Annotated in this window: 42 protein-coding genes and 1 pseudogene; 23 read left to right on the top strand and 20 right to left on the bottom strand. The window is 74.2% G+C overall.

Translation table 11 applies throughout. The annotated features are described in order from the left end of the window. Both ACFVFS_RS19695 and ACFVFS_RS19700 read left to right on the top strand, forming a co-directional pair. Window positions 1-1,143 (top strand): annotated as a pseudogene (locus ACFVFS_RS19695) (hypothetical protein); the annotation flags it as partial. A gap of 193 nt (window positions 1,144-1,336) precedes the next feature. After that, window positions 1,337-1,426, top strand: a complete 90-nt coding sequence (locus tag ACFVFS_RS19700; RefSeq protein ID WP_380625898.1) for a hypothetical protein — start codon at window positions 1,337-1,339, stop codon at window positions 1,424-1,426. Between the two features lie 4 nt (window positions 1,427-1,430). On the opposite strand, the gene ACFVFS_RS19705 is transcribed toward ACFVFS_RS19700, so the two are convergent. The 3 genes from ACFVFS_RS19705 to ACFVFS_RS19715 are packed head-to-tail and all read right to left on the bottom strand — an operon-like array spanning window position 1,431 to window position 4,284. Further along, on the bottom strand, window positions 1,431-2,687 hold the full coding sequence (locus ACFVFS_RS19705) for a nucleotidyl transferase AbiEii/AbiGii toxin family protein (protein ID WP_380625827.1): 1,257 nt from the start codon (window positions 2,685-2,687) through the stop codon (window positions 1,431-1,433). Continuing rightward, window positions 2,684-3,379 (bottom strand): hypothetical protein, encoded by a 696-nt coding sequence (locus ACFVFS_RS19710; protein WP_380625828.1) that lies wholly within the window; start codon window positions 3,377-3,379, stop codon window positions 2,684-2,686. The genes ACFVFS_RS19705 and ACFVFS_RS19710 overlap by 4 nt, the downstream gene beginning before the upstream one ends. 50 nt (window positions 3,380-3,429) lie before the next feature. Then, the gene (locus ACFVFS_RS19715; protein WP_380625829.1) at window positions 3,430-4,284 is read right to left on the bottom strand and encodes a helix-turn-helix domain-containing protein; all 855 of its coding nucleotides are present in this window, start codon (window positions 4,282-4,284) and stop codon (window positions 3,430-3,432) included. Window positions 4,285-4,443: 159 nt separating this feature from the next. Here ACFVFS_RS19715 and ACFVFS_RS19720 point away from each other — a divergent pair, with 159 nt between their 5' ends. Next, entirely contained in the window at window positions 4,444-5,907 is a 1,464-nt protein-coding gene (locus tag ACFVFS_RS19720) for an amidase (RefSeq protein ID WP_380625830.1), read from the top strand. 112 nt (window positions 5,908-6,019) lie between these two features. Next, window positions 6,020-6,355, top strand: a complete 336-nt coding sequence (locus tag ACFVFS_RS19725; protein WP_380625832.1) for a hypothetical protein — start codon at window positions 6,020-6,022, stop codon at window positions 6,353-6,355. Here the strand turns inward: ACFVFS_RS19725 and ACFVFS_RS19730 are convergent. The 3 genes from ACFVFS_RS19730 to ACFVFS_RS19740 all read right to left on the bottom strand — a co-directional run bounded on the left by ACFVFS_RS19730 (window position 6,339) and on the right by ACFVFS_RS19740 (window position 8,948). Beyond that, window positions 6,339-7,541 (bottom strand): MFS transporter, encoded by a 1,203-nt coding sequence (locus ACFVFS_RS19730; RefSeq protein WP_380625834.1) that lies wholly within the window; start codon window positions 7,539-7,541, stop codon window positions 6,339-6,341. The two genes, ACFVFS_RS19725 and ACFVFS_RS19730, sit on opposite strands and share 17 nt — an antisense overlap. A gap of 215 nt (window positions 7,542-7,756) precedes the next feature. Then, a complete protein-coding gene (locus ACFVFS_RS19735) occupies window positions 7,757-8,050 on the bottom strand; it encodes an SH3 domain-containing protein (RefSeq protein ID WP_380625836.1) in 294 nt (97 codons plus the stop codon). Window positions 8,051-8,336: 286 nt separating this feature from the next. Continuing rightward, window positions 8,337-8,948, bottom strand: a complete 612-nt coding sequence (locus ACFVFS_RS19740) for a TIGR03086 family metal-binding protein (RefSeq protein ID WP_380625838.1) — start codon at window positions 8,946-8,948, stop codon at window positions 8,337-8,339. A gap of 183 nt (window positions 8,949-9,131) precedes the next feature. On the opposite strand from ACFVFS_RS19740, the gene ACFVFS_RS19745 reads away from it, so the two are divergent. The 6 genes from ACFVFS_RS19745 to ACFVFS_RS19770 all read left to right on the top strand — a co-directional run bounded on the left by ACFVFS_RS19745 (window position 9,132) and on the right by ACFVFS_RS19770 (window position 15,295). Beyond that, the gene (locus ACFVFS_RS19745) at window positions 9,132-10,403 is read left to right on the top strand and encodes a pyroglutamyl peptidase (RefSeq protein ID WP_380625840.1); all 1,272 of its coding nucleotides are present in this window, start codon (window positions 9,132-9,134) and stop codon (window positions 10,401-10,403) included. A gap of 606 nt (window positions 10,404-11,009) precedes the next feature. After that, window positions 11,010-11,222: a DUF5988 family protein gene (locus ACFVFS_RS19750; protein WP_376084517.1), complete on the top strand. Its 213-nt coding sequence runs from the start codon at window positions 11,010-11,012 to the stop codon at window positions 11,220-11,222. A 219-nt stretch (window positions 11,223-11,441) separates the two neighbouring features. Beyond that, window positions 11,442-12,845, top strand: coding sequence for an amino acid permease (locus ACFVFS_RS19755; RefSeq protein WP_380625842.1), 1,404 nt, complete (start codon window positions 11,442-11,444; stop codon window positions 12,843-12,845). A 62-nt stretch (window positions 12,846-12,907) separates the two neighbouring features. Continuing rightward, window positions 12,908-13,660 carry a Crp/Fnr family transcriptional regulator gene (locus ACFVFS_RS19760; protein WP_380625844.1) on the top strand — a complete coding sequence of 251 codons (753 nt, stop codon included), beginning with the start codon at window positions 12,908-12,910 and terminating at the stop codon, window positions 13,658-13,660. 121 nt (window positions 13,661-13,781) lie between these two features. After that, complete coding sequence (locus tag ACFVFS_RS19765) at window positions 13,782-14,747, top strand: hypothetical protein (protein ID WP_380625846.1); 966 nt, start codon at window positions 13,782-13,784, stop codon at window positions 14,745-14,747. Next, window positions 14,744-15,295, top strand: coding sequence for a Pycsar system effector family protein (locus ACFVFS_RS19770; RefSeq protein WP_380625848.1), 552 nt, complete (start codon window positions 14,744-14,746; stop codon window positions 15,293-15,295). The genes ACFVFS_RS19765 and ACFVFS_RS19770 overlap by 4 nt, the downstream gene beginning before the upstream one ends. 47 nt (window positions 15,296-15,342) lie before the next feature. On the opposite strand, the gene ACFVFS_RS19775 is transcribed toward ACFVFS_RS19770, so the two are convergent. Beyond that, a complete protein-coding gene (locus tag ACFVFS_RS19775; protein WP_380625850.1) occupies window positions 15,343-15,966 on the bottom strand; it encodes a cysteine hydrolase family protein in 624 nt (207 codons plus the stop codon). A gap of 39 nt (window positions 15,967-16,005) precedes the next feature. Further along, the gene (locus ACFVFS_RS19780) at window positions 16,006-16,998 is read right to left on the bottom strand and encodes a GlxA family transcriptional regulator (protein WP_380625852.1); all 993 of its coding nucleotides are present in this window, start codon (window positions 16,996-16,998) and stop codon (window positions 16,006-16,008) included. A gap of 164 nt (window positions 16,999-17,162) precedes the next feature. On the opposite strand from ACFVFS_RS19780, the gene ACFVFS_RS19785 reads away from it, so the two are divergent. The 5 genes from ACFVFS_RS19785 (at window position 17,163) to ACFVFS_RS19805 (ending at window position 25,172) form a co-directional block, all read left to right on the top strand. Next, the gene (locus tag ACFVFS_RS19785) at window positions 17,163-19,886 is read left to right on the top strand and encodes a DUF6493 family protein (protein WP_380625854.1); all 2,724 of its coding nucleotides are present in this window, start codon (window positions 17,163-17,165) and stop codon (window positions 19,884-19,886) included. Between the two features lie 430 nt (window positions 19,887-20,316). After that, entirely contained in the window at window positions 20,317-21,102 is a 786-nt protein-coding gene (locus ACFVFS_RS19790) for an ABC transporter ATP-binding protein (RefSeq protein ID WP_380625856.1), read from the top strand. After that, entirely contained in the window at window positions 21,087-23,093 is a 2,007-nt protein-coding gene (locus ACFVFS_RS19795; RefSeq protein ID WP_380625858.1) for a hypothetical protein, read from the top strand. Before ACFVFS_RS19790 ends, ACFVFS_RS19795 begins: the two co-directional genes overlap by 16 nt. Window positions 23,094-23,175: 82 nt before the next feature. After that, on the top strand, window positions 23,176-24,552 hold the full coding sequence (locus ACFVFS_RS19800) for a sensor histidine kinase (protein ID WP_380625860.1): 1,377 nt from the start codon (window positions 23,176-23,178) through the stop codon (window positions 24,550-24,552). Next, the gene (locus ACFVFS_RS19805; RefSeq protein WP_380625862.1) at window positions 24,516-25,172 is read left to right on the top strand and encodes a LuxR C-terminal-related transcriptional regulator; all 657 of its coding nucleotides are present in this window, start codon (window positions 24,516-24,518) and stop codon (window positions 25,170-25,172) included. Before ACFVFS_RS19800 ends, ACFVFS_RS19805 begins: the two co-directional genes overlap by 37 nt. Here ACFVFS_RS19805 and ACFVFS_RS19810 read toward each other — a convergent pair. Then, window positions 25,145-25,831, bottom strand: coding sequence for a rhomboid-like protein (locus tag ACFVFS_RS19810; RefSeq protein WP_380625864.1), 687 nt, complete (start codon window positions 25,829-25,831; stop codon window positions 25,145-25,147). The genes ACFVFS_RS19805 and ACFVFS_RS19810 overlap by 28 nt on opposite strands. Window positions 25,832-25,891: 60 nt before the next feature. Between ACFVFS_RS19810 and ACFVFS_RS19815 the strand changes: the two genes are divergently transcribed. After that, entirely contained in the window at window positions 25,892-26,215 is a 324-nt protein-coding gene (locus ACFVFS_RS19815; RefSeq protein ID WP_380625866.1) for a hypothetical protein, read from the top strand. Window positions 26,216-26,239: 24 nt separating this feature from the next. Here ACFVFS_RS19815 and ACFVFS_RS19820 read toward each other — a convergent pair whose 3' ends face one another. Then, complete coding sequence (locus tag ACFVFS_RS19820; protein ID WP_380625900.1) at window positions 26,240-26,812, bottom strand: DUF4291 domain-containing protein; 573 nt, start codon at window positions 26,810-26,812, stop codon at window positions 26,240-26,242. Window positions 26,813-27,058: 246 nt separating this feature from the next. On the opposite strand from ACFVFS_RS19820, the gene ACFVFS_RS19825 reads away from it, so the two are divergent. After that, entirely contained in the window at window positions 27,059-27,589 is a 531-nt protein-coding gene (locus ACFVFS_RS19825) for a universal stress protein (protein ID WP_380625868.1), read from the top strand. Between the two features lie 22 nt (window positions 27,590-27,611). On the opposite strand, the gene ACFVFS_RS19830 is transcribed toward ACFVFS_RS19825, so the two are convergent. Continuing rightward, window positions 27,612-28,232 (bottom strand): L-threonylcarbamoyladenylate synthase, encoded by a 621-nt coding sequence (locus ACFVFS_RS19830; protein ID WP_380625870.1) that lies wholly within the window; start codon window positions 28,230-28,232, stop codon window positions 27,612-27,614. A 118-nt stretch (window positions 28,233-28,350) separates the two neighbouring features. On the opposite strand from ACFVFS_RS19830, the gene ACFVFS_RS19835 reads away from it, so the two are divergent. After that, complete coding sequence (locus tag ACFVFS_RS19835) at window positions 28,351-29,277, top strand: hypothetical protein (protein ID WP_380625872.1); 927 nt, start codon at window positions 28,351-28,353, stop codon at window positions 29,275-29,277. A 20-nt stretch (window positions 29,278-29,297) separates the two neighbouring features. Here the strand turns inward: ACFVFS_RS19835 and ACFVFS_RS19840 are convergent, their stop codons facing one another. The 7 genes from ACFVFS_RS19840 to ACFVFS_RS19870 all read right to left on the bottom strand — a co-directional run bounded on the left by ACFVFS_RS19840 (window position 29,298) and on the right by ACFVFS_RS19870 (window position 34,631). After that, the gene (locus ACFVFS_RS19840; protein WP_380625874.1) at window positions 29,298-29,720 is read right to left on the bottom strand and encodes a DUF6527 family protein; all 423 of its coding nucleotides are present in this window, start codon (window positions 29,718-29,720) and stop codon (window positions 29,298-29,300) included. Then, window positions 29,717-30,886 carry a ThiF family adenylyltransferase gene (locus ACFVFS_RS19845; protein ID WP_380625876.1) on the bottom strand — a complete coding sequence of 390 codons (1,170 nt, stop codon included), beginning with the start codon at window positions 30,884-30,886 and terminating at the stop codon, window positions 29,717-29,719. The genes ACFVFS_RS19840 and ACFVFS_RS19845 overlap by 4 nt, the downstream gene beginning before the upstream one ends. Next, window positions 30,861-31,121 (bottom strand): multiubiquitin domain-containing protein, encoded by a 261-nt coding sequence (locus ACFVFS_RS19850; RefSeq protein WP_380625878.1) that lies wholly within the window; start codon window positions 31,119-31,121, stop codon window positions 30,861-30,863. The genes ACFVFS_RS19845 and ACFVFS_RS19850 overlap by 26 nt, the downstream gene beginning before the upstream one ends. 105 nt (window positions 31,122-31,226) lie before the next feature. Beyond that, window positions 31,227-31,511 (bottom strand): DUF3892 domain-containing protein, encoded by a 285-nt coding sequence (locus tag ACFVFS_RS19855; protein ID WP_380625880.1) that lies wholly within the window; start codon window positions 31,509-31,511, stop codon window positions 31,227-31,229. 146 nt (window positions 31,512-31,657) lie between these two features. Further along, window positions 31,658-32,683, bottom strand: a complete 1,026-nt coding sequence (locus ACFVFS_RS19860) for an ImmA/IrrE family metallo-endopeptidase (RefSeq protein ID WP_380625882.1) — start codon at window positions 32,681-32,683, stop codon at window positions 31,658-31,660. Window positions 32,684-32,696: 13 nt separating this feature from the next. After that, window positions 32,697-33,602, bottom strand: coding sequence for a hypothetical protein (locus ACFVFS_RS19865; protein WP_380625884.1), 906 nt, complete (start codon window positions 33,600-33,602; stop codon window positions 32,697-32,699). A 75-nt stretch (window positions 33,603-33,677) separates the two neighbouring features. After that, window positions 33,678-34,631: a hypothetical protein gene (locus ACFVFS_RS19870; protein WP_380625886.1), complete on the bottom strand. Its 954-nt coding sequence runs from the start codon at window positions 34,629-34,631 to the stop codon at window positions 33,678-33,680. Window positions 34,632-34,915: 284 nt separating this feature from the next. Between ACFVFS_RS19870 and ACFVFS_RS19875 the strand changes: the two genes are divergently transcribed. The 4 genes from ACFVFS_RS19875 to ACFVFS_RS19890 all read left to right on the top strand — a co-directional run bounded on the left by ACFVFS_RS19875 (window position 34,916) and on the right by ACFVFS_RS19890 (window position 37,898). After that, a complete protein-coding gene (locus ACFVFS_RS19875; protein ID WP_380625888.1) occupies window positions 34,916-35,755 on the top strand; it encodes a hypothetical protein in 840 nt (279 codons plus the stop codon). Further along, the gene (locus tag ACFVFS_RS19880) at window positions 35,685-37,424 is read left to right on the top strand and encodes a relaxase/mobilization nuclease domain-containing protein (protein WP_380625890.1); all 1,740 of its coding nucleotides are present in this window, start codon (window positions 35,685-35,687) and stop codon (window positions 37,422-37,424) included. The genes ACFVFS_RS19875 and ACFVFS_RS19880 overlap by 71 nt, the downstream gene beginning before the upstream one ends. A 78-nt stretch (window positions 37,425-37,502) precedes the next feature. Further along, window positions 37,503-37,631: a hypothetical protein gene (locus ACFVFS_RS19885; protein WP_380625892.1), complete on the top strand. Its 129-nt coding sequence runs from the start codon at window positions 37,503-37,505 to the stop codon at window positions 37,629-37,631. Window positions 37,632-37,664: 33 nt separating this feature from the next. Beyond that, complete coding sequence (locus tag ACFVFS_RS19890) at window positions 37,665-37,898, top strand: hypothetical protein (RefSeq protein ID WP_380625894.1); 234 nt, start codon at window positions 37,665-37,667, stop codon at window positions 37,896-37,898. A gap of 263 nt (window positions 37,899-38,161) precedes the next feature. On the opposite strand, the gene ACFVFS_RS19895 is transcribed toward ACFVFS_RS19890, so the two are convergent. Both ACFVFS_RS19895 and ACFVFS_RS19900 read right to left on the bottom strand, forming a co-directional pair. After that, window positions 38,162-39,244: an IS630 family transposase gene (locus ACFVFS_RS19895; protein WP_380625902.1), complete on the bottom strand. Its 1,083-nt coding sequence runs from the start codon at window positions 39,242-39,244 to the stop codon at window positions 38,162-38,164. Between the two features lie 406 nt (window positions 39,245-39,650). Next, window positions 39,651-40,534 (bottom strand): IS5 family transposase gene (locus ACFVFS_RS19900; protein ID WP_380625896.1). Its coding sequence is split into 2 segments (ribosomal slippage): window positions 39,651-40,177 and window positions 40,177-40,534, totalling 885 coding nucleotides; the frame shifts between segments, so codons are not numbered across the junction. Window positions 40,535-40,633: 99 nt separating this feature from the next. Between ACFVFS_RS19900 and ACFVFS_RS19905 the strand changes: the two genes are divergently transcribed. Then, on the top strand, window positions 40,634-40,809 hold a 176-nt coding region (locus ACFVFS_RS19905; RefSeq protein WP_380625904.1), incomplete at its 3' end, for a transposase.

The raw sequence follows: 40,809 nt of genomic DNA on the forward strand, positions 1-40,809 counted from the left end.
GGGTCGGTGGTGAGTCCGCCGGCGCAGGAGACGGTGTCGGTCGCGTCGGTGGCGGGTCTGTCGCTGGCGAAGCAGGCGAGTACCCCGGGTCCGGTGAACGTGGGGGACACGGTCACCTACACGTACACGGTGACGAATACGGGTACGGCTGCGTTGCACAACCTGACGGTGACGGATGATCGGGTTGCGCCGATCGTGTGCTCGACGATGAGTCTGGCTGCTGGGCAGAGTACGACGTGCAGCGGGAGTTACGTGGTGACTGCGGCGGATGCCGTTGTGGGGCAGATCATCAATGTGGCGACGGCGAGTGCGCTCGACCCGGAGGGTGGGTCGGTGGTGAGTCCGCCGGCGCAGGAGACGGTGTCGGTCGCGTCGGTGGCGGGTCTGTCGCTGGCGAAGCAGGCGAGTACCCCGGGTCCGGTCCATGTGGGGGACACGGTCACCTACACGTACGCGGTGACGAATACGGGTACGGCTGCGTTGCACAACCTGACGGTGACGGACGACAAGGTCACGCCGATCACGTGTGGGGCGACGACGCTGGCCGCCGGGCAGAGCACCACCTGCACCGGCAGCTACGTGGTGACCGGCGCGGACGCGGCGGGCGGCAGCGTGACGAACCACGCCACGGCCAACGCGCTCGACCCGCAGGGTCGGCCCGTGACGAGCCCTCAGGCGCAGGCCACCGTGCCGGTGGCGGGTGTCACGTCGAGCCTGTCGCTGACCAAGCAGGCCGATCTGCCCGGTCCGGTCCACGTGGGTGACACGATCACCTACACCTACACGGTCACCAACACCGGTACGAGTACGCTGACCGACCTGGCCATCGACGACGACCGGGTCTCGGACATCACGTGCGCCGAGACGACCCTCGCTCCGGGGCAGAGCACGACCTGCACCGGCGCCTACGTGGTCACCGAGCACGACGCCGAGGTGGGCCACGTCAGCAACCGCGCGACGGCCAACGCCCTGGACCCGGACTGCCGACCCGTTCAGAGCCCGCCCGTCGAGCTCTGCATCACCGTCGAGGAGGAGTGGTCGCCGCCGCACCACGGTCACAAGTCGGCGCGTCCCGAGTCCTTCGACTACATCGACCACCTCGACCACTTCCACTACTTCGGCTACTCGGCCGAGGCCGCGTGACCGGTGAACGGTGAACGGTCAGGGCCGATAGCCGGCCCCCGCCCCACCACAGTGGCCCCACCGGAGATCCGTCCGGTGGGGCCACTTCGGCGTGGCGGCTCAAGGTGAGGCGCCGGGGCCGGGGCCCGTCAGGCGGGGACGGTGCGGCGGAGGCGGGTAGTGGTGAAGAGGGCGGCGGCCATGGCTCCGCGGCCTGGCCTTCGCCGACGCGCTCGCCGTCGTCCCGCCGGGCGGCGCCCCGGCCGGCGCCACCGTCGAGGTGCTGCCCCTGCCGCGCCGCTGAGCGGCTACCCGCGCCCCAGCTCGGCGGCGAAGCGGTCGGCGGCCTCCGCCAGGCCGTTGAGGTGCCGGTTCGGGTGGCCGTGGTCCCCGAGGAGGCGGCGGGCGGCGGCGAGGTCGCCGTCCAGCAGTTCGCAGAGGACCACCAGGGCGATGGACGGGGGCATGTGGTGCCGGGTCGTCCACCGCTGGACCGCGGGCATGCCCTCGCGCGCCAGGACCTCGCGCAGCTCCTCGATCACCGGTGCGAGCCAGATCGCCTTCAGCGCGTACTCGCCGCGCCCGGCGAAGGTCCCGGAGAGGCCGGCCAGCAGTTCGGCCGGGTACTCCTCGACCGGCTCGGCGAAGTCGGCGTAGTCCTTGGTGAACTCCTCCCAGTCGGCGTCGAGTTCGGCGATCTGGGCGGGGAGCAGCGGCCACCGGGCGTGGTGCTCCTCGGCGAGGGTGAACACCTCGCGCAGCAGGGGGTATGAGAGCTCGGTGGTGCGCGCGAGCAGCACCGCGTCGTAGAGGTCCTTGCCCTGCGGGTGGGCGTCGGAGACCAGCCAGAGGATCTTCCAGGCGAGCGAGAGCTCCGGCGTCGCGGCGAGCAGCGGGCCGGCGACCCCGGGCAGCTCGCAGGGCCGCGGCTCGGCGGGCAGGCGCTCGGTGAAGACGAAGTCCAGCTGGACGGTGCCGCCGGGCACGCCCGGGGCCGTCCACGGCAGCACCAGCCGGCGTCCGGGGACCCGGCCGTACGTCCAGATGTCGTCGTCGACGGCCCGGTCGGCGTGCAGCCGGACCGTGCCGGAGAGCGCTTCGGCGTCGGCGGCCAGCCCGGTGAGCATCCGGCCGGTCCGCTCGTCCTCCAGCAGCCAGTCCACCGGCCGCACCACGAAGTCCAGGTCGCCCGGCTCCCGGGCCTGTTCGCCGAACCAGGCGCGCAGCAGGACGCTGCCGCGCAGGACGAGGTGCTCGGCCCAGGGCGAGGCGGCGACGGCGGACAGCACGGTGGCCAGCGCCTCGCGCCGGGCGGTCAGCCAGCGCTCGGCGAGCAGCGGGTCGCCGAAGACGGGTTCGCTCGGCCGCAGGGCCCGGGCGTAGCCGGCGAGCGCGGGGTCGAAGACCGGTTGCTGGCGCACCCCCTCGGCGTCGATCGGCAGGATGGACCGGGGCAGGTCCCGCTCCTCCCGGACGTCCTCCGACGGGGGCCGGCCGGGCAGCGAGAGGCCCTGCCACGGGCCGTGCTCCAGGCCCTCCCAGTCGAGGGGCTGCTCCTTGGTCATCGGGTTTCTCCTTCGGTGGTGCGGTCGTTCTCGGTCAACCAGCCGGCGTCCAGCGCCTCGTCGCTGTCCACGGCGACGAACTCGCGCTCCACGGAGGCGATCCGGTGACCGTCGGCGGCGAGTTCTGCGAGCAGTGCCTCCAAGCGCCGGCCGGCGGTGGCCAGGCCGACCCGGCGGCACCGCTGGGTGACGAACCACTCGCGGTGGCCGTCCTCGCGCACCCGGCGGGGGTTGTGCGACAGATGGGCGCCGTGCCGGACGGCGAGGTCGGCGAGGCCGGACGCCGGGGCGGGCCCGGGAAGCAGCAGTTTGACGTGGTGTTCGAAGTAGCGGGCCGGCCCGTGCGCGGCGGCGTCCGCGTCCTCGGCCGGGACGCCGTCGGCCCACGGCGCGGCCTCGATCTTGGTGCGCAGGACGGCGAACCCGGCCCCGGTCAGCCGCCGCGCCGTCCGGGCGGCCGTCGCGGCGACCTCGTCCAGCGGCCCGGCGGTGCGCAGGGTGAGCATCGGCTGCGAGGGCGCGGCGCCGCGGGCCAGCAGGATGTGGGTGGACTTCAGGCCGTGGTCGGCGGCCCAGGCGGTGAGCGCCTCGGCGTCACCCGGTCGCACGGTGAGGTGCACCTCGAAGTCTCCGCTCAGCCCGGGCGGGGCCGGGGTGTCGTCGGGGTGGTGGTCGGGGCGGGTGGTGCGCATGGCGGCATCGTGCCAGAGGGCTCCGACAGCCGGGGCGGCCCGGTGGGGCGTCAGGCCGACGTCAGGTAGCCCGGGGCGGCCCAGGCGTCGTCGTCGACGGTGAGCCAGGGGGCGGCCGCGACGGCGGTCGGCGTCGCCCCGGCGAAGGCGAGCACCTCCCGGTGCAGGTGGGACTGGTCGGCGTAGCCGGCCTCGGCCGCGACCAGGGCGGGGCGGTGGCCGGCGGCGAGGCGGTGGGCCGCGTGGTCGAAGCGGACCAGCCGGGCCGCGTGCTTGGGTGTCAGGCCGATCTGGTTCCGGAAGCGCGACCAGAGGCGTTTGCGGCTCCAGCCCGCCTCGGATGCCAGCCCCTCGATCCGGACACCGCCCCGGTGGGTCACCAACCGCCGCCAGACGAAGGCGACTTCGGGATCGACGGCGGGCCCGTCCCGGTGGCGTCGGGCGAGCGCGGCCTCGGCGATCGCGAACCGGTCGGCCCAGGAAGCGGCGGCCCGCAGCCGCTCCTGGATGCGGTCGGCGTCGCGGCCCCACAGGTCGTCGAGGCGGACGATCGCCGTGCCCAGGTCCGCGGCGGGTCCCAGGACGGCGTGCGCGACCACCGGCGACAGCCGGATCTGGAGGCACTCGATGTCCCGTCCGCGCCCGCGCAGGCCGTGCGGCGCGAGTCCGACGACGACGCTGCCGGTCTCCTGGGGGCCGCCGTCGGCGCCGCCGACGGCGAGCGGGGCGTCCCCGAGGTCGACGGCCACGGTGACGGCCGGGTAGGGGACCACCTCCAGGTCGAGCGGGCCGGCGCTGCGGGCACGGAATCCCGCCATGTCGACGCCTCCGATCCGGCCGGGGCGCACGGGAGTTGTGATGTCCCACAGTGCCCCGGCGGCGGGGAGCGTCTCGACGGGTCGCATGCCGCCAGGCTACGGGACATTCGTCCAAGACCGGCGGCCCCGGGGGCGGCGAACCTGGTGGCCCCGGGCAGGAAGCCCGGGGACCGGAAAGGACCGCTCGTGAGCCACTCGCCCGTGACCCACTCGCCCGTGACCCACTCGCCCGTGACCCGTCCGCCCGTGCCGCACCCGCCTCTGCCGCACCCGCCGATCGACCCCTTCGGGTCCGCCGTCGAACTCGCCGCCGCCATCCGCCACAAGGAGGTGAGCCCGGTCGAGGCGGCCGACCACTACCTCGCGCGGATGGACGCGCTGGACCCCGGGCTGAACGCCTTCTGCCACCGCGACGACGACGCCGTCCGCAGGGCCGCGGCCGCCGCGGCCGACGCGGTGGCGCGGGCCGGGTCCGCCGACGACCTTCCGCCGTTCTTCGGCGTCCCGCTGCCGGTCAAGGACCTCCGGGACGTCTTCGGCTGGCCCACCACCCACGGCTCGGCCGGCGCCTCCCGGGAGCGGGCCGCGGCCTCGGACCCGGTGGTCCGGCGGTTCGTGGCCGCGGGGTTCGTGCTGCTCGGCAAGACCACCACCTCCGAGTTCGGCACGCTGCCGTTCACCGAGAGCGAGGCGCTCGGCATCTCGCGCAACCCGTGGGACCCGGACCGGACGCCGGGCGGCTCGTCGAGCGGCGCGGGCGTCGCGGTCGCCGCCGGGATGGCGCCCGTCGCGCACGCCGAGGACGGCGGCGGCTCGATCCGCATCCCCGCCTCGTGCACCGGCCTGGTCGGCCTGAAGCCCACGCGCGGGCGGGTGACCGACGCGACCGTGGCCGTGGAGGGGCTCGGCTCCAGCGGGGTGGTGACCCGTTCGGTGGCCGACACCGCGGCCGTCCTGGACGTGCTCGCCCGACACGACCCGGGTGCCTGGTGGTCGCCGCCGTCCCCGGCCGGCTCCTTCGCCGACGCGATGTGGGCGGACCCGCCCGCCGGGCTGCGGATCGGCGTGCTGCTGGACTCCCCGGTCGAGGGGGTGGCGGTGGACCCGGCGTGCGCGGCGGCCGTCGCCCTGGCCCTGCGCACGCTCGAAGCGGCCGGCCACCACATCGTCGACACCCGCCTGCCGCTGCCCCGGACCGACGAGCTGGTGGCGGCGTTCACGACGATGTGGAACATCGGCGGCGCCGGGGTCCCGCTCGCCGACCCGGAGCGGATCGAGCCGCACAACCGCGCCCTGCGCGACGCGGCGCGGTCGGTCGACTCCTGGGCCTACGCCGAGGGGGTGCTCGCGGCCCAGCGGCTGTCGCGGCGCGTCGTCGAGGGCTTCACCGCCGGCTTCGACCTGCTGGTCACGCCCACCATGGCGTGCCTGCCGCCGCGGATCGGCGCCTGGCGGGCGGGCACCGACGAGGACCCGCTGATGGCGCTGCGGAACAGCTACCCGATGGGGGTCTTCACCTCCCTGTTCAACGTGACCGGGCAGCCGGCGGTCTCGCTGCCGCTCCACCACGACGGGGCCACCGGTCTGCCGGTCGGTGTCCAGCTCGTTGCCGCGCCGTGGCGGGAGGACCTCCTCCTCCAGGTGGCCCGCACCCTGGAACTCGCCGTCCCGTGGAGCGACCGCCGCCCGCCGGCCTCCGGGAGCCGGTAGCCCGGGCCGTGGGACGCCGTCCGGGCCCGGGGGCGGCCACGGGGGTGCCGCCTCCGGGCCCCGGCCGACGCCCCGGCCGACGCCCCGGTCGGGGCCCGGGGATACTGGCCGGATGCGAACGTACTCACCGGCCGCCGCGGCCGTGAACCTGCTGCTCGGGGTTCCGGCCGTGGTGCCGATCTGGCTGCTGTGGTACTTCGCCGTCAACTGGCCGCTGAAGGCACTGGGATGGACGGTGGGGGAGCCGACCGAGAACGACGGGCCGCTGCCCTGGCTGGTGCTGTGCGGACCGGTGGTGCTGGCCTGCGCGGCGCTGTGGTGGCTGGCGAACGAGGGCGTCCGGGGCCGGGCCGGGCGGGCGGGCCGGGCCTTCGGCGGGTGGGTGTACTGGCCGCTGAGCGCCGGGCTGACCCTGCTGCCCACGGGCGTGCTCATCGCGAGGTCGTAGCGGCGGGGGCGGTCAGCAGGGCGGTGACGGCGGCGAGCAGGGCGGTGGCACCGGCCAGCAGGAGCACCGTGGTGGGGGTGGTGCGGTCGACGACGGCGCCGCCGAGCAGGGCGGCGATCCCGATGGTGGCCTGGAAGGAGGCGGTGAACAGCACGCCCGCGGCCTCGGGGGCGTGCGGGGCGGCGGCGAGGAACCAGCTGAGCGAGCAGACCGGGACGGCGCCGTAGGCCGCGCCCCAGAGCAGCAGCAGCGCGGTCGCGCCGGGGCCGGTGGTGCCGAGCAGGGGCAGCAGGAGGGTGGCGGCGGCCAGCAGGGCGGCCGCCGCGGTGAACACCGGGCGCAGGGCGCGGGCGGCGTGCCGGCCGGCGAGCAGGTTGCCGAGCAGTCCGGCGGCGCCGTAGGCGAGCAGCAGGCCGCCGATCAGGCCCGGTCCGGCGTGGGTGACCTCGGCCAGGAACGGCGTGACGTAGGTGTAGCCGCCGAAGTGTGCGAGGACGATCAGGAAGGTCACCGCGAGGCCGGCCCGGGTGGCCCGGCCGGTGAGCAGCCCGCGCAGGACGCCGAGGCCGGTGGTGGTGGCCGGTGGTGCCAGCGGCGGCAGGAAGGCCAGGAGCGCGGCCAGGACCAGCAGGGTGAGCACGCCCATCGCCGCGAAGGCCGCGCGCCAGCCCGCGAGCGAGCCGAGCAGCACCCCGGCCGGGACGCCCAGTACGGAGCCGAGCGGGACGGCGGTGAAGATCACGGTGTTGGCGAGCGCCTGCCGGTGCGGCGGGACCAGGCGCGGGGCGAGCCCCGAGCCGATCGACCAGAAGGCGCCGATGACCAGGCCGAGGGCCACCCGGGCGACCAGCACCGCCCCGTAGGCGGGGGCGAAGGCGTTCAGCAGGTCGGCGAGGGCCAGGAGCAGCAGCAGGGCGCAGAGCATCGTGCGGCGGTCGGCGCGGCGGGTCGCCACGGTGACGGCCGGCGCGGCCACGGCGGCGACCAGGCCGGGCAGGGTCATCATCAGCCCGGCGGTGCCGTCGGAGATCCGGAAGTCCGCGCCGATCGGGGTGAGCAGGCCGACGGGCAGGATCTCGGTGGTGACGATGGCGAAGACGCCCGCGGTGACGGCGAGGACGGCGGGCCACCCGCCGCTCCGGGGCCGGGGCCGGGGTCGTGCGGTGGGCTGGGCGGTGTCGAGCATGGCGGTGTTCCTGTCCGGGCACGATGGGTGATCGATGCCCGAAGTCCACCAAGCGGACGGGGTGTTGGGCTGGCGAGAATCGGACGTCAACCGTGCCCCGGCAGGCGGACGGCGCCTGCCGGCATCAGCCGGAGGCGCCGTGGGCCCGGACAGCGGGGAGCCGGGCCGGCGGCGTCGGGGCGGTGGGGAGCACCGCCCCGACGCCCGCGGCCCGGCTAGCCCTGGGCCCCCTGCTCCGCCGCCACCCCCGAGGCCCCCGCCACGTCCTTGGCGAACTTCACGACGCCGGTGTTGTCGACGTGCCGGGCCGCGACCCATGCGTTGCGGTCGCGCAGCAGGTACCAGATGTCGTTGCCGTCGATGTTCTGCGCCCTCACCTTCGACCGCAGGCCGACCTTGGTGCCGAAGGGGAGGGAGCCGACGATGGAGGAGTCGGTGCTGGGGAACTCCCGGATGTTGACTCCGATCTCGCTGACAACGGTCCCGAAAGGCTCGCTGGGTGTACCCATCTCTTCCTCGCTCTTCTTTCGCCGACGACACACGGTCCGAGCAGCACGGGTCCGGCGAGCGTGACCGCGACGGCCTGCCCGTGCGCCGCGAGCCTAGGAGGGGGACCGGCGCGATCGGCCGCTCCGGCGCCTTCTCGGCGATCCGTTCGCCCGGAGCGGCGGAGCGCGCGGGTCTCCGAGGGATGTCGGGGCGTCTGAGGGCCGGGCCGTGGAGTGCCGCGGAGTGGGCGTCCGGTCTCGTGGACGCCCGCCGGCCCGGCCCGGCGGTCCGCGGGCCGGGCGCCGGTCAGATCCGGTCGGCGGACCAGGCCGGATCGCGGCCGGTGAGGGCCAGCAGCAGGTCCTCGGTGTCGGCGCCCGGCGGCGGCGTGCGCGGCGGGTCGAAGCGGCCGGTGCCCGCCAGGTCGCGGTAGCCGCGGAACTCGGCGAGCGCGTACCGGGCGGCGCCCGGCGGCATCCGGCCGCACTCGCCCAGCGCCCGGGAGAGGTCCCAGCCGTGCACGACGGTTTCGGCGGTCAGCTCCCGGGCGTACCCGCCGGCGTCGCGCAGGCCGTACGGCAGGTGCACCAGGAAGTCGGGGGCGCCGGGGCGGTTGAGCGCGCGCTGCGCGCTGCGCACCGCCATCGACCACACGCCCAGCGGGTTGCGGCCGAGCACGTCGCCCTCGAAGCGGTGGCCGATCTGCTCCGGGGTGTAGCCGGCGACCGCCTGGCAGACCCACAGGTGCTGGGCCGCCACATGGTTCACCAGTGTGCGCACATCCCAGTCGCGGCACGGGGTGGGCGCTGTCCAGAGGTCCTCGGACATCGAGCGCAGCAGCCGGGCCGTTTCGGCGCCGGCGGCCGCGTACTGTGCGCGGACCTCAGCGTGGAATCCGGATGGGTGGGGACATTCCATCGCCGGGCCTCCGTCTCCTGCCCTGCTCACTCCCAGTAAACCGCTACGGGGCGTGACACGCCAGGGGAGCCGGTGCCCGTCGTGCTGGGGATCTCCGGAGGCCGGCGGCGTTGGTGATCACCGTCCGTGGCGGTGGCGAGGCACTCTGGTGAAGGCCCGGGGCCCGGCTGTAGTGTCCACGCCATGACGACCGCCCGGCGCCGGGTCGCCCTCACCGCGACCCTCATCGGCGCTCTCGCCGCCACCGTCCTCCCCGCCACCGCGGCCACAGCGCAGCCGGCCCGCCCGTCCTGTCGGACCGTCGACTCCGCGCCGCTCGACCGCGAGCAGGCGCGCACCGCCGACCCGCGGACGGCCGCGCTGACCGAGCGCGGGGGCTTCGGCGACTTCGTCCGCCGCTTCCCGGCCGCGCTCTGCTCCGCGCGCGGCGCCGCCGCGGCCGGCCGGATCGTCGACGCCTGGGGCGAGGCGCTCTGGCGGGCCGGCGTCGACCGCGCCCAGGGCCGCCGCCCCGGCGGGGACCTGCCGGCCGGCGACGACCGCCCGGTGTACTGGACCAGGGTCGCCATGACCATCCAACTCGCCCGCTGGCAGCCGGACTTCGACATCGACACGGCGGCCCTGCGGCAGCGCTTCGAGGACGCCTCGCGCGGGCTGTCCGACAGCGCCTTCGGCGCCCGCCACGGCGTGCGCCGGATCTTCGTGAGCGGGTTCGACCCCTTCGGCCTGGACGCCGAGCCGCGCCGCGCCAACCCCTCGGGATCGGCGGTGCTGCAACTGGACGGACGGCGGATCACCCTCGCCGACGGCACGCCGGCCGAGATCCAGGCGGTGGTGTTCCCGGTCCGCTACGGCGACTTCGACCGCGGCATCGTCGAACGCGCCTTCGGCCCGCGGCTCGCCCGCGGCCACCGCTCCGCCGACCTCATCACCACCATCAGTCAGGGCTACCCCGGGCTGTTCACCCTGGAGGCCTGGGCCGGCCGGTCCCGCTCCGCCGACCCCTACCCGGACAACGCCGGCGCGCTCTCCGGCGGCACCCGCGACCACCCCGTCACCGCCCCCGGGCTCGGCCCCGGCGCCGAGTTCATCGCCACCAGCCTGCCCACCGGGCCGATGACGGCCGTTCAGCAGCCCTACCCGGTCAAGCTGAACACCACCGTCACCGAGATCCCCGCCGGGGCGAGCGCCCCGGTCGACCGGGCGGACGGCCCGACCCCCGGCTCGCGCGCGGTCGCCGGCGGCGGCGGGGGCTACCTCTCCAACGAGGTCGCCTACCGCACCAACCGGCTGCGCCTGGAGCTCGCCCCGCAGCTGCCCGGCGGCCATCTGCACACCCCCGTGCTCACCGGCCTGCCGGAGCAGACGGACCAGCTCACCGGGCCGGTCTTCGAGCAGAACGAGGCCGCGATCGCCGGCGAGGTCCTGGAGGTCCTGCGGCACAGCGCGGGCTGACGGAGACGGCTGGGGCGGGTACGGCCACCGGCCCGTCCGGCCACCGGCCCGTCCGGCCACCGGCCCGTCCGGCAGGGCGCCCGGGATCACTCCCCGGGCACCCGGACCGGACGGGCCTTCGTCGTGCCGGACCGGTACCGGGAGCCGGCCGGCGGTGACGGTGCGGCCGCCGTCGATCGCGAGCCGGATGAGCGGGGGCCGCAGCCGCCGGCCGCCGACCCCGGCGGGCCGGGCCGCCGTGTCCCGCAGTTCGAGCGGGCCCGGGACGCCGATGCGCACGTGACCGCCCCTCCGGCGGGCCGTTCCGCCGGGCGCGCGGGACCCGTCCGCCCGCCGGTGTTCGCTGTCGTGCGCCGTGCGGGCGTGGTGCGCGCCCGGCGCCGTAGCGGTGGCGGACCGCCCGGGTGCGCGCCGGTCGCGAGCCCCCGGTCGACCGGCGCGCCGATCGTCCGGTTCGCCCCCGACCGGACGCCGCGGGATGAATCCGGACCCCCCTGGCCGACCCGGGAAGCGCCCGGCGAGGGGTTATCCGGCGGCGGGCCGCTGCGTAGGGTTCGGGGCCCAGGTCAGGAGCGCTGGCGAAGCCATCCCCCGGGAGGTAGCACCATGACGGAGCCGAAGGCGAACATCCTGCTCGAAGGCGGCGCGGCCGGCGCCGACTTCGCGCGCGTACGCGAGGTCGGCGCCGGTGAGAGCGTCGTCAAGGTCCTCACCGGCAACCGGTACGAGCACTTCCGGCGCACCGGCCGGACGGAGGAGCACGAGGGCGTCCCGCTGGACGTCTTCGAGTGGAGCGGGAACACCTTCGTCGCCGAGTGACGCCCGCCGGGGGTGCCGGGGCCGCCTGTCCGGCGCCCGGCACCCCCGCCGTCGGGTGCGGGACGAGTGCCCGTCCGCTCGACGCGCGACCGGAGGTTTTCCGGCGGGCGGGCCGGTCCGGAGGACAAATCCCGCCGATTTGGTACAAGGTGCCGCCTGCGTGAGCATGGGCCTCCGCTCCACCGAGCGCGCAGGACGCAGGAAAGGCACCACACCCTCATGCAGACCAGCCCGGCCGCGACCCGGCAGGCACCCCCGGCGTCGCCGTCCCCGGCGCCGTCCTCCCCGCCCCCGTCGCCGCCGTCGGCGCCCCGCTCCGCCGTCCGCCGGTTCGGCCTGCCGACCGCGACCGCCCTGGTCATGGGTAACATCATCGGCGGCGGCATCTTCATGATCCCCGCCGCGGTGGCCCCGTACGGGACGGTCAGCCTGCTCGCCTTCGCCGTGCTGACCGTCGGCGCGATCGCGCTGGCCCTGGTCTTCGGGCGGCTCGCGCGCCGCGACCCGCGCACCGGTGGGCCCTACGTCTACGCCCGCGAAGCCTTCGGCGACTTCGCCGGCTTCCTGGCCGCCTGGTCCTACTGGATCACCACCTGGGTCAGCAACGCCGCCCTCGCCGTCGCCGCCGTCGGGTACCTCGACGTCCTGTGGCCGGCCGTCGGCCGCTCCACCGGGCTCGCCCTCGGCTGCGCGCTGGCCGTCCAGTGGCTGCCCGCGCTCGCCAACCTGGCCGGTACCCGGTACGTCGGAGCCGTCCAACTCGTGGCCACGATCCTGAAGTTCATCCCGCTGGCGGTCGTCGCGGTGGCCGGTCTCGGCTCCTTCGACCCGGCGAACCTCGGTCCCTTCGACGCGACCGGTGACGGCTGGCTCGGCGGAATGACGGCCGCCGCCGCGATCCTGCTCTTCAGCTACCTCGGGGTGGAGTCGGCCGCGATGAGCGCCGGCCAGGTCCGCGACCCGGAGCGCAACGTCGGCCGGGCCAGCGTGCTCGGCACCGCGGGCGCCGCCGTCGTCTACCTGCTCGGCACGCTCGCCGTGTTCGGCACCGTCGCCCACGAGCGGCTGATCCACTCCACCGCGCCGTTCTCCGACTCGGTGAACGCGGTCTTCGGCGGCTCCTGGGGCGGCACCGCCGTCGCCGTCGCCGCCCTCGTCTCGATGACCGGCGCGCTCAACGGCTGGACCCTGCTCTCCGCCCAGGCCCCCTACGCCGCCGCCAAGGACGGCCTGTTCCCGGCCGTCTTCGCCACCGAGCGCCGCGGCGTGCCCGTCGTCGGCGTCCTGACCGGCGTCACGCTCGCCTCGCTGCTCACCGTCCTCGACTTCGCCTCCGGCGCGAAGGCCGCCTTCGACACCCTGGTGCTGGTCACCACCTTCACCGCGACCGTGCCCTACCTCCTCTCCAGCGCCGCCCAGCTGCGCTGGCTGCTGAGCGGAGACCGCGACCGTGTCGCCCCGGCCCGCCTCACCCGCGACCTCGTGCTCGCCCTCGGGGCCTTCGCCTTCTCCGCCTGGCTGGTCGCCGGCGCCGGGTACGCGGCCGTCTACCAGGGCGTCCTCTTCCTGGTCGTCGGCGTCCTCGTGCACACCGTCCTCGCCGCCCGCCGCCGCCGGGCCTGACAGGGCGGCCTGACGGGGGCGGGCGGCGGCGTACGCGCGGCCGGTGGCCCTAAGGTCGGTGCATGAGCGCTCAGGCCGGTGCGACGCCGGACCCGTCGGAACGGACGCTGCGTCACCTCATGGGGGAGGCGCGCTGGTCCGCCCTGCTCGACGGCGCGCACGTGCGCCGGCACCCGATCGGCGACACCCTGCTGCACCAGGGCGAGGCCGGCACCCATGTGCTCGCCCTGCTCGGCGGGGTCGCCAAGGTGGTCCGCCGGGAACCGGACGGCGATCTGACCCTGCTCGCCTTCCGCGGCCCCGGCGAGCTGCTGGGCGAGGTGGCGGTACTGGACGACGGGGTGCGCTCGGCGAGCGTGCAGGCCATAGTCGACTGCTCGGTGGCGGTGGTCCCCCGGGCGCCGTTCCTGCGGTTCGTCGCCGACCACGGCCTGTACCCCGTGATGGTCCGCTACGCCCTCGGCCGGCTCCGGGAGTCGGACGTCGCCCGCGGCGGCGGGGACGTGGTGGCCCGGCTGGCGGGCGCCCTGGTGGTGCTGGCCGAGCTCTCCGCCGACGCCGACGCGCCCGGCGGCGGTCCGGGTGGCGGTCCGGGCGGCGGGGCGCGTGGCGCGGCGCGTTCGGGCGTCGTCCTCGCGCTGACCCGCGACGACCTGGCCCAGTACCTCGGCGTCTCCCGGAACACCGTCACCGCCGGTCTCGCCGAGCTGGAGCCGCTGCGCGTCGCGTGCGGGCGCAGGCGCATCACCGTCGGGGACCTGGCCGCCCTGCGGAACGCCGCCGCGGGAACGGCCGAAGGGGCGCCCCGCCGCTGACCGGACGTCAGTTCGCGTGACGGCCGTCACGGGTGTTCCGCACCGGGCGGGCACACGGGGACGGCGGTCCTCGGGAAGCTTGGGAAGGCGATTTCCCGCACCGAGCACCCGAGGAGACCCGATGCCCGACTCCGGCCGTCCCCAGTCCGACGCCGACCGCCTGCCCACGGCGACGGCGCATCCCTACAGCCGCAGCCGGCGGCTCCCCCCGTACCGGGGGATCGTCGCGGTCGACGCCAAGGGCTTCACCGCCCACCCGGCCATCGAGCACGGCGAGATCAGCCGGGCGATCCCGGACCTGCTGGAGCGGTCCTTCGTCCGGGCCGACCTGGCCGAGGTCTGGGACGACCGCCGGTTCCCCGCCTCGACCGGCGACGGGTACGTCTTCGGCTGCGACCCGGAGTGGATGCCGTTCGTGATCCACCCCTGGCTGCGCACCCTCCAGGAGACGCTGGAGGAGTTCAACCTGCACGCGTCGGGGGCGGTCGGCCTGCGGCTACGGGTCGGCCTCAACATCGGGCCGCTGCCGGACCGGGGGCGCGACTTCGACGGCAACGGCACGGCGCGCAACGACACCCACCGGCTGCTCGACTCGCAGCCGGTCAAGGACGCGCTGGCCACGTCCAGGGCGAGCGTGACCCACGTCGCCGCGATCCTCTCCGACCGCTGCTACCAGGACGCGGTGGCCGGCGGCTACACCGGCCGGCACCCCGACCTCTTCACCGAGGTGTCGGCCACCGTCGAGGGCAAGCCCTTCGAGCAGCGGGCCTGGCTGTTCGTGCCCGCGCCGTCGGGGGGCCTGCCGGGGCAGGGGGACGGGCGGCAGGAGGCGGCGGAGCGCGCCGCCGGCGAGGACCGGCCCGCGGCGCCCGCGCAGACCGAGGGCTCGCAGCAGGCCGACCGGGGCGATCCGAACACCGGCACCGTGCGGGACGGGCAGCACATCACCAACGTCGTGCGCGGCCGCGTCTCCGGAACCGTCCTCCAGGGCAGGACCGTCAGGAACATCGGCTCGGTCGGCGGCGACTACGTCGAGGGCGGCAAGGGCGACACGGTCCATGGCGACAAGAACGGCAACCGGCGGTGAGCGCGATACCCGGGCCGATCACCCCGGGCGTCCCGGGCGCCGCGGGCCCGCCGACCCCGCGCGCGGTGGCGGCCATGGAGCGGCTGCTGGCCGCCAACAGCGCGGAGCTGACCAGGGCCGACACCAAGGCCGCCGTCCTGCTCGGCTTCGCCGGGGCGGCCCTCGGCGCCTTCGTCCCGCTCAGCCGCAAGGACGGCACCGGGGCCGCCCTGCACGGCTGGGACACCCGCCTGCTGTGGTGGACCGCGGTGCTCAGCGCCCTGTGCGCCGTCGGCTGCTTCCTCTCCGCCATCGCCCCGCGCCACCGCAAGGGGCGCGGGGACGGCGCGATGGGCCCCGGCTACTTCGAGCACATCGGGCCGGAGACCGGTCGCGGACGGCTGGGCCGGGCCTTCGAGCGCATCGGGCGCGACCCGGCCGGCCCGATGCTCGCCTCGCTGGTCGCGACCAGTGCGATCATCCGCGCCAAGTACCGCTGGATCGAGGCGGGGACGGTCCTGCTGCTCCTGGCGCTGCCCCAGTTCGCCGCGCTGCTCCGGCCGGTGTGACGGCCCCCGGTCGGACCGAACCGGGCCGGACCCGGCCCGACTCACCCTCAGGCGGGCAGGGCCCCGGGCGTCGGCGCGACGAGGCCGAACAGGTCGGTGACGGTGGTGAGGGCGGCCGCCTGGAGCGCGGCGGCCGGGAGCACGGTGCCGTCCGGCGCGGCGAGCGGGCGGGTGGCGGTGGCCGAGGCGACGACGGTGGGCCGGTAGCCGAGGCGGAAGGCGCCCTGGGCCGTGAAGGCGACGCACATGTGGGTCATGAAGCCCACCAGCACGAGATCCCGGCCGCCGCCCGGGGCGAAGCCGAGGCGGGTGAGGACCGTGACGAGATCGGTGGCGTGGAAGGCGTCCGGGAAGGTCTTGACGACCACCGGCTCGCCGTCGACGGGCGCGACCTCCTCGCTGATCGCGCCGATCCGCGCGCGGATGTCGTACGGGGTGCCCTCGCCGCCGTCGTTGACGACGTGGACGACCGGAGTGCCCGCCGCCCGGGCGCGCCGCAGCAGCCCGGCGGCGGCGGTGAGGGCCGGCTCGGCGCCGTCCAGGGCCATCACGCCGGTGCGGTAGGTGTTCTGGAAGTCGATCATGATCAGGGCGGACTCGGCGAGCCGGGGCAGCCGGTCGTCCAGACCGATCACGGCGCGCAGCGGCAGGGCGGGGGACAGGCTGGTCATGGGTGACGCCTTTCGGAGCGGGGAAGGGGAGTGGGGCCGTCAGCCCGCCGCGGTGCGGAAGCGCCGGCGGTAGGCGGCGGGGGTGGTGGCGAGGCGGCGGCGGAACGCCCGGTGCAGGGTCTCCGCGGAGCCGAGGCCCGCGGCGGCCGCGACCTGGTCGAGCGGCCGGTCGGTGGTCTCCAGCAGGCGCCGGGCCGCCTCGACCCGGGCCGCCTCGACGTAGCCGGCCGGACCGGTGCCCGTCTCCTGCTTGAAGACGCGCGCGAAGTGCCGCTCGCTCAGGCACATCCGGGCAGCCAGCGCCGGGGTGGAGAGGTCGCCGTCCAGGTGGTCGGCGATCCAGCGCAGCAGCTCGTCGATCTCGTGGCGCTCGGCGGCCGGGTGGCTGAGCGGGACGGAGAACTGGCTCTGCCCGCCCTGGCGCTTGAGGTACATCACCAGCTGCCGGGCCACCGCCAGGGCCGTCCGCTCGCCCTGGTCCTCGGCGACCAGGGCCAGCGCGAGGTCCAGGCAGGCGCTGATCCCGGCCCCGGTCCACAGCCGGCCGCGGTCGGTCCGCACGAAGATCGGGTCCGGGTCCACCGTGACGCCCGGGTACTCGGCGGCCAGCTGAGCGGCCGTCGACCAGTGCGTGGTGGCCGTCCGCCCGTCCAGCAGCCCGGCCGCCGCCAGGACGTGCGCGCCCACGCAGACCGACGCCACCCGGCGCGCGTGCGGAGCGGTCTCCCGCACCCAGGCCACGACCGCCTCGTCGACCCGGGCCACCGGGCCGTCCTCGGTCGACTCGACCGCGCCCGGGACCAGCAGCGTGTCCACGTCCGCGCCGACCTCCTCGAAGGCGAGGTCGGCGAGGAGCCGCACCCCCGCCGAGGTCCGCACGGCCCCGGCGCTCGGCCCGGCGAGCCGGACCCGGTAGCCGGCCCGGCCACCGGTCTCCCGGTTGGCGAGCGCGAACACCTCGGCGGGGCCGGTGACGTCGAGGAGGTCGACCTCGGGGAAGACCGCGATGACGACCCGGTGATCAGTGGGCATGCGCCCATCCTCGGTGCCGCGCGCCGGGGGCGGCAATGACGCCTCCCTGTCACATTCGGACACGCGGACGGCCGGGACCTGCGCCGTTCCCCCGGGTCCCGCGCCTGTCGGTGGCGTCCGCTAGCTTCACGATCAACAACCGGAGCGGGCGGAGGAGGGGCGTCATGACCGATCCCACGAGCGGGACGATCAGCTGGGACGAAGTGCGGGAGCTGATCGACGCCCGGGTGCCGCAGGCGATGATCGACCGGCTCGCGCCGGTCCCCGCCGCCGAGCTGCGCCATCTGCGGACCCCGCTGCGCAAGCTCCGTGCCGAGCTGCGGCGCGAACTCTCCTCGGGCGACATGCGGCGCTACTCCGCCGCGTACGACCGGCTCGCCGCGCTGCAGTTCGCCGGGATCTTCTCCGCGGCCACCCCGGCGGAGGCGCTGGACTGGCTCACCGCGCGCCGGCTGCTCTCCTTCACCTGGCCGCTGCCCGGCGGCGGCTCCACCAACGCCGACCCCCGCACCCTGCTGACGGCCCTGCTCGTGCCGCACCGCGACGCCGCGTTCCAGCGCGAACTCGCGGTCCGGCTCGCCGAATGGCTGCCCGCGGACGGCGACCGCTTCCGCTGGGTGATCGCCCACGGCCTCGCCGTCTGGTCCGGCGCCGAGGTCCCCGCCACCGACGGCTATCTGACCGGCTGGGTCCGCGAGGGCTCCCTGATGCGCTACGACCACCGCGAGACCGGCGAGTGGTTCGCCGACCAGGGGCTGCGCGCGCCGGTCCCGCACCACGACACGCTGCGCTCCTGGCTGCGCGCCGAGCCCAGGCTCGCCGAGTTCGTCCGCCGGCTGTTCGAAGTCCCGGACGTCGGCTCCGAGTTCACCGACCCGTACGCCGCCCGCTTCGGCCCGGACAACGAGTGGCCCAAGGCGCTCGCCGCGCTGGCGGGCGAGGGGCTGCTCGACCGCGCCGAGCTGCTGGACCTCTGCCTCGGCCGGCTGCTGCGCGGCGACCGGCCCGGCAACCTGCGCGGCTTCCTCCGGCTGTACACCGAACTGGCCCCCGACGCCGAGGAGGTGGCCGCCCGGGCCCGCGACCACGTCCGGCTGGCCGCCGACGGTGCGCCGACCGCCGCGAAGGCCGCCCAGGCGGCCCTGCGGACCCTGGACGCCCGGCTGTCGGCGGAGCTGTTCAGCGAGCTGACGGCCGGCGTCCTGGCCCGTCCGGAGAAGGCGCTCGCCACCGCCCAGCTGAGCTGGGCCGACGCGGCGCTGCGCCGTGACCCGGCCTGCGCCGACGAGCTGCTGCCCGCCCTCGCCGAGGCCTTCGCCCACCCGGCGCCCGCGGTCCAGGAGCGCGCCCTGCGGCTCGTCGCCCGCCACCTGCCCGACACCGCCGACCCGGCCGTGGCGGAGGTGGTGCGCGCCGCCGCGACCGGGCTCGGCCCGGCCCTGCGGTCGGACGCGCACCGGTTGCTGGGCGCCCCGCCCGCGACGGCGGAGCCCGCCGCGTCGGCGCGGCTCGATCAGCCGGTCCAGTCCGTTCGGCCCGCGCTGCCGGCCGCACCCGCCGGGCTGTTCGAGCTCACCGAGCGGCTGGCCGCGGTGCTGGCCGACGCGGCGCCCGACCCCGGCGAGTTCGAGGTCGTACTGGCCGCGCTGGTCGCCGAGCACCACCGGGACGCGGCCGCCCTCGCCGACGCGCTCGCCCCGCTCGCCTCGGCGCACGCCGGGAATCCGGTGAGCCTGGTGGGCATCGGCACCGTCGGGGGCACGCTGGGCCGTCTGCTCGAAGCCCTGACCGGCCGCGAGCACCGGTCCGCCGCGCTCACGGCCGAACTGCTCGCCCTGCGGGACTCCCTGCGCGCCCCCGCCCTGATCCCCCCGCTGCGCGTCCTGGAAGCGGCGCTCGGCGTCGCCGACGCGCCGGTACCGGTGCTGCTCGCCACCCCCACCGCCGCCGACGGCACCCTCGATCCGGCCGTGCTCACCGAGCGGCTCGCGGCCCACCGGGCGGCCGGCGCCCGCCCCTGGCCCGCCGATCTGGCCCAGGCGCTGCTGCGGGTGCCGCCGCACGGGCGGCCGGCCGCCCGTGCCGCGGCCGCCGGGCTCGGCTGCGACCTGCCGCCCGACATACCGCCGGCCGCGCCCCGGGGATTCCACGTCCAGGCCCCGGACGGATCGCCCGGCGACGTCCCGCGCATCGCCCCGCTCTTCCCCGACCCGGCCGTGTCCGAGGGCATCACCGGGCTGCTCCACGCGCTGCCCGACCCCACCGGGGCCGACTGGTTCAAGCCCGCGTTCCGGATGTCCGCCGGCCAGCTGGCCCAGCTGCCCTGGACCGCGCCCTGGCACCCGGAGGCGGTCGCCGCGCACGGCCTGCCCGTACTGGCGCTCCAGGCGGCCGACCCGGGCCTGCGCGACCCCAGCTCCCTGCTGCCCCGGCTCGCGGAACTCCCGGCCGAGCCCGGCCCGGTGGGCCACCTCCTGCTCGCCTACGGGCTGACCGCCGCCCGGCCCGAGCACCGCACCGCGGCCCTGGACGCCCTGCTGGCACTGACCGCACGCGGCCGCCTCCGGCCGGAGGCGCTCGGGGAGTGGCTCGCGGGGCTGTGGCGGATGTCCGTCGTCAAGCCGAACCGGGCCCTGCCCGTCCTCGGGGACGCCGCCCGCAGCGGCGCGGGCCGGGCGGTCTTCGCCGTGCTCACCGCGATGCTCACCGACCTCGCCCCCGACCCGGCGCTCCGCGGCCTGCCGGACGCCCTCACCCTGGCCGCCGACTGCGCGGCCGCCGAGGGCATCCGCACTCCCCTTCCCGCCCTCGACCTCCTCACCGCTCCCACGGCCCCGCGCCGTGTGCGGGCGGAGGCGGCGCGGCTGGCCGGGATCCTCGCCTCCTGATGCCGCCGGGCGCCGCGATCGGGGCGCCCGGCCGGGTCGGCGGGCCGGTTCCGGGCGCCCTCGCCGTGGTCGTCGGCTGCGCGGTCGCCGGGGGGCGTCCGGATCGCGGTTCCCGCGCTTGCCGTGCTCACGGGTCCTTCGGTCCCGTCCCGTGTGCGGGCGGAGGCGGCGTGGTTGGCCGGGCTTCTCGCTTCCTGATGCCGCCGCGCGTCCCGGTCGGCGCCGCGACCGGGGCGCCCGGCCGGGTCGGCGGACCGGTCCCGGACGGCGTGCGTGGCGGCGGTGCGCGCCGGTGGTGGGTGCAGGTCGGGGGTGGGTCTGGGCCCACCCCGAAGTGTGAAGGCGGGTGGATTCCGCGCCGATCGTGTCCGTCCTAGCGTTGTCGTGGGTCGCCCGGAGCGGGTGGGCCGGGTGCGGGCGGGAGGGTGCGGTGCGGGGAACGGTGCGGGTGGACGGCGAGGGTGCGCCGGCGCTGCGGCTGGTGGGGCTGCGCAAGCGGTTCGGGTCCCACCGGGCGGTGGACGGGGTCGACCTCACGGTGCCGAGCGGCTCGTTCTACGGGCTGGTCGGGCCGAACGGGGCGGGCAAGACGACGTCGCTGTCGATGGCGGTCGGGCTGCTGCGGCCGGACGCCGGGCGGGCGGAGGTGTTCGGTGTCGACGTGTGGGCCGATCCGCTGCGCGCCAAGGCGCTGGTGGGCGTGCTGCCCGACGGCCTGGCGCTGCCGGAGCGGCTGACCGGGCGGGAGCTGCTGCGGTACCTGGGCCGGCTGCACGGCCTGGACGGGCGGACGGTGGACACCCGGAGCGAGGAACTGCTGACCGTGCTGGAGCTGGGCGATGCGGCCCGGACACCGGTGATCGACTACTCCACCGGGATGCGCAAGAAGATCGGCCTGGCCACCGCGCTGCTGCACGGGCCCTGGCTGCTGGTGCTGGACGAGCCGTTCGAGGCGGTCGACCCGGTGTCGGCGGCGACCGTCCGGACGATCCTGCGGCGGTTCGTCGCGGCGGGCGGCTCGGTGGTGCTCTCCAGCCATGTGATGGCGCTGGTCGAGAGCCTCTGCGACCACGTAGCGGTGATCGCCGACGGCCGGGTGGCGGCCGCCGGGCCGCTGGCGGAGGTGCGGGGCGGCCGGGCGCTGGAGGACGTGTTCGTCGAGCTGGTCGGCGCCCGGACCGGGGGACGGGAGGGCCTGGAGTGGCTGGCGTCCTGACGGTCCCGGCGGCGGTCGGCGGACGTGTCGCCATCGGCGTGCTCACCGGTATGAAGGTGACCGTCCTGCGGCGGTCGATGTCCGGTCCGCGCGCCGCCGGGCTGGTCCTCGCCGCGGTCTGCGGCGGGGCGGGCGCGGTCGGCACCGCGCTGCTCGGCCTGGCCGACTACGCCACCCCCGAGGCCGGGTTCGGCGTCCTCGCGCTGGCCCAGCTGCTGTGGAGCCTGGGGTGGGCGCTCGGGCCGCTGGTCACCGGCGGCGACACCACCCTGCGGCCGGCCTGGTTCGCCATGGTGCCGATGCGTCCGCGCGGCCTGGCCGTGGGGCTGCTCGGCGCGGCCTTCGTCGGCGTCACCCCGGTGCTCGCGCTGGTCGCCTTCGGCGGGCTGCTCCTCTACGGCGCCCGCCAGGGGCCGGCGGCCGCGCTGGTCGCGGTGCCCGCCGTGCTGCTCCAGCTCCTCCTCGTGGTGGTGCTGGCGAAGTTCACCCCGCAGGCGCTGGGCGCCGTGCTGCGCTTCCGCCTCGGCCGGGAGCTGGCCGCGCTGCTGGTCGGGCTGGTGATGGCCGGTCTCAACTCCGGCTGGTTCGCGATCGGCTTCCTCGTCCGGCTGGGAACCGGCGACTGGGCGGCCGGGGCGGCGACCGCGGTGCGGGTGCTGCCCTCGGGCTGGGCGGTGGTCGCGGTGGACGCGGCCCGCCGCTCGGACTGGCCGACGGCCGCCGCCGCGCTCGGCGCACTGGCCGCGCTCTGCGGGCTGCTCCTGGCGGCCTGGGCCGCGCTGCTCTCCCGGCAGCTGGTGCGCGGCGGCACGGGAATGCTCCACCGGGCCGCCGCCCGCCCCCGGGCCCGGAACCGGCTGGTCCCCGACACCCCGGCGGGCGCGGTCCTGGCCAAGGAACTGCTGCTCTGGCGGCGCGACCCCCGCCGGGCCCGGTTCCTGCGGACGGCGCTCTGGACGGGCGTGTTCACCGGGCTGCTCCCGCTGCTCGACGGCTACGCCGTGCTGTTGCCGTGGGCGGGCGCGGTCGCCGCGCTGTTCGCCGGCGCGTTCTGCGTCAACCTGTACGGCCTGGACGCGGGCGCGCTCTGGCTGACCCTGGTGGTGCCGGGTACGGAGCGGGCTGACGTCCGGGCCCGGCAGGCCGCCTGGCTGCTGGTCACCGCCCCGGTGGCGCTGCTGCTGACGGCCGCCGCGCTCCCGGTGGCCCCGGGCGCCGTGCTGCCGTGGGTGTTCGCCGTCCTGCCGGCGGTCCTCGGGGCCGGGGCGGGGCTGATCCCGCTGATGTCGGTGCTCGCCGCCGCGCCGTCCCCCGACCGCCCCGGCGGCGGGCCCCTGGACGACCTCGCCGACGACAGCGCCGAACACGTCCGCGCCCAGGGCCTGGCGGCGTTCTGGCTGCAACTGCTCGCCGCCCTGCCGGCGGCCGGGGTGGTGCTGGCCGGCACGCTGCTCTCCAGCGGGCCGCTGCGCTGGGCGGGGGTGCCGGCGGGTCTGCTCGCCGGTGCGCTGTACGCGTGGGGGCTGGGCCGGGCCGCCGGGCGGCGGCTGGAGGAGCGCGGCCCGGAGCTGCTGGACGTGCTGCGCAAGGGGCTACGCCGGACCCCGGAGGCCACGCCGTCCGAGGGGCCGGAGGACGCGGGCCCGGCGGTGGCCGCGGTCTCGCGCGGCCGGTCGGCGGCGGTCGGCGTGCTCACCGTCGGCGGCATCCTGCTGCTCGCGCCGCAGGGCCTGGTGGCGCTCGGGCTGTCCCTGGTCGCGCCCTCGGCACGCAGCTGGTTCCTGGTGCTCCACCTGCCCGGGCCGCTGCGGATCCCGGTGGCGCTGGCGTTCGCGGTGCTCGGCGCGTTCTGCCTGCGGGCGGCGCACCGCCTCGACCGGCGGGACCCCGCACGCCGACCGGACCGCGCCGCCCACCCCGATGACTCCGCCCACCCCGACGACCCCGACGACCCCGCCCATCCCACCTCGTCGGCGGAGCTGGGACCATGACCGGGCGGCGGACCGTCGCCGACGGGCCGTCACCAGGGCGGGCCGCCCCGTCCAGGACGACCGACCGCCGATCGGAGGCCCGGTGAACCGCGCCCTGCCCGCCGCCCGCGCCGCTCTCGCCGCCCTGCGGAGCAGCGGCACCGCCCTCGCCCGGCTGCTGGTGCTGACCGCCGTCGTTCCGGCCGAACTGGTGCTGATGGTGGTCGTGATCGGCAGCTTCGCGCTCTGGTTCGGCCTCGGGATCTTCGTCCTGTTCCCCTTCACCACCCGGCTCGCCCGCGCGGCCGCCGGCCTCGCCCGGACCTGGGCGGGCCGCTGGTCGGGGGTGCCGGTGCCGCCGCCGTACCTGCCGCGCCCCGGGCTCGAACGCACCCTGCACGGCTGGTTCTGGACCGGTCACGACTACCAGAAGCACCGCTGGTTCGCGAGCGTCTCCCGCACCATCCGCTGGCTGTGGAAGGACCCGGCGACCTGGCGCGACGTCCTCTGGGTGGTGCTGAACCCGGTGGTCGGCGGCCTTCTCGCCGCCACCCCGCCGCTGCTGCTCGGCGGCGGCCTGTACGCCCTCGCGTGCGCCGTCCTGCCGCTGCCCGGGTCGGACCTCGGCCCGGTTCGGGGCCTGCTCGGCGGTGGCCCCGTCCCCGTCCCCGGCCCGGTCCCCGGCGCCGTCGCCCCCGTCGTCCTCCTCGCCTCCGGCCTCGCCCTGGCCGCCGCGGGCCCGGCCCTGGCCGGCCCGGCGCTGCGCCTGCACGGCCGCTGGACGCGCGCCCTGCTCGGGCCCACCGAGCGCTCCCGCCTGGCCCGCCGGGTCGAGCAGCTGACCGAGACCCGGCTGGACGCCACCGAGGCGCAGGCCGCCGAGCTGCGCCGGATCGAACGCGACCTGCACGACGGCGCCCAGGCCCGGCTGGTCGCGGTGAGCCTGCGGCTGGGGGCGGTCGCCGCGCTGATCGACCGCGACCCGGCGCAGGCGAAGACGGTGGTGACGGACGCCCAGGAGAACGTCAGCCGGGCCCTCCAGGAGCTGCGCGACCTGGTCCGCGGCATCCATCCGCCGGTGCTCGCCGAGCGCGGACTGTCGGAGGGGCTGCGCGCCCTGGCCCTGGACGTGCCGCTGCGCGTCGAGGTGCGGGCCGAGCTGCCCGGCCGGGCCGAGCCCCCGGTCGAGTCGGCGGTCTACTACGCGGTCAGCGAGGCCCTGACCAACGCGGTCAAGCACGCCGGTGCGCGGCACGCCGCGGTGGACCTGGTCCACGTGGACGGGCTGCTGCGCGCCGAGGTCACCGACGACGGCCGGGGCGGGGCCGACCCCGGCCGGGGCACCGGCCTACGGGGCATCCAGCGCAGGCTGGCGGCGTTCGACGGTACGCTCACGCTGATCAGCCCCCCGGGCGGGCCGACCCGGCTGACCATGGAGCTACCGTGCGCGTTGTCCTCGCCGAGGACCTCTACCTCCTGAGGGACGGTCTGTCCCTCCTCCTCACCGCCCACGGGCACGAGATCGTCGCGGCGGTCGGCAGCGGCCCCGAACTCGCGGCCGCGCTCGCCGAGCACCGCCCGGACGTCGCGGTGGTGGACGTCCGGCTGCCGCCCACCTTCACCGACGAGGGCCTCCAGGTCGCCCTCGCGGCCCGCCGGGCCCGGCCGGGCCTGCCCGTCCTGGTGCTCTCCCAGCACGTCGAGCAGCTGTACGCCCGCGAGCTGATCGCCGACGGCGCCGGGGCGGTCGGCTACCTGCTCAAGGACCGGGTCTCCAACGCCGCGCAGTTCATGGACACGCTGCGCACCGTCGCCTCCGGCGGCACCGTGATGGACCCGCAGGTGATCACCCGGCTGCTCGCCCGCAACGCCGACGACCGCCCGCTCGCGCTGCTCACCCCGCGCGAGCGGGAGGTGCTGGCGATGATGGCCGAGGGCCGCTCGAACACCGCGATCGCCCAGCGGCTGCACTTCAGCGAGGGCGCCGTCAGCAAGCACACCTCCAGCATCTTCGCGAAGCTGGGGCTCGGCCCCTCCGACGACGACAACCGCCGGGTGCTGGCCGTCCTCGCCTACCTGGACGGCACCCGCTCGGCCTGACGCGGTGCCGACAGGACGCCGCTACGGCGGGCCACCGGCGGCAGCCCCATCCGGTGCGCGGCCGAGACGCCGAGGCCCGTGATCAGCGCGACCAGGTGTCCCACGGCGGCGACCTCGCCGTCCGGGACCCCGCCCAGCAGATCGGGCGCCGCCACCGCGAGCATCAGCAGCCACACCGCCCGCGACCAGACCGGCCGGGCCCGGCAGGCCGCCACCGTCAGCGCCGCGACCACCACGTAGGACGGGCCGGTGTCCAGGGCGTGCGCGGCCTCGGCCGGAAGCCCGCCGTGCTCGATCCGCCACCACACCAGCCCCTCGGTCAGCGCGGTCGCCACCACCTGCGCGAGGGCCAGCACCGCCACCGCGCGCCGGCCGCCGAGCGCCCCGACCACCGCGAAGGCGGACAGCGCGAACACCGGCCAGACCCAGATGGTGTCCTGCGGGACGAACGCCGACACCACGAGCGACTCGACCGGGTGGCCGTCCGGCCAGAGCCGCAGATTGTCGAGGTCGGTGGACGCCCACTCCCGCAGCGCCCGCACCCGTTCGGCCGGCAGCAGCCGCAGCACCGGCCACATCGCGGCCAGCCCGGTGACGTACCAGAACGCCGGATTGCGCAGCAGCGGGAGCAGCCGTCGCGCGTCCGGCCGTGGCGGCACCCCGGCCCCTACCGGCCGCGGCGCCGGGCCCGCGCCCCGCCGGCGAGGACCGCACCGGCGGTGAGCGCCATCGCGCCGGCCGCCAGCAGTCCGCTCCGGGAGCGCCAGGACAGCACCGACCAGAGCGAGTTCGCGGAGAACAGCGAGCCGACGCTCAGCCACGACCCGGCGGACAGCACCGACAGGGCCGACCCGGCCGATCCGATCGACAGGACGCTGCCCGCCGACCCGATCGACAGGACCGAGCCGGCCGATCCGATCGACAGGACCGACCCCACCGAGCCGATGGACAGCGGGGAACCGCCGGAACACGCCGCCCGTGCGGGCGAGCCGGCCGACGCGGCGGCCGTTGACGAGCAAACACGAGGTTTGGACACCCGATGATCGTATGCCGTCGCTCCCCGTCGGTCACCCGCGGACGTGGGCCGGAAGGCCGCCCTCCGGCGCGTACGGCCGCTCGTCCGGCAGCAGCAGCCGGGCGGCCTCCTCCTCGCCGGCCCGCAGGTGGCCGTGGATCCGGCGCGCCAGCGGGGTGACGTCGGTGATGGACACCGTCCACTCGTCCGCGTACCGCCGCGCCGCCTCGCCCGTCAGGCCGAGCTGGAGCGAGCGGTGCGGCAGCGGACGCAGGTGCAGGTCGCGCTCGGGGTCCCACTGGACCCGGGCGGGCGCGCGCTTCAGCAGGCGCTGCCAGGTGGCCCGGTCCGGGTGCAGCCCGCGCCGGTAGTGCGCGAGGCAGGCGTTCTCCAGCGCCCACGCGAAGCCCGCCCGGTCGATCTCCACGGCGAGCACGGTCTCCTGGCCCTCCTTGGTCGCCCACCCGCAGCGGTACATCATCCAGAGGAACGAGGGCTTGATCCACGTCATCCGGTCGCGCTTCCACTGCGCCGGGAAGCGCCCGTCCCGGGCCGCCGCCTCCCCGATCTCCGGCCGGTAGGCCTGGTAGACGGTCACCGTGGCGGCCGTGTGGAGGGCGCGGATCCGGTGCTCCGGCTCCGGGGCCGACGCGGGTTCCGGCGTGTGCGGCGCGTGCGGCGCGGTGCTGTCACGCCGTCCAGGGTGGGCCGGGGCCGGCGGGCCACGCCACCGAATTCCGGGCGGCGGCCGGACATGTTCACGCGATGCAAGGCCATATACAGTTAAAGCCTTCGATTTGCAGGCTCATCGCCCCTATGGAACCATAATCCATAAGCATTCAGCGGATCGAACACCGGAAAGTGAAGGAGCATGTCGGACGGCGCGCGCGTCATCGTCGGAGTCAGCGGATCGTTGCACAGCCTGACCGCCCTGCACCGGGCGGCGGACGAGGCGCGGGACCGGGGCGCCGTCTTGGTGCCGGTGCTCGCCTGGACGCCGGCCGGCGGCGAGTACAACTACCGGCTGCGCCCCTGCCCGCCGCTGCTCCGGGCCTGGCAGGCCATGGCCGACGCGCGTCTGGACCAGGCCCTGGAGGAGGCGTTCGGCGGCCTCCCGGCCGGGGTCCGGGTCGAGCCCCAGGTGGTGCGCGGCGAGGTCGGCCCGGTGCTGACCTCGCTGGCCGACCGGCCGGACGACCTGCTGGTGGTCGGCGCGGGCCGGCACGGCGCCCTGCGCACCGCCGTGCGCCGCCTGTTCCAGGGCGGCTCGGTGAGCCGCTACTGCCTGGCCCGCGCCCGCTGCACCGTCCTCGCCGTCCCGCCGTCCGACCTCCAGGCCGACCTGCGCGCCCTGCGCCGCGGCGTCGACCTGCGCGAACTCACCGACCTCGTCGCCGCCTGAGCCGCGTGAGCCGCCCGGTCCGTCACTCGAAGCGGGTGACGTCGCCGGCGCCCCGGCGGACGATCTCCGGCGCGCCCCCGGAGAAGTCGACGACCGTCGTCGGCACCGTCCCGCAGTCGCCCGAGTCCACCACCGCGTCCAGCACGTGGTCGAGGCGCTCCTTGATCTCCCACCCCTGGGTCATCGGCTCGTCGTCGCCGGGCAGGAGCAGTGTGCTGGAGACCAGCGGCTCACCGAGCTCGGTGAGCAGCGCCCTGGTGACGGCGTGGTCGGGGATCCTGACCCCCACCGTCTTCTTCTTCGGGTGCAGCAGGCGGCGCGGCACCTCCTTGGTGGCCGGGAGGATGAAGGTGTAGCTGCCCGGGGTGGCGGCCTTGACGGCGCGGAAGACGTTGTTGTCGAGCTGGACGAACTGCCCCAGCTGCGCGAAGTCCACGCACATCAGGGTGAAGTGGTGGCGGTCGTCGAGCCGTCGGATCGACCGGATCCGCTCCAGGCCGTCGCGGTTGTCCAGCTGACAGCCCAGGGCGAAGCAGGAGTCGGTCGGGTACGCGATCAGCGCCCCGGACCGGAGACTGGCGGCCACGGTGCCGATGGTGCGCGGCTGCGGGGATTCTGGATGAACGTCGAAGTACTTCGCCATTGGCCGACCCTACGGGATCCCGGCGGCCGGCGGGCGCAGCCGCGACCGCCCACCGCGCGGGCGCCGCCGCCGTCCGGGTCCTGGTGGGCCGCCCGGCGGGCGCGTACGGTCGGGCGGTATGGGTTTCGACCAGGCTCGCGCGAACCGGATCTTCCTCCCCGAGACCTATGCCGAGGGCGTGCCCCACGAGCTGTTCCGGGAGCTGCGGACGGCGGCCCCGGTCTGCTGGGTCGAGGAACCGCCGGTGGGGGAGTGGCCCGCCGGCCCCGGCTACTGGGCGGTCCTGCGGCACGCCGACGTCAAGTACGTCCTCCGCACCCCCGAGCTGTTCTCCTCCCACCTGGGCGCCACCCAGATCCGCGATCCCGACTCCGCGGCCGACCTGGCCTTCGCCCGCACCATGATGCTCAACCAGGACCCGCCCGACCACGCCCGGCTGCGCCGGATCGTCGCCGCCGCGTTCACCCCGCAGGCGCTGCGCGAGCTGGCCGACGGCATCGAGGCGCGGGCGGCGCGGCTCGTCGCCGGGGTCCGCCCCCTGGGCGCGACCGACCTGGTGCCGCTCGCGGCCGACCTGCCGGTCTGGACGCTGGCCCGGATCATGGGCGTACCGGAGCAGGACCGGCAGCTGCTGGTCGACTGGTCGAACCGGGTGATCGGCTACCAGGACGCCGACCACGCCGACTCCCGCACCGCCGATCCCTCCGGGCTCACCGACCTCGGCCGCGCCGCGCTGGCCCACCGCCCCACCACCCGGACCGCCCCGGACGGACGCCCCGTCAACCCGCGCTCCCGGGCCGCCCTCGCCGACATGTTCGCCTACGCCCACGCCCTCGCCGAGCAGCCGCCACCCGGCAGCATCGTGGCCCGCATGCGCGAGGCCGGGCTGAGCGCGGCCGAGTTCGAGACGATGTTCTTCCTCTTCGGGGTAGTCAAGCGGACACCGGAACGTATCGTCCAAATCGTGTTTCCTGAAGCCGAGTTGATTACTTCGGTCAGGCCGGCGGGCCCCTGCCAGGCTACCCGCGCCGGTGCCCCTGTGTGATCATCACGGTGACGGGTTCGTCAGGATGATCGTCCGGGCGTCCACAGGCGTCGGAGCCGCAGCCAGCGGCGGAGCCTGGAAGTCGGTTCTGGTGCGGGGACCGGGGTGCTCGGGTCGAGCAGGCGACGATCGCGGGCCCGGTTCTGATCGATCTCCGCCGCCGAGTACCGGCGGCTCCAGCGGACGCGACCGTCATGGATCCAGTAGTGCGACTGGCAGCGGAGTGACCAGTTGCCGATCGACGGGGTCAGGGATACGTTCTCGCCATCAAAAGTGAGCTTCCACTGTGCGGGGGAGAGCGGTGTGATGACTTCGTGTCCGCAGCCGCAACAGCACAGGTGACCGCAGGTGCGGTAGGGGATCGAGATGTACAGCTTCCCTGGATCCATCGCCGGAGGGAACGTCTCGGTGAAGACCGGATGCAGGGTGTCCTGAGCGGTCACGGGAGGTCCTCGTTAGCGATCTCGTTGGTGATCAGCGAGTAGGTGCTGTGTCCCTCATCGGTGGCGTCGGCGTAGATGCCGATGAAGCGCTTCCAACGGATGACGGCCAGGACGGCGTTCAGCGCGTTCAGGTCCGCGGTCTGAATGTTCCGCCCGTAGGCATCGCGTTCGAGAGCCGGCTGCGGGATGCGGCTGCGGGCTGGGACACGGCGGGTGGGAAGACTCGTGGTGACACGCAGCAGTCCACTGAGGCGGCCGTCGACCTCATCGACTCCCATGCCGACGTCGATGAACGGCACGTTGTGCGCTTCGAGCCACTCGGTGATCGCCGGCTTGCCGGTGGCGTCGTCGGAGGCGAGGAAGACGAACGTCGCTCCGGTGAGCAGGTCGAGGTTCTCTTCGTCGAGGTACTGCTCGCAAGCCGTCACGCCCCGGTGCATGTTCGCGTAGATCGAGGCGAGGTAGACGGCCTTGGCCGGGCGGCTGCGCAAGGTGTCGAGGGTCGGGGCGCCCGGAGCCCGGAACGCGTTGTGGTTGTCGAAGGTGTCGCCGTCGACGAGGAGGATCGAGTCGACCTCGGTCTTGGCCACCTGATCGAGGATGTAGCTCCCGCTGCCTCCGAGGCCGACGATCACGACGCGGTGGCCCCGGAAACGGCGGTTGACGGCCGCGATGCCGGCGCGGGAGGTGGCGGTGTCCCTGTAGACGAAGGGGCTGTCGTCGTCGATCTCCTGCCACGCCGCGCCAGGGGTGGAGGTGGCCGAGGAGTCGAGTGCGTGCGCCTGGTCGGCGATGATCCGGGCATACGCGGTGATCTTCGTGTACTCGTCCGGGTAGCCGTCCGGGCCGGGCTTGCTGGAGAGCATGAAGCCCGCCCGCATGCCCTCGGCGATCTCCCGGAGGTCCGGACTCGCCAAGGCCAGCGGCCGGCCGTGCTCGTCGCACGGGACGGAACCGCTGAACCAGATGCGGTGGTCGGTTCCTGAGACCAGGCGGTCTCCGCTGATGGTCATGGGGTACGCGAGGAAGCCGTGCTCGACAGTGCGGTTCTCAGTGGCGTACGGGATGTGCCGGATGATGATGTGGCCGGCATGGACGACGACGTCGTAGCCATCGTCGAGAAGCCGGACCAGGTCAGGGTCACGAGCGAGAAGTGCGGTAGACATCGAAGACCATCCCCTTCTTCACCGCGACGCTGTGGCCGGCCGTCAGGCTGCCAGCTCCGTGACCGTCGTGGCCGCGGCTGTAGCGGACCGTGTAGGTGTCCTGATCGGTCGGCGGCTGGCCGGGATATGCGAGGTCGACGATCTGCTCGTAGGTGATCTCCTTCGCCTCCCAGGTGTGCGGGCGGGCGTTGACGACGATCGTGACGGGCGCGGGCCCGTGGCTGTCCTGGGACATGAGTCCTCCTGAAAGTGTGATGTGTGGTCGGCCCCGGGTTCTCCGGGAACCGGGGCGGGCTGTTCGGCGCGCCGCCGCGAGCAGCGACACGCCGGACGGCGGGGGTCAGCGTCTGGGCAGGGCGAGGAGGTTGTTGGTCCACACGCCGTCGGCGCGGGTCCGCAGGTACTTCTCGCCCTGCGCGGGGGTCACGACGAAGACTTCGGCGCGGCGCCCAGCCGCGTCGCTGGTGTAGGCCCTGCCGGACTTGTTCTCGATCCAGTCGACGAGCTGCACCCGGGTACTACTTCCAGTGCTGCCGGACGTCTCGTTGGTCCACCACAGGTGGGTGATGTGCTCGTGCGTGGTGCCGCCAGGGGACAGGCGGACTGCGGTGATCTGAATGGCCATTGTTCTGTTCCTGCCGACCAGGTTCCGACGGCCCCGAGGCCGGCGCCCGGAATCCGTGAGCACCCCGCTGCGGGGTGCTTCGCCTGGGACAGACGACGTAACTCGCGAGTAGTGGTGAAGGCGGTGCGGACGTGGTTTGCGAGGCGTCAGGCACAGTTCAGGCAGCGATCACTGCCCGGCGAGAACATCCGGGAAGGATGCAGGGTGAAGCAGCTGGGGCACTGGCGCTCGGCGACGCGGGACGGGCAGGCGCAGCGGCCGCACTCGGGGCAGCTGGGGACGCGGCAGCGCGGGCAGGCCGGTTCGAAGGAGCGGTACTCCTCGTCGCAGTTCGCGCAGATGTATTCGAGCGACTGGGGGCCGGTGTCGAGGGTGGGCGGGGTGAAGGCGCGCCAGGGGGCGGAGTCGGCGACGAGGACGGCGACGAGGTAGCCGTCCATCGGCGCGATGTCGGTGTGCAGTTCCCGTCCGAGGATGCCGTCGCGGTAGCGAACCCGGGTCTGCCCCCGGGCGCGGCCGGAGCCGGCCACGGCGCGGTCGACGACGGGGATGTCGACCTGACGGCTGCCGCGTGGCAGCGGTGGGAGGCTGTGGGAGGCGCCGAAGACGAGGCGCCCCGCACGGTCGAGGAGGAGGATGTGGCCCGGCGCGGGCAGGCGCTGGGCGGCCCGCACGCACACTGCCATCCGGGAGGCGTTGCTCGTCTGCCACAGCTGGGCGATCGCCGACGCGTCAGGTCCCTTGACGTCCAGGTGGCGGTCGACGAGGGAGGCGGGCAGCAGGATCTCAGCGGCGAAGGCGTCGCACGCCGCATCCTCCAGGAGGACACCCCCATCGGGTTCCCCGCTGAAGGCCTCCATGAGCGCGAAGCTGTTTGTCTGCAGGTGGTGGCCCAGCTCGTGGAGAGCGGTGAAGTCCCGCCGGGCGAGGCTGGCCGCAGCAGCGACCGACAGGCGCGGCGGCGGCCCGGAGTCGTATGCCCCGGCGACGCTGCATCCCTGTGCTTCCCGATCCTCGTCGACGTCCACAACAGTCAGCTCAGCCCAGGTCCTCAGCTCTGCGAGAGCGCCTTGGGCCAGGAGCTCCGACGCGCCGGGACGCAGGGCTTCGAGTTCCCGGACCATCGCCGCGGCCTGGACCCGGGCCGCGGCGGCGAGAACGTGGTTGACCATGCGGGATCCCCTTCTACTCGCCCAGACACAGTTCGAAGTAGCGGTCGGTGCGCGCTGTCCAGTTCGGCCCGGCTGGTCCGTCCTGGCGTGCCGCAAGCGCGAAGATCCCGTACGCGGCACGCAGTCGGGCGTCGTGCTCGGCCTCGTCGTACTGCGTGGCAAGCGCCTTCACCTGCGCGCGGCGCAAGGGACGGTTCAGCTCGTGCACGACCTCGTGTGGCAGGGCGGGGTTGGCCGTGATCAACTGATCGGCTGGCCGGCCTAGGCGTTCGGCGAGTTTGGTGGCCTGGTCGGGGGTGAGGGGCAGCTTTCCCCTCCACACGGCCAGTGCTTGCGGTGGCAGCAGCTCCAGCTCGGCCGCGAGATCTCCCGGTGTGATGGCCTTGTCCTTGAACAGCTGCGGCAGGCCTCCCGTTCCCTGTGGTTCCCACCGCGCTGCGGCGAGAACCGCGACCCTGTCGGCCAAGAGCCCGCGGTACTCGTTGCCCGCAGCGGACATGGCTGCGTTGCTGCCCCACCTTGCGCCGGCCACAGCATCGGCCAGTGAGCGGCCTGTGAGGTAGGTAGGCCGGTCAGACAGCTCGCTGACCTGGCGGTGCAGCACGCACCAGGGAACGGTGGTCTCCAAGCTCCACCAGAGCGCCAACGGCTCCTCTAACGTGGACGCCGAAGCGGGGAGGAGCAGGGTGTCGCCGTCGGCGTACCGCTCGAACGAAGCCGGAACGGCCCGCAGAGTGTCGTATTCGGTTGCGGTGACGAGCAGCGGCTGGATGACGTCTTCCCACGCAGCGCGCCAGATTTGGCCGGGCTGCGGGTCCTGGGGCGGTTCGGTGGCCACCCGGCGGACGGCGTCGGGTACCTTCAGTCCCGCCGCGACAGCCACCAGCCGCTGGTAAGCAGTGGTGTGGACAGAACTCATACCGTCTCCCCCGTGGCTGTGGTCCATCAGCGCATTCTCTCTTCACTGGATCTGGACGACGCAACTCGGGACCGCTCAGAACTGGGCATCATCGCCCCGCCGCAGCAGAGCTGCCATCACCGCCCATTGATCGACGTCCGAGGACAAAGCTGCGCGAAGCTTCGTCTTGAGGCTCGAGAGGACAGAAGCCGCGTGACGGTGCCGGATCTCCAGCAGCTGTGCCGCATGGTGAGCGTCCTCTTCGAGATGTGGAAGCAACAGACGCTCGTTGAGGGTCAGCCGTTGCCAGATGTCGTCAGCCACCCCCTCGGCCGCGACGGGGTCGGCCGTGATGGCGACTGTACGCTGGTCGGAGAGTTCGGAGACTGCGCCCTCGTCCGCGTACAGGGTGGTGAAACGTGCCGGTGCCAGGAGTTCGAATCGGGCCTCAAGAACCTTGGCGAGTTCTTCCTCCCGGACCGCACCCCGCGCGTACCGCAGCACGCCTAGGAGAACGGTCTTGAGGGCATGGACCGTCTGCTTGGGCGTGGGGCCGGAGTGGTTCCAGCGGGTTATGCCGACTCCTGTTATCCGCACAGCCTGTGCGATGAGGTCGTCGAGGCCTCCCTGCCACACGGCGCCGTCGGCGTGCTCGACCAGCGTCCAGCGCGGCGGTGGACCCGCGACCTTTCGGTAAGCCGAGTCCTCGCTCATCAGACGGGCAATCCGGCGTCGTAGCTTGCCCCGCGGCGTCTTCTTCGCCTCGTCGATGAGGAAATTCCTCACCGACGCGAGAAACAGACGCTCCAACGAGGCGTCGTCAATGGCAAGCACCAAGCAGCTGGTGACGAACTTCCGTCCCTCTCCCTTGCGGGCAAGCATCGCATTGATCAGGTCGTAGGCGGCGGGGTCGCTCCACTCCGAGTGCCCTTCGGGTGGCGGGAAGCCGTAGGTGCGGCGCACCTGATGCACCAGCCGCCGCAGCAGTTCCAAGCTCGCATACCCCAGCTCACCCGTCTGCGACAGCTCCTCGAAAGCACTGGTTGCCACGAGCCACCCCGATTCCCCGAAACCCGCCCACCACCCGTAGCCACAGAGCAGCCCCGACCTGGATACACCACCATCCGGGCCGGGAGCGCGGGACACGCCCGAGGAGTGCGGGAGCGGTTCAGGCCCGGGCCGTTGCGCTTGGGACGCGGGTCGGTGTGTCGGTGGACCGAGAGGACGCGGTTTGGTGTTCCGCCGCAGATGTACGCGCAGGGTGTGCCGTACGGGTTGTCGCGGAGCTGCGGGCGGTCGTGCCGGGGGCCTGGGCGGTGGTGCGGTACACGGAGATGGAGGTCGAGCGGACGACGATGCATGATCAGGACATTCTCGCCGCCCCTAGGGTGGACCAGCTCCAAGAAACTGGCGGGCTGCCGCGGCGCGGCGTACGGTCGGCCGGCATGGGCTTCGATCAGGCGCAGGTGAACCGGATCTTCCTACCCGAGACCTACGCCGAGGGTGTGCCGTACGAGCTGTTTCGGGAACTTCGGACGGCGGCCCCGGTGTGCTGGGTGGAGGAACCGGCGGTGGGGGAGTGGCCGCCCGGGCCCGGCTACTGGGCGGTGCTGCGGCACGCGGACGTGAAGCAGGTGCTGCGCCGCCCGGAGGACTTCTCCTCGCACCTCGGCGCGACCCAGATCCGGGACCCGGACACCCTGGCCGACCTGGACTTCGCCCGCACCATGATGCTCAACCAGGACCCGCCCGACCACTCCCGGCTACGCCGGGCCGTTGCCGCCGCCTTCACTCCGCGTGCGCTCCGGGAGTTGACCGCCGCCATCGAGGCCCGCGCAGCCGAACTCATCGCTGCGATCCGCCCGCTGGGCGAAGCCGACTTCGTACCGCTTGCCGCCGACCTGCCCGTGTGGACGCTCGCCCGGATCCTCGGCGTGCCGGAGCAGGACCGGCAGCTGCTGGTCGACTGGTCGACAACCTCAACCAGGTCGCCCACTTCCTCAACGCCGGAGGCCAGCCCGCAGCCGACCTCCGGCAGCTCCTGCGGCGCGTCGAAGCCTCCATCGACGCGGTCGACCGGGCCGTCGACTGGCTGGTCCGCCGGTGATCCCCAAGATCCGCACCGGCACCGACCGCTCCTTTCCCCTCATCGACTACCTCTTCGGCCCCGGTAAGCACGAGGAGCACACCGACCAGCACCTCGTCGCCTCCTGGAACAACTTCGCGCCCGATCCCGGCCCCAACCCCGAACCGCACCAGGTCGCCAAGCTCGCCAACCAGCTCGACCAGCCGGTCAAAGCCCTCGGCAAGCAGGCACCGGCCGAGAAGATCTGGCACTGCTCCGTCCGCACCGCCCCCGGTGACCGCCACCTCGACGACAACGACTGGGCGAACATCGCCCGCCGCATCGTCCACGTCACCGGCATCGCCCCCGAGGGCGACGGCGCCGCTTGCCGTTGGGTCGCCGTGCGCCACGCACCCGACCACATCCACATCGCCGCCACCCTCGTCCGCCAGGACGGCCGCCTCGCCAACCTCTCCTTCGACCGCCGCAAGGCCCAGGCCGAGGCCCGCCTCATAGAGAAGGAGTACGGCCTGCGACAGCTCACCCCCGGAGACGGCACCGCCGCCAAGGCCCCCACCAGCCAGGAACGGTGGAAAGCCGAGCGCACCGGCCGCACCGAGACCCCGCGCGAGAGCCTGCGCGAAGCCGTCCGCCAGGCCGTCGCCGGGGCCGCCACCGAGCAGGAGTTCTTCACCCGCCTGCGCGAGGCCGGCCTGCGGGTGAAGCTCCGCCACGCCCCCTCCGGCGACATCCTCGGCTACAACGTCGCCCTGCCCGGCGACCGCAACCGCGACAGCGAGCCCATCTGGTTCCCGGGCAGCAAACTCGCCCCCGACCTCTCCCTCCCGCGGATCCGCCGCCGCCTGGCTGACGGACCCGTTGACGCCGCGCCATCCCGGCCCGGCACTGGGCACACTGACCGGTCCGCTCCCGCCCAGTACCGGCGTGAGGCCATCGGCATCGCCGAGCGCGCCGTCGCCGTCCTCGAGGAGGACGACGACGAGGCCGCCGCCCAGCTCGTCGGAGCCGGTGAACTCCTCGACGCACTCGTCCAGACCTCACCGGCCGCCACCCGCGCCGAACTGCGGGACGCCGCCCGCGCCTTCGAACGCGCCACCCGCTCCCACGTCCGCGCGGAGAACGCCGACATCCGGGCGCTCCGCTCGGCCGCCCGCGGAATAGTCCACGCCGGCGGAGCGCTTGGTCGTGGGGAAGACGGCGGCACGACCGCCATGGTCCTCTCCACCCTCGTCCTGGTCACCCTGGCCGCAGCCCGCTGGCACTCCGCCCGGGGCCACGCCCAGCAGGCAGCAGCCTCTCGACAGGCCGCTACCCATCTCCGCGCCGCCTACCAACAGGCAGCGACCACCCCCATGCGAGCGATGCGCGAGGCGGGCCGGGCCCTGCCCGAGCCCGAACGCCGCCGCCACGAAGCCACCATCCACACCGCCCTCGGCGAACCGGACCACCACACCGGTACCAGCCGTCAGCACGACGCCCTGGCCGCCACCCTGGCCGAAGCCGAGAAGGCCGGCCACGACCCCAAGGCCCTCCTGGAGGAAGCCACCTCCTGGCGAGAGCTCGACACCGCACGCGACACCACCGACGTTCTGGTCTGGCGCATCCGCCGCATCGCCGACTTGCCCGCGATCCCGGGCAACACGAAGGCCGGCACCACACGCACCAGGCACGCACCCGGCCGCACAGGCACTCGCGCCGAATCGCTGGCACCCGCCCGGCCGGTCACCGACTCTCGGCGGCCGGCGCCTCGACGCTGACCAGCAAGCCCGTATCTCCTCGACACCCGCCTCCACCGGGTGTTAGGCAAGAACCAGCACCGCCCGAACGGAGAGCCCGTGCCCAGAACCACCGAGCTGCCCACCACCCCGGCCACCCCTGTCGTCCAGGGCCTGGTGGCCAGTGACCCCCTGCTCCAACTGGAGTACGAGACGGCCCCGCCGCGCGGCCCGGACGCGGTCCGCTGAGTGCAGTGCCCGCACGAGCTGACGCTGCGCGGCATGCCGGTGGTGTGCTCTCTCTGCCGGGCCCGGCGCGACTGGCTGCTGATCAACCACGGCCGCCGCGTCTGGGTTCGCTGCCGAGCAGGGCACGAGTGGCTCGAACCGGAGATCACCCGCAAGGACTTCGACGCCATGCTCGCCGACCCGAGCTGGACGTACTACCCCACGTTCGAACAGGCGCGGATCGCACTGGGGTTCGACGGGACTTTTTGCCGGGCTCTACCTGGGTAGGGAACAGCGAAAGGGGCGCTGGCCCCGTTTCTGTGAGGACCGTGACCGGTCGCGATCGTAGTGCCTCCTGTTGGATGGCCTGGTGGAACACACAACTGCTGAGCTGTTCACCGATCCCGCGGAGACGATCACGTCTCTCATCGGGTGTTCTCTCTTGATCGGGAGTCGCACCGTTGGCTGGGCTCTGTCGCACATCCGGTGGTAGCAGAGCGTTGCTGCCTTCACTGTTGGTGATATCCCGAGATCGGCTCGGTGTTCTCACACTAGTGTCCTGCGCCAGGAATTCGTTCAAGATATGAGGCGAGTCGTTCGAGGATTTCGTCGGCGGTCTTGGTCCAGGTGAACGGGCGGGGGTTCTCGTTCCAGGTCTTGATCCAGGTCCTGATGTCCTTCTCCAGGGCCTGGACGGACTTGTGGACGCCGCGTCGCAGTTGCTTGTCCGTCAGCAGTGCGAACCACCGTTCGACCTGGTTGAGCCAGGATGAGCTGGTCGGGGTGAAGTGCAGGTGGAACCGGGGGTGGCCGGCCAGCCACTTCTGGATCGCCGCGGTCTTGTGAGTGGCGTAGTTGTCACAGATCAGGTGCACGTCCAGGTCGGCGGGCACTTCCTTGTCGAGCTTGGCGAGGAACTTCTTGAACTCGGCCGCGCGGTGGCGGCGGTGGAGGGAGCCGATGACCTCGCCGCTGACCACGTCGAGGGCGGCGAACAGGGTGGTGACGCCGTTGCGCAGGTAGTCGTGGGTGCGGCGCTCGGGCATGCCCGGCATCATCGGCAGTACCGGGGCGGAGCGGTCGAGCGCCTGGATCTGGGACTTCTCGTCGACGCACAGGACCAGGGCGCGTTCCGGCGGGTCCAGATAGAGCCCGACCACGTCGCGGACCTTGTCGATGAACTGCGGGTCCTTCGACAGCTTGAAAGTGTCGACCAGGTGCGGCTTGAGGCCGAAGGCCTGCCAGACGCGGCCGACCGTGGACTTCGACAGTCCCGTCGCGGCGGCCATCGACGCCCGCGACCAGTGAGTGGCGTCCTTGGGGGTCCGCTCCAGAGTGGCGACGACGATCTCCTCGATCCGCTCGTCGCTGATCTTCCGTGGAGCGCCGGGGCGTTGCTCGTCCGCGAGCCCCTCAAGGCGGCGCTCCAGGAAACGCCGCCGCCACTTGCCGACCGTCTGCGGCCAGATGCCGAGCTCGGCGGCGACCTCCTGGTTCGTCTTCCCCTCCGCGCAGCCGAGCACGATCCGACACCGCAGAGCCAGCGCCTGCGACGACTTCGCCCGCCGCGACCAACGGACCAGTGTCTCCCGCTCATCGTCGGTCAAGGTCAACTCGGCCATCGGCCGACCCATGCGCGCCATACGCACAGGCTACAGATATGAAGCGAATTTCAGGTGCAGGACACTAGAGCCTGTCTGATGAATGATCACCAGCAGCAGTACGGGTAGCAGGGGGCAGCGCCTGGTGGGGGTAGATCATCAGTGGTGCTGTCCATAGGCTCAGGGCATGTCTAACGAGTGGTCCTTCCCCGACGACCTCATTCGGCTTCGACGGGAGTACAACGCTGCCAGGCGGTCGATGTGGGCAGATGCAATGGAGTCACCTGAGCCTCGCCGTGCGCAACTGGAGCTCCGGGAGCGCATCTCGGCCCATTCCTTCTGGGAGTCCGTTCCCGAAGAACAGAGGCACATCGCCCACCGGGCGCTCGAACAGGCCAGCCTCTACCCGAAGCCCTGAAGCGCCCGGCCGCCGGAGCTCTCAGCGTTCGCGGAGCCAGAGGATCAGGGAGGCCAGGACGACTCCGGCTCGGTAGCGGTCGGCGAGCTTGTCGAACCTGGTCGCGACCGCGCGGAACTGCTTGAGGCGGGCGAAGCACCGTTCGACCACGTTCCGGTCGCGGTAGATCTCCTTGTCGAACGCTGGCGGTCGACCGCCGAGGCGTCCTCGGCGTCGCCGGTTGGCCGCCTGGTCGCGGCGTTCGGGGATCGTGACGGCGATGCCCCGGCGCCGCAGCAGGTGGCGGATGGCCCTGCTGGAGTAGGCCTTGTCACCCAACACGCGATCCGGTGTCGTGCGCGGGCGGCCCGTGGCAGCGCGCGGGACACGGATTCCGTCGAGGACCTGGCCGAACGCGGTGGCGTCGTTGACGTTGCCCGGGGTGAGCACGATCGACAGCGGCAGGCCCCGGCCATCGACGGCGAGATGGACCTTGGTGGTCAGCCCGCCTCGGGACCGGCCGAGGGCCTGGCGCGTCTGCGAGCGGTCCGGATCTTCCAGTTCGTCCCTGTCTGCGTCCCCTCTTTGCGGGCGCCGGCGGCGTGCTGGTGGGCCCGGTTGATCGTGGAGTCGACGGCGACGGTCCATTCCACCCGGCCCGCAGCGTCGTCGCGGACCTGGACATGTTCCAGCAGCTTCGCCCAGGTCCCGTCCGCATCCCAGCGGGCGAACCGCTCGTAGACGGTCTGCCACGGCCCGTACCGCTCTGGGAGATCGCGCCACGGAGCCCCGGTCCGCAGACGCCACAGCACACCGTTGACCACCTGCCGGTGATCACGCCACGGACGGCCACGCCCGTCCACCTGCGGCAACAGGGGCTCTATCCGATCCCATGCCGCGTCCGTCAACTCACCTCGACCCGCCACAAGATCAATTATCAGACACGCCTTAGGGCGCGTATTCGGTTGTGATCAATTTGCGGGTTTCGCCCTCGTGGTTGCCTCTGATCCGGTAGACCGTGGTGCGTGACCCGTGTGCAACTGACCGACAGTGAGTGGGAGTTCATCGAGCCGTACTTGCCGATCGGCAAGTACGGCCCCTACCCTGAACGGCTGCGCCAGCAGTTCGAGGGCGTGATCTGGCACTTCAGGACCGGCAGCCAGTGGCGCGAGATTCCCCGGGAGTTCGGTTCCTGGTCGGC

Origin of the sequence: Kitasatospora sp. NPDC057692, assembly GCF_042799475.1 — a bacterium.
In the GTDB taxonomy this organism is placed as follows: domain Bacteria; phylum Actinomycetota; class Actinomycetes; order Streptomycetales; family Streptomycetaceae; genus Kitasatospora.

What these genes read in the sequence shown, in the direction of transcription:
- ACFVFS_RS19890 (WP_380625894.1), top strand. Translation starts at nt 37,665, where the DNA reads ATGCCGGTGGTGTGCTCTCTCTGCCGGGCCCGGCGCGACTGGCTGCTG.
- ACFVFS_RS19895 (WP_380625902.1), bottom strand. Translation starts at nt 39,244, where the DNA reads ATGGGTCGGCCGATGGCCGAGTTGACCTTGACCGACGATGAGCGGGAG.
- ACFVFS_RS19745 (WP_380625840.1), top strand. Translation starts at nt 9,132, where the DNA reads ATGACGACCGCCCGGCGCCGGGTCGCCCTCACCGCGACCCTCATCGGC.
- ACFVFS_RS19755 (WP_380625842.1), top strand. Translation starts at nt 11,442, where the DNA reads ATGCAGACCAGCCCGGCCGCGACCCGGCAGGCACCCCCGGCGTCGCCG.
- ACFVFS_RS19785 (WP_380625854.1), top strand. Translation starts at nt 17,163, where the DNA reads ATGACCGATCCCACGAGCGGGACGATCAGCTGGGACGAAGTGCGGGAG.
- ACFVFS_RS19825 (WP_380625868.1), top strand. Translation starts at nt 27,059, where the DNA reads ATGTCGGACGGCGCGCGCGTCATCGTCGGAGTCAGCGGATCGTTGCAC.
- ACFVFS_RS19865 (WP_380625884.1), bottom strand. Translation starts at nt 33,602, where the DNA reads ATGAGTTCTGTCCACACCACTGCTTACCAGCGGCTGGTGGCTGTCGCG.
- ACFVFS_RS19715 (WP_380625829.1), bottom strand. Translation starts at nt 4,284, where the DNA reads ATGCGACCCGTCGAGACGCTCCCCGCCGCCGGGGCACTGTGGGACATC.
- ACFVFS_RS19725 (WP_380625832.1), top strand. Translation starts at nt 6,020, where the DNA reads ATGCGAACGTACTCACCGGCCGCCGCGGCCGTGAACCTGCTGCTCGGG.
- ACFVFS_RS19830 (WP_380625870.1), bottom strand. Translation starts at nt 28,232, where the DNA reads ATGGCGAAGTACTTCGACGTTCATCCAGAATCCCCGCAGCCGCGCACC.
- ACFVFS_RS19705 (WP_380625827.1), bottom strand. Translation starts at nt 2,687, where the DNA reads ATGACCAAGGAGCAGCCCCTCGACTGGGAGGGCCTGGAGCACGGCCCG.
- ACFVFS_RS19855 (WP_380625880.1), bottom strand. Translation starts at nt 31,511, where the DNA reads ATGGCCATTCAGATCACCGCAGTCCGCCTGTCCCCTGGCGGCACCACG.
- ACFVFS_RS19780 (WP_380625852.1), bottom strand. Translation starts at nt 16,998, where the DNA reads ATGCCCACTGATCACCGGGTCGTCATCGCGGTCTTCCCCGAGGTCGAC.
- ACFVFS_RS19850 (WP_380625878.1), bottom strand. Translation starts at nt 31,121, where the DNA reads ATGTCCCAGGACAGCCACGGGCCCGCGCCCGTCACGATCGTCGTCAAC.
- ACFVFS_RS19740 (WP_380625838.1), bottom strand. Translation starts at nt 8,948, where the DNA reads ATGGAATGTCCCCACCCATCCGGATTCCACGCTGAGGTCCGCGCACAG.
- ACFVFS_RS19875 (WP_380625888.1), top strand. Translation starts at nt 34,916, where the DNA reads ATGGAGGTCGAGCGGACGACGATGCATGATCAGGACATTCTCGCCGCC.
- ACFVFS_RS19735 (WP_380625836.1), bottom strand. Translation starts at nt 8,050, where the DNA reads ATGGGTACACCCAGCGAGCCTTTCGGGACCGTTGTCAGCGAGATCGGA.
- ACFVFS_RS19760 (WP_380625844.1), top strand. Translation starts at nt 12,908, where the DNA reads ATGAGCGCTCAGGCCGGTGCGACGCCGGACCCGTCGGAACGGACGCTG.
- ACFVFS_RS19845 (WP_380625876.1), bottom strand. Translation starts at nt 30,886, where the DNA reads ATGTCTACCGCACTTCTCGCTCGTGACCCTGACCTGGTCCGGCTTCTC.
- ACFVFS_RS19710 (WP_380625828.1), bottom strand. Translation starts at nt 3,379, where the DNA reads ATGCGCACCACCCGCCCCGACCACCACCCCGACGACACCCCGGCCCCG.
- ACFVFS_RS19730 (WP_380625834.1), bottom strand. Translation starts at nt 7,541, where the DNA reads ATGCTCGACACCGCCCAGCCCACCGCACGACCCCGGCCCCGGCCCCGG.
- ACFVFS_RS19765 (WP_380625846.1), top strand. Translation starts at nt 13,782, where the DNA reads ATGCCCGACTCCGGCCGTCCCCAGTCCGACGCCGACCGCCTGCCCACG.
- ACFVFS_RS19835 (WP_380625872.1), top strand. Translation starts at nt 28,351, where the DNA reads ATGGGTTTCGACCAGGCTCGCGCGAACCGGATCTTCCTCCCCGAGACC.
- ACFVFS_RS19860 (WP_380625882.1), bottom strand. Translation starts at nt 32,683, where the DNA reads ATGGTCAACCACGTTCTCGCCGCCGCGGCCCGGGTCCAGGCCGCGGCG.
- ACFVFS_RS19775 (WP_380625850.1), bottom strand. Translation starts at nt 15,966, where the DNA reads ATGACCAGCCTGTCCCCCGCCCTGCCGCTGCGCGCCGTGATCGGTCTG.
- ACFVFS_RS19750 (WP_376084517.1), top strand. Translation starts at nt 11,010, where the DNA reads ATGACGGAGCCGAAGGCGAACATCCTGCTCGAAGGCGGCGCGGCCGGC.